The 57,671-nt window shown below is 41.1% G+C and carries 51 protein-coding genes (1 of these 51 only partly in view); 40 read left to right on the top strand and 11 right to left on the bottom strand.

The features are described from left to right. From L2735_RS04525 to L2735_RS04455, 15 genes are all read left to right on the top strand, one after another. On the top strand, positions 1 to 1,185 hold the 3' portion of the coding sequence (locus L2735_RS04525; RefSeq protein WP_248983569.1) for an IPT/TIG domain-containing protein. The gene continues 2,994 nt to the left of window position 1, outside the view; 1,185 of the gene's 4,179 nt are visible here — the last part of the coding sequence; its start codon lies beyond the left edge, outside the window; it ends in the stop codon at positions 1,183 to 1,185. Between the two features lie 78 nt (positions 1,186 to 1,263). Beyond that, positions 1,264 to 1,755, top strand: coding sequence for a hypothetical protein (locus L2735_RS04520; protein WP_248983568.1), 492 nt, complete (start codon positions 1,264 to 1,266; stop codon positions 1,753 to 1,755). 79 nt (positions 1,756 to 1,834) lie between these two features. Next, complete coding sequence (locus L2735_RS04515; RefSeq protein WP_248983567.1) at positions 1,835 to 2,548, top strand: hypothetical protein; 714 nt, start codon at positions 1,835 to 1,837, stop codon at positions 2,546 to 2,548. Positions 2,549 to 2,602: 54 nt separating this feature from the next. After that, positions 2,603 to 3,379 carry a hypothetical protein gene (locus L2735_RS04510; RefSeq protein WP_248983566.1) on the top strand — a complete coding sequence of 259 codons (777 nt, stop codon included), beginning with the start codon at positions 2,603 to 2,605 and terminating at the stop codon, positions 3,377 to 3,379. After that, positions 3,369 to 3,848: a hypothetical protein gene (locus tag L2735_RS04505; RefSeq protein ID WP_248983565.1), complete on the top strand. Its 480-nt coding sequence runs from the start codon at positions 3,369 to 3,371 to the stop codon at positions 3,846 to 3,848. Before L2735_RS04510 ends, L2735_RS04505 begins: the two co-directional genes overlap by 11 nt. A gap of 351 nt (positions 3,849 to 4,199) precedes the next feature. Beyond that, positions 4,200 to 4,436: a hypothetical protein gene (locus L2735_RS04500; RefSeq protein WP_248983564.1), complete on the top strand. Its 237-nt coding sequence runs from the start codon at positions 4,200 to 4,202 to the stop codon at positions 4,434 to 4,436. 117 nt (positions 4,437 to 4,553) lie between these two features. After that, positions 4,554 to 4,862 (top strand): hypothetical protein, encoded by a 309-nt coding sequence (locus tag L2735_RS04495; protein ID WP_248983563.1) that lies wholly within the window; start codon positions 4,554 to 4,556, stop codon positions 4,860 to 4,862. A gap of 33 nt (positions 4,863 to 4,895) precedes the next feature. After that, positions 4,896 to 5,261: a hypothetical protein gene (locus tag L2735_RS04490; RefSeq protein WP_248983562.1), complete on the top strand. Its 366-nt coding sequence runs from the start codon at positions 4,896 to 4,898 to the stop codon at positions 5,259 to 5,261. Positions 5,262 to 5,613: 352 nt separating this feature from the next. Next, on the top strand, positions 5,614 to 6,225 hold the full coding sequence (locus tag L2735_RS04485) for a hypothetical protein (protein WP_248983561.1): 612 nt from the start codon (positions 5,614 to 5,616) through the stop codon (positions 6,223 to 6,225). 11 nt (positions 6,226 to 6,236) lie between these two features. Beyond that, entirely contained in the window at positions 6,237 to 6,704 is a 468-nt protein-coding gene (locus L2735_RS04480) for a hypothetical protein (protein WP_248983560.1), read from the top strand. A gap of 41 nt (positions 6,705 to 6,745) precedes the next feature. Then, the gene (locus L2735_RS04475; RefSeq protein WP_248983559.1) at positions 6,746 to 7,336 is read left to right on the top strand and encodes a hypothetical protein; all 591 of its coding nucleotides are present in this window, start codon (positions 6,746 to 6,748) and stop codon (positions 7,334 to 7,336) included. Beyond that, positions 7,302 to 7,841, top strand: a complete 540-nt coding sequence (locus L2735_RS04470) for a hypothetical protein (RefSeq protein WP_248983558.1) — start codon at positions 7,302 to 7,304, stop codon at positions 7,839 to 7,841. Before L2735_RS04475 ends, L2735_RS04470 begins: the two co-directional genes overlap by 35 nt. A gap of 66 nt (positions 7,842 to 7,907) precedes the next feature. Further along, entirely contained in the window at positions 7,908 to 8,939 is a 1,032-nt protein-coding gene (locus tag L2735_RS04465; protein WP_248983557.1) for a hypothetical protein, read from the top strand. Between the two features lie 254 nt (positions 8,940 to 9,193). Further along, positions 9,194 to 9,379, top strand: coding sequence for a hypothetical protein (locus L2735_RS04460; protein ID WP_248983556.1), 186 nt, complete (start codon positions 9,194 to 9,196; stop codon positions 9,377 to 9,379). A 122-nt stretch (positions 9,380 to 9,501) separates the two neighbouring features. Beyond that, positions 9,502 to 10,539, top strand: a complete 1,038-nt coding sequence (locus L2735_RS04455; RefSeq protein ID WP_248983555.1) for an alpha/beta hydrolase — start codon at positions 9,502 to 9,504, stop codon at positions 10,537 to 10,539. Positions 10,540 to 10,615: 76 nt separating this feature from the next. Here the strand turns inward: L2735_RS04455 and rluF are convergent, their stop codons facing one another. Further along, on the bottom strand, positions 10,616 to 11,566 hold the full coding sequence (gene rluF / locus L2735_RS04450) for a 23S rRNA pseudouridine(2604) synthase RluF (RefSeq protein WP_346348121.1): 951 nt from the start codon (positions 11,564 to 11,566) through the stop codon (positions 10,616 to 10,618). Positions 11,567 to 11,676: 110 nt separating this feature from the next. Continuing rightward, positions 11,677 to 12,219, bottom strand: coding sequence for a DUF4287 domain-containing protein (locus L2735_RS04445; protein WP_248983554.1), 543 nt, complete (start codon positions 12,217 to 12,219; stop codon positions 11,677 to 11,679). A gap of 211 nt (positions 12,220 to 12,430) precedes the next feature. Between L2735_RS04445 and L2735_RS04440 the strand changes: the two genes are divergently transcribed. The 4 genes from L2735_RS04440 (at position 12,431) to gloA2 (ending at position 17,163) form a co-directional block, all read left to right on the top strand. Continuing rightward, positions 12,431 to 12,922 (top strand): GNAT family N-acetyltransferase, encoded by a 492-nt coding sequence (locus L2735_RS04440; protein WP_248983553.1) that lies wholly within the window; start codon positions 12,431 to 12,433, stop codon positions 12,920 to 12,922. A 171-nt stretch (positions 12,923 to 13,093) separates the two neighbouring features. Continuing rightward, positions 13,094 to 14,386 carry a DEAD/DEAH box helicase gene (locus L2735_RS04435; protein WP_248983631.1) on the top strand — a complete coding sequence of 431 codons (1,293 nt, stop codon included), beginning with the start codon at positions 13,094 to 13,096 and terminating at the stop codon, positions 14,384 to 14,386. Positions 14,387 to 14,597: 211 nt separating this feature from the next. After that, positions 14,598 to 16,667 (top strand): PhoX family protein, encoded by a 2,070-nt coding sequence (locus L2735_RS04430; protein WP_248983552.1) that lies wholly within the window; start codon positions 14,598 to 14,600, stop codon positions 16,665 to 16,667. A gap of 106 nt (positions 16,668 to 16,773) precedes the next feature. Further along, entirely contained in the window at positions 16,774 to 17,163 is a 390-nt protein-coding gene (gene gloA2 / locus L2735_RS04425; RefSeq protein ID WP_248983551.1) for an SMU1112c/YaeR family gloxylase I-like metalloprotein, read from the top strand. Between the two features lie 18 nt (positions 17,164 to 17,181). Here the strand turns inward: gloA2 and L2735_RS04420 are convergent, their stop codons facing one another. Continuing rightward, complete coding sequence (locus L2735_RS04420; RefSeq protein ID WP_248983550.1) at positions 17,182 to 17,595, bottom strand: MarR family winged helix-turn-helix transcriptional regulator; 414 nt, start codon at positions 17,593 to 17,595, stop codon at positions 17,182 to 17,184. Between the two features lie 251 nt (positions 17,596 to 17,846). Here L2735_RS04420 and L2735_RS04415 point away from each other — a divergent pair, with 251 nt between their 5' ends. The 6 genes from L2735_RS04415 to L2735_RS04390 all read left to right on the top strand — a co-directional run bounded on the left by L2735_RS04415 (position 17,847) and on the right by L2735_RS04390 (position 26,138). Beyond that, positions 17,847 to 20,198, top strand: a complete 2,352-nt coding sequence (locus L2735_RS04415; RefSeq protein WP_248983549.1) for a TonB-dependent receptor — start codon at positions 17,847 to 17,849, stop codon at positions 20,196 to 20,198. Between the two features lie 46 nt (positions 20,199 to 20,244). Beyond that, complete coding sequence (locus L2735_RS04410) at positions 20,245 to 20,925, top strand: Fe2+-dependent dioxygenase (RefSeq protein WP_248983548.1); 681 nt, start codon at positions 20,245 to 20,247, stop codon at positions 20,923 to 20,925. A 620-nt stretch (positions 20,926 to 21,545) separates the two neighbouring features. Next, positions 21,546 to 22,280, top strand: a complete 735-nt coding sequence (locus L2735_RS04405; RefSeq protein ID WP_248983547.1) for a hypothetical protein — start codon at positions 21,546 to 21,548, stop codon at positions 22,278 to 22,280. A 15-nt stretch (positions 22,281 to 22,295) separates the two neighbouring features. Further along, on the top strand, positions 22,296 to 23,402 hold the full coding sequence (locus L2735_RS04400) for a linear amide C-N hydrolase (RefSeq protein ID WP_248983546.1): 1,107 nt from the start codon (positions 22,296 to 22,298) through the stop codon (positions 23,400 to 23,402). A 201-nt stretch (positions 23,403 to 23,603) separates the two neighbouring features. Further along, positions 23,604 to 24,599, top strand: a complete 996-nt coding sequence (locus L2735_RS04395) for a linear amide C-N hydrolase (protein ID WP_248983545.1) — start codon at positions 23,604 to 23,606, stop codon at positions 24,597 to 24,599. 498 nt (positions 24,600 to 25,097) lie between these two features. After that, positions 25,098 to 26,138: a helix-turn-helix domain-containing protein gene (locus tag L2735_RS04390; protein WP_248983544.1), complete on the top strand. Its 1,041-nt coding sequence runs from the start codon at positions 25,098 to 25,100 to the stop codon at positions 26,136 to 26,138. A 229-nt stretch (positions 26,139 to 26,367) separates the two neighbouring features. Here the strand turns inward: L2735_RS04390 and L2735_RS04385 are convergent, their stop codons facing one another. From L2735_RS04385 to L2735_RS04370, 4 genes are all read right to left on the bottom strand, one after another. Further along, positions 26,368 to 28,398: an FAD-dependent oxidoreductase gene (locus L2735_RS04385; RefSeq protein WP_248983543.1), complete on the bottom strand. Its 2,031-nt coding sequence runs from the start codon at positions 28,396 to 28,398 to the stop codon at positions 26,368 to 26,370. A gap of 705 nt (positions 28,399 to 29,103) precedes the next feature. After that, entirely contained in the window at positions 29,104 to 30,273 is a 1,170-nt protein-coding gene (gene fadA / locus L2735_RS04380) for an acetyl-CoA C-acyltransferase FadA (RefSeq protein ID WP_248983542.1), read from the bottom strand. Positions 30,274 to 30,288: 15 nt separating this feature from the next. Next, positions 30,289 to 32,433: a fatty acid oxidation complex subunit alpha FadB gene (gene fadB / locus L2735_RS04375; RefSeq protein ID WP_248983541.1), complete on the bottom strand. Its 2,145-nt coding sequence runs from the start codon at positions 32,431 to 32,433 to the stop codon at positions 30,289 to 30,291. A gap of 27 nt (positions 32,434 to 32,460) precedes the next feature. After that, positions 32,461 to 33,768 (bottom strand): acetyl-CoA hydrolase/transferase family protein, encoded by a 1,308-nt coding sequence (locus tag L2735_RS04370; RefSeq protein ID WP_248983540.1) that lies wholly within the window; start codon positions 33,766 to 33,768, stop codon positions 32,461 to 32,463. 453 nt (positions 33,769 to 34,221) lie between these two features. Here L2735_RS04370 and L2735_RS04365 point away from each other — a divergent pair, with 453 nt between their 5' ends. The 12 genes from L2735_RS04365 to L2735_RS04310 all read left to right on the top strand — a co-directional run bounded on the left by L2735_RS04365 (position 34,222) and on the right by L2735_RS04310 (position 47,071). Beyond that, positions 34,222 to 34,365, top strand: coding sequence for a hypothetical protein (locus L2735_RS04365; RefSeq protein ID WP_248983539.1), 144 nt, complete (start codon positions 34,222 to 34,224; stop codon positions 34,363 to 34,365). Positions 34,366 to 34,676: 311 nt separating this feature from the next. After that, a complete protein-coding gene (locus L2735_RS04360) occupies positions 34,677 to 35,498 on the top strand; it encodes an ion transporter (protein WP_248983538.1) in 822 nt (273 codons plus the stop codon). Between the two features lie 165 nt (positions 35,499 to 35,663). Further along, positions 35,664 to 36,455 (top strand): AzlC family ABC transporter permease, encoded by a 792-nt coding sequence (locus L2735_RS04355; RefSeq protein WP_248983537.1) that lies wholly within the window; start codon positions 35,664 to 35,666, stop codon positions 36,453 to 36,455. Then, positions 36,452 to 36,754, top strand: coding sequence for an AzlD domain-containing protein (locus L2735_RS04350; protein ID WP_248983536.1), 303 nt, complete (start codon positions 36,452 to 36,454; stop codon positions 36,752 to 36,754). Before L2735_RS04355 ends, L2735_RS04350 begins: the two co-directional genes overlap by 4 nt. Before the next feature lie 219 nt (positions 36,755 to 36,973). Next, complete coding sequence (gene mpl, locus L2735_RS04345) at positions 36,974 to 38,386, top strand: UDP-N-acetylmuramate:L-alanyl-gamma-D-glutamyl-meso-diaminopimelate ligase (protein WP_248983535.1); 1,413 nt, start codon at positions 36,974 to 36,976, stop codon at positions 38,384 to 38,386. 88 nt (positions 38,387 to 38,474) lie between these two features. Next, entirely contained in the window at positions 38,475 to 39,146 is a 672-nt protein-coding gene (locus L2735_RS04340; RefSeq protein WP_248983534.1) for a flavin prenyltransferase UbiX, read from the top strand. A gap of 39 nt (positions 39,147 to 39,185) precedes the next feature. After that, on the top strand, positions 39,186 to 39,716 hold the full coding sequence (gene hpt / locus L2735_RS04335; protein ID WP_248983533.1) for a hypoxanthine phosphoribosyltransferase: 531 nt from the start codon (positions 39,186 to 39,188) through the stop codon (positions 39,714 to 39,716). 122 nt (positions 39,717 to 39,838) lie between these two features. Further along, entirely contained in the window at positions 39,839 to 40,774 is a 936-nt protein-coding gene (locus tag L2735_RS04330; RefSeq protein ID WP_248983532.1) for an ABC transporter ATP-binding protein, read from the top strand. After that, the gene (locus tag L2735_RS04325) at positions 40,774 to 41,544 is read left to right on the top strand and encodes an ABC transporter permease (protein WP_248983531.1); all 771 of its coding nucleotides are present in this window, start codon (positions 40,774 to 40,776) and stop codon (positions 41,542 to 41,544) included. Before L2735_RS04330 ends, L2735_RS04325 begins: the two co-directional genes overlap by 1 nt. Positions 41,545 to 41,797: 253 nt before the next feature. After that, positions 41,798 to 42,664, top strand: coding sequence for a pirin family protein (locus L2735_RS04320; protein ID WP_248983630.1), 867 nt, complete (start codon positions 41,798 to 41,800; stop codon positions 42,662 to 42,664). 162 nt (positions 42,665 to 42,826) lie between these two features. Further along, positions 42,827 to 44,230 (top strand): ATP-dependent RNA helicase DbpA, encoded by a 1,404-nt coding sequence (gene dbpA / locus L2735_RS04315; RefSeq protein ID WP_248983530.1) that lies wholly within the window; start codon positions 42,827 to 42,829, stop codon positions 44,228 to 44,230. A gap of 897 nt (positions 44,231 to 45,127) precedes the next feature. Beyond that, the gene (locus tag L2735_RS04310; RefSeq protein WP_248983529.1) at positions 45,128 to 47,071 is read left to right on the top strand and encodes a multiheme c-type cytochrome; all 1,944 of its coding nucleotides are present in this window, start codon (positions 45,128 to 45,130) and stop codon (positions 47,069 to 47,071) included. Between the two features lie 97 nt (positions 47,072 to 47,168). Here L2735_RS04310 and L2735_RS04305 read toward each other — a convergent pair whose 3' ends face one another. Both L2735_RS04305 and L2735_RS04300 read right to left on the bottom strand, forming a co-directional pair. After that, entirely contained in the window at positions 47,169 to 47,954 is a 786-nt protein-coding gene (locus L2735_RS04305) for a hypothetical protein (protein ID WP_248983528.1), read from the bottom strand. Between the two features lie 224 nt (positions 47,955 to 48,178). Next, positions 48,179 to 49,624 carry a DEAD/DEAH box helicase gene (locus tag L2735_RS04300; protein WP_248983527.1) on the bottom strand — a complete coding sequence of 482 codons (1,446 nt, stop codon included), beginning with the start codon at positions 49,622 to 49,624 and terminating at the stop codon, positions 48,179 to 48,181. 330 nt (positions 49,625 to 49,954) lie between these two features. On the opposite strand from L2735_RS04300, the gene L2735_RS04295 reads away from it, so the two are divergent. Continuing rightward, positions 49,955 to 51,007 carry a DUF3626 domain-containing protein gene (locus L2735_RS04295; RefSeq protein WP_248983526.1) on the top strand — a complete coding sequence of 351 codons (1,053 nt, stop codon included), beginning with the start codon at positions 49,955 to 49,957 and terminating at the stop codon, positions 51,005 to 51,007. 141 nt (positions 51,008 to 51,148) lie between these two features. Here L2735_RS04295 and L2735_RS04290 read toward each other — a convergent pair whose 3' ends face one another. Beyond that, on the bottom strand, positions 51,149 to 52,030 hold the full coding sequence (locus L2735_RS04290; protein ID WP_248983525.1) for a sensor domain-containing diguanylate cyclase: 882 nt from the start codon (positions 52,028 to 52,030) through the stop codon (positions 51,149 to 51,151). Positions 52,031 to 52,428: 398 nt separating this feature from the next. On the opposite strand from L2735_RS04290, the gene cydD reads away from it, so the two are divergent. Both cydD and cydC read left to right on the top strand, forming a co-directional pair. After that, on the top strand, positions 52,429 to 54,282 hold the full coding sequence (gene cydD / locus L2735_RS04285) for a heme ABC transporter permease/ATP-binding protein CydD (RefSeq protein WP_248983524.1): 1,854 nt from the start codon (positions 52,429 to 52,431) through the stop codon (positions 54,280 to 54,282). Continuing rightward, positions 54,282 to 56,060 carry a heme ABC transporter ATP-binding protein/permease CydC gene (gene cydC, locus L2735_RS04280; RefSeq protein WP_248983523.1) on the top strand — a complete coding sequence of 593 codons (1,779 nt, stop codon included), beginning with the start codon at positions 54,282 to 54,284 and terminating at the stop codon, positions 56,058 to 56,060. Before cydD ends, cydC begins: the two co-directional genes overlap by 1 nt. 233 nt (positions 56,061 to 56,293) lie before the next feature. On the opposite strand, the gene L2735_RS04275 is transcribed toward cydC, so the two are convergent. Further along, positions 56,294 to 56,974 carry a DUF8168 domain-containing protein gene (locus L2735_RS04275; protein ID WP_248983522.1) on the bottom strand — a complete coding sequence of 227 codons (681 nt, stop codon included), beginning with the start codon at positions 56,972 to 56,974 and terminating at the stop codon, positions 56,294 to 56,296. Between the last annotated feature and the right edge of the window lie 697 nt (positions 56,975 to 57,671).

Below are 57,671 nucleotides of genomic sequence, written 5' to 3'. Positions count from 1 at the left end.
TTGATACTCGTTAATTTCGACCTTGAGACATTTGTCGAAAAAATGGTAACTAAAGTCGCTGAAAAGTTTATTCCAGGCTGGGGGCAAATCGCTGCGGCGTATGAAACAAGTAAATTAGCCACAGCGATGATTGATATGGCAGCGACTCTTGGTGACTTAATGGGGGTACCCAACAAATTAGACTTTATCATTACGTGGGGTTTGTCTGCGGTAGATATTACACCTAGGATGATAGAAAAAGACAATCTCCGTAAAGTATTTACTATATACGGCAGTGGCATGGCTAAGGTGCCAGGTTATTTAAGTGAAACTTTACCAGAAGTTAAAGTGAAAGATCTGGGAGCAAATAATCGTGCCCTTGATGCGTTTTATAGTAGTGTTAACGAGCAAGGTACAGAACTTGAATTTTCAATCAATAGTGTTACTCAGTTAAATAATGCTGTAGGCCCGCTTCGGGTTGAAGTTCATCATCTTAATAAAGTCGCTATTGTGCCATATGATGTGTTAATTGGTCAGGGGCTGACTATTTCAAGTATTACGCCCAATAAAGCTTCACCTGGTGACGAAGTTAAAATTAGTGGTATCGGTTTTAGCAGAACGATTTCAGATAATGAAGTGACCTTTAGCGGTGCTAATGGTCAAAGATTGAAAGCCGCAGTGAAGTCCGCGGCGACGGATGAATTAGTTGTGGTAGTGCCTGATGGTGCAATATCTGGTTTTATTACAGTCGAAGTGGCTGAACAATTGAGTAATGAGTTTCCATTTTCTGGGCCTGGGCAGGTTTCAATAACCTTCGGTGATAATGGTAATTTTAATGACGATGTATTTAAACTATTAGTTAATAACAGAGTGATATATGACAATAATCAACCTGAACGTAAAGTTGGCCCTATAGATATTTCGTTAGAAGACGGAGTTCATAATGTTAAATTAACCGGTATAAGGGCGGATGATGGTATCGCAACTTATTATATCGAATTTAGCGGTGATATAACCTCAGTTAGTGGTGATGAATTATCAGGTCGTGATTTATGTCCTAATACGCACAAAAATTATCAAATAACAGTAAGCAATGGTGCTAGTGCAGGTAATTCTAATAATCAAAAGCAAGCTTTGAGAATACCTATGATATTACAAGATGAGATTGCTGAAGAAGAGACTGAATGTCCAGTCAATTCTAATTAGCAAACTGGCACCCTTCGGGGTGCTTTTGTGTATAATAATGTTAAATTTGTTTGCGAGTAGCAAAAAAAGGGAAGGTTTATGTTAGGAAGAATGTTTTTAGCCGCTTTGGTCGTTGCAACACCTTGTCAAGCGTGGGACTTAGATAAGTACCCGCCTCTACCCGATACCGTCGATGTGTCGATTCCTAAAGAAAACTGCATAAAAGCTGCTGAAGTGATTATTAATCAAGATGTTGAGTTGTTTAAAGCTTTATTTTTCCCTAATCCAGCGACTGATGCACAAGTAGTACAACATCTGAAAGCGAGACATGACGAGTATTTTAAAAAGAGATATTTGGGAATTAATAATTTTAGATTAAACAATGCCTTTGATAGCTACTATGTGGATGCAAAAAACTCAAAGGTTCACGATGTTAGTTCAAGTGCTAAATCTAAGGGCTATGACGAAGAAGTGTGGATTGGCTATACTTTCGACTCTACTCACCCCGAGGGTAATACCGATGCAGAAGCCGCTGGCTATTGCCGTTTTGCTAAAGTAGATGAACATTGGTATATGCTTAATTTATTATAAATAAGTCTTTATTTATAATAATCCACCACAAAATTAATAAAGCAGCACCTAATTATGGTGCTGCTTTTTAGGGTTCTATATGCAAGAAAAGCTTACAGTCGATGATGATACTTGGTTTGGTTCAACTTACTTTAAAGGCATAAAACAACTTAACTCAGCGAGTAATATCACGCTCAAAATGATCTCATTTTTTTATCCATTAAAAGTGAGGACACAGTTAGTATTATCTGGTGGCTTACTGTTGATGGGGTTACTGCCTTTTATAACACCTAGTGCGATATCGCTATATCCAAAATTTCCACAGGTTCCATTAATCATTGTCATTATTAATGTTTGTTTAGTGCCTGGAAGTTTACTATTACGTTCTTTTTTAATTAAACGTCAATATAAGATAAAGATTCCTTTATGTTGTCATATAAGTGCCACAAGAGTGTCATTACCAGTAAACAGCTTGGTTAATGAATCTGATGGACAATTAGAATTATCCAAAAGTGATATAAAACAGGTTGAAGTGATCTACAACGTTCAAACTAATGGTGGTAACTCTATTCGCACTGTCTACCAGCTTGATATTCAATTGTTTTCTGGCAAACAATTGAATCTAGATGTATTGCATTACCCGCTAAAGAATATTTTTTACTTATTAGTTTATTTTAATTACCCAGTGAAATTGGTTCAACGAAGTTGGACGATGAAATATCAATTGCATATGGTACTGTTAATTTTCCCAGTGTTAGCTCACTTAGCGTTAACGTGTTTAATGGTGTTATTAGTGTCTCCGTTCAATTTATAAAATAGAATTTATCATTAGTCAGGATGACTGTTAATGAAAACAAGGAAGTCATGCATGCAGTATTCGCAGTTGCCAAAAATAGCCCGCCGTTTTATTCAATCTGATGGGTTGCCGGATCAATTACGTTTTTCCACAAAGCAGCATTATATTTGTCGGGGTTTTGCTGTTTTGGGTTTGCTGCCGTTATCGGCATCATTAGTTATGGCTGTTACGCTTGACGGCGTTGAGCAAACTTTCTACCAGATTGTTGTCGGGTTATTACTTGTTATAGTGATCTTACTTGGGTCGCTCAAACATCATTTTGTTTTAGATAATTCGAATAAGCATTGTTTCTGTCAATTACAGCTGTTGGGTGTTTTCTTTAAAAAGAAAACCATCACTTCACTTAAATCAACACAACTTCTGTATAGGCATAATCGTCATGACCGAAGCCTGTTCGAACTTAAAATTGGTCGCGACTCTTATAATACTGGCAGCCTTACTGACACGATGAATACAGCCTTATTTATCGCGCAAAGGTTTGATATTCAGGTGAATGAGCAAGTCAGTGATTACCCGAATATTCACCCAATTGATATTTCAAGCCTCGCATCATCGTCAACTGAGTCAATAACATCAGCTAATGTAAATACTCAAGACGCTCAGATTGACCTTGTGAGCCAAAAGCTCGCAACTGCAGAGAATATCAAAGTGTCTAATCAAGTTTCAGTAGACTTCATTGAACCACTTTTTTGTCCCAAAAAGTTAGTCAAGATATTATATCCTTTGCCCTTTCTTATGTTATTTGCTGTGATGATGAAGTTTGTAGGAGGCTATTTAAATGTATTTTAAACAACTGACTCAGACTAAAGCTATTATGGCTAAAGCGCGTTCAGCAGTGATTACTCGTGGAATCGTTATCAGTTTTTTTGCGTTAATGTCGTTGTTTCTTGCTTTTGGGTTAGAGCATTGGAATTATGGTGAATTGCTTAATTGGGCATTAGCGAATTTGCTAATTTGGCATTTAATGTTTGCTAAACGACAAGTCACATTTGATCTAGAAACCAAGCAAATAATCACTAAGATAACCTCTTTGTATACGCTCGCTGAGCAAGTTATTCTTATCAATCAAATTGCCGCAATAGAATTCAGGCAGACGATTGCGCGGGGTAATGGTTATGGGCTGAGCTATGACTTAATCTTCGTGCTGAAAGGGCTGGTGACTCCTATAAAGTTTGAAAATGGTAATTTGCAGCCGATGACACTTTTAGGTGAACAGATATCAAAATTTTGTAATGTGCCAATGATTAAGCATGATTGAGTTTTGTTAGTTTAATTGGATGCATGAGAAAATAATATGGCATACTATTTTTTACTATTTTTTACTATTTTTTACTATTTTTTACTATTTTTTACTATTTTTTACTATTTTTTTATAAAAAAATTTAATCAATAAAGTAAGGGTTGTGCAAAATGGTTAATAAAATAATTATTTCAATAACAACGTTGTTATTTTTAATGTGTGGGTCTGCCTCAGCTAATGACCTTGAAAATGACCCCTTAGCTAAACGTTGCTTAGGGATATTCTAAATATAAAAATAATGATTTAAGTGCTTATGTTGATGGTTTCCCTGAAGAGGTCGTTGCTATTTTAGGAGAGGAATATCTAAAGATGCAGCTGAATAATAAGCATAATAAATTTGATAAAGATTATAACAGTGCACCTAAAGAAATAAGGGTAAAGAGGATAGAAAATATACCTCCCCATCCAACTGCAGTGAAAATAATAGGCGTTGAAGAGTCTAGAAAAGTTTTTATTTATATGAAGGGTTTAAATAGCAGTCTAGTAGGTTCATGTAGTTTTAATCGTATTAAAACGAAATGGTATTTCAGAGACACACCTTTATAGGTGTAACATAAAAAAACAAAGTGAGCTTTCTGATGGTGCAGGTTCACTTTTTTATTTATAGGTAATAATAACTTTATTTTCTTAGATTATTATGGAGTTGAAAATGGAACTTTTATTTTGAATAACTTACAACACCTACTGAAAGATAATCGTTGGTTTTATAGCAGCATTAGCAGAAAGTATCGCAATATTAGCCCTGATAAAGTCGTCATCTTGCCGATCACTTGGGGGCTTATGCGCCAGCCCTTTAACAATGAAGTTAAGTTGGCTTTGCTATTGGCGTTCATGTTACTCGTTGGCTTTGGATTATTGAATTTTACAGCAACTGAGTTAGTGAATGATTTTAAAGTGTTTACAGAAAGGGATATTAAGGCTCTTTACAGTGTCAGCGTCCCCTTAATCACATTATTGTGCCTCGCTATTTAATATCAACGTAGAGTAAAAACATCGCTACGAAGTATGGGAGTCAAACCCGCAGAGCTTAAGTTTAATAAGCAAATAGACATTGCTGAAAACCATATTAGTTTCCCTCCCTTTGTAGCTCAATTACGTAGCGATAAATCAATTGCCAATAAAGTTTCAAGTACTAATCCAATGCTTTTATCTAAGGATAAAATTTTACGAATAAATGTTAAATGGTATTCGTTTTATGCTTCAGATAATGGTGGTTCGATGAAGAAAAACCAGATTTATTCGTTTGAAATTATATTACATAACGGTCAGTGTTTTGAACTGAACAGTTGGGCGTTCCCGTATTCGAGTTTATTGTATTTACTGATTAAGTTTAATTATCCTGTAGAATTGAAACAGATTAACAAGGACTAAAACTTATTGAAGGGTCACCCTTGTTACAGTAGTTAATTTGTCATTGTTGACTCTACTGTGCATCGGAATCTATTTCTTTCCTTTTAATACGATTAATATTAAATAAAAGTAGAGCTGCAATTTTAAAAAACTACAAAGTCAGTATGTGATTGTATATACTCTGTATTAGATTTTTTTATGTAAATTTAAGAGTTACTTGGATTGTGGCTCAGGCATAACTATCAGGGAAGAGTTAGTGATTATTCGTTCATTATTCGAGGTCGTCAAGTGGCCTCTTTTTGTGTTTTCCTTTGTACATTCCGTACTTTTAATCGTATCAATGAGTAGTGATGCTTTAGACATTGCGAAGCTCGTGCTGAGTATAATTTCAGTGTTGGTTTTGTTGAGCTTTCAGCATCGTATTCACTTTGTTGAGGGTGAAAAATCTTTAAGGTATTTCATCGGTTTTAAACTTTTCAACACCACCATATTTGCCTTTGAATCGAAAACGATTACCTATACGAATATCGATAAAGTTGAGCTGCAAGTGATTCATCAAACCCCTAAGATTAAGGTCTACTGCACTGACGAGCCAAAGCATAAGCAATCTCAGCCTAACCCATTAACGACTAGATTATGGCTACCTAAAGCAAAGCGAAGTGTGTATTCACATAAACTCAAAACGGCACTTGTTAGTCAGGGGCTTAATTGCGTGGGAAGCTTTGATGCGTTTAACGATAAAAACTGGGCGTCATTTAGCAGTGTTAAGTTGGATAATGATACTGTAAACCTGTTTAGGCGCCCGTTAATTAATCATCCTATTGTCACGACTTTTCCTGTCTTTATGGCAGCCATGCCATTGCCCGCTAAGTTGTTTCATCAAATAAGGCTGCCATTTTATCTTGCTTGTGCACTTGGCTTATTGTTTATGTGGTCGAGTCAAAACTGGCAAGCTGCTTTAGTCACAATTGTTTTGGTATTTTAGGGGCAGTTGCCATGCATATGATTAAAGCGAATCGTTACTTTCACTGTCCTGGTCAGGGGCCGAGTGAGCTGGTAGTTGAGCAAGATGCGTTATCCGTTCCAGCTTTGTTTTTTTTAGATAGAAAAACTCACAGCTTTGCGAAAGGTGAGATTAAAAAAATCGACATTACTTGGAATTGGTATAGTTACAAAAACTCAAACAGCTATTCCTATAGCACCGCAGAAAAACAGAAGTATCCTTATATTTTTGAGGTGATATTTACGCTTGGTAATGGCGAACAGCACCGCCTTCCTGGGCATGTTTTTCAGAGTAATGACTATGTAGTTGCACTTTATGATAAGGGCTACAGTGTTGAATTCACTCAAATTGATCAATTACCAATGAAGTGGCGGCTGTATATTTTGCTCCCTATGGCTGTGGGGTTATCAATCATGTTGTGCTACGGCCTTTATCGGTTGTTTATGGTGCTGCAAACATAAGATTAATCTATCAAGAACTGAAAACTAAAAAGGATTTTAAAATGAAATATATAACACACTCATTATTTTGGGCTGCGCTAACCACAACAAGTTTTGCATCCCTAGCAGGGAATCAAGCCGCCATTGCCTCGTTTGATGCTAAAACATTACCGATAACGGAACGTAGCCAAGTCATCACCGATAAACAGCTTGCGTTGATGGAAGGGTTTAATCGAATGACAGAGGCGCAGACCAGCGCCATTGGCATGTTTAAAAGCGGCAAAGTGCAAGAGTTACAACAACTCGGTGAGCAAACATTGGTTGAGGCTAATAAATTTGTTGATGAATATCAGATTTTTTTAAGCCAATTACCCGAAACATCTACCTGTTATGTACCTGAAAATGTCACCGAATATCAACGCATGATAGTTGAGATTACCGAGGCAAATTCAGCCTTAAGTACAGTTGCATCATCCGTTGGCGATAATGATGAAATGGGCGCGACTATGGCTATGTTAAACGTGCAAATGCATGCAGGCCGAATTAGCTCGTTAGTGCAAATGTTTCAGATGGTTAAAATGTGCTACATGACAGATGCAATGGGAATGACTAAAGCAGATGTGGAGCGCAGAAGAGCGCAGCAAAACAACTAATAAACCTCACTTTCTCGATATAGATAATTGGATTTTCAAAGACAAAACTAAAGGAATAGTAATGAAAGTAAGATGTGTGTTTTTGAGCTTGATGTTAAGTCTAGGCTTGAGTTTTTCAGCAAGTGCCCTAGAGCGCTTTGCTGGAGTTGAAGACGGCTCTGATGAAAATTTAAAAGCTGTTTGCCAAGATTATATGGTGAATAGTTTTTTAAAGAATGATCCTGAACTGTTTTTTCACTTACTACCAAAATCTATGAAAAAGCTAGAAACCATTTTAGAAAATGACTGGCCACAAGGACATTTAAAGCGCTTTGGCAGTGATCCTTTGACTGAGTATGAAGTTTTCGAAATGGAAGAGCAGTTAATAGAGAAAACATATAAAGGTCAAGAAATTAAGCGTATAAAAATAAAATATAAAGCAGGAATAATGGATAGGGTAAGAGGAAGCTCCTGTTCTTTTAAACTGTATGATGATAACCGTTGGTATTTTCAAAAAAAACCATAATGAATGCCCTATTGCGAAAGCAATAGGGCATTGTTTTTAAATGACTAAAAATATTAAAGGGATGTAATGGGTTATAAAATTTGTAAGCAGACGGAAGAGCGGGTAGTTCTACAAGACACTGGCGGTATCATTGATTTTCTTTTCAGTGCAGTCATGGCAATGATTGGCGTTGGTGTAATGTATTTGAGCTGGTTTAATTACCAAGACACAGGTGAAATAGTAATGTCTTTTGTATTTTTATTGCTAGGGAGTTGTTTTTTCTTCCCTATGTTTAAAATCAATCGATTGACTATTGATGCTGTAAATCAAGAAGTGATTAAAACCAAGTCTTGGTTTGGAATTACTACCGATAAAGACGTTGTCACGAATAGCAGTTTATCTTTACTGGAAATGTCTGGTTTCACCAGCGGTGAAGTTGAGGCGTTTTTTGATACTAATGAGCGGGCTAATCATCATTACAGTCTTAAATTCTACAGCTACCCAGAGTGGAATCTTTCGATGAGAAGTTTTCCAACTATGCTCGATATTGCGCTGTTTATTGAACGGCATTTTGATACTGATTTAGCCTTGGTCGTGCAGCATAAAAGGCATAAGTTTACTGCCAAAGGGCTATTGAAAAATCATCAAATAACGCCATTACCTAATGACTCAACCGTTAAAGAAGTTGGCTTTCAAGCAATCAGAGTTGCCTCTACACGAGGTGGAATCATTAGGCAGTGGGCTGTGCCTGTTAGCCTTAGTATGTGGGCCATTATGACTAGCGGTTTTTTATTATATTTATCTGCGTTAGAAGGTTTTACATATATCCCTGTTGCATTGCAGTACTTATTAGCTTTCATTTTTTCAATCGGCATTAGCTTACTTATCATTAAAAAATGTGTACCAAACCGCTTAAAAATCGACCATGGTAATTTGATTGTGAAAACAAGCCTATTTGGAGCGAGGAAATACCCATTATCTGAAGTGATTGGCGTGGTTAATGTGGCTAAAATAACTTATTTGATAACACGTAAAGGCTCTGAACAACTCGCTTATAAAATACCGACTAAATACAGTTATGCGATTCATAGTTGGTTACTGTCATTTTTAAACAAGTAGCAAACTGAAAGTCGGCAATATCATTATTGTGCCAACTCTTTCATATACTATTTGGATGATTTCTACAGTCCTTTTTTAAACATGGTGATAAAGGCAATTACTGATTCGTAACCGAGCTTTTCTGATACATTTTGCACTGATTGCTGTTGAGAAAATGCCTTCAGTGCGACTATTTATATGTAAATAGTCGCACCTCATACTAAAGCAAATCCTCGCCTCCTTATTTACCTAACTCGCTAATATGGGTTTAATCATTGCATATTGTTTTAGTCATTGGCCGAATGTTGGCAAGTTATGCATTTTCGTTATTAGGTAATTGTACGACCGCATTATGGCTTTGTGCATGGGGATGTATCATCGGTGCTATGTTCGGCTTAGGCAGTGGTCGAAACAAGACTCTGCGAACTAACACGACACTTCAAACTAGCACGACAATGTAAACTAGCACGAGATTGCAAACTAGCTTAAAGAATAACTCATTTAGCTAGTGTTATTTTTTAATTGAATTAGTGTATTTTTATATTTGTTATGGGTAATTAATCGTGTTGTAAGGGAAAACAATATGACTTTTAAGCTAAACAATAATAATGGTTCTAGGTCTTTTATTAAGGTGACGATGCCTCTGTTAGTGACTGTGATGTTATCGTTTTTTTCATCCAGTGCAGCGGCAGCCAATATCGACTCTAATACTGGTGCAAATACTGGCGCAGCTCCTGAGTCTTCACAAGCGTCATTACCTGTTGTCAGCCAAGGGAAATTGCAACACCTTGATGAAACAGCTATCGATTTTACACTGATAAAACCACGTCCTATTGATGTGTGGCTACCAGAAGATTACCCCGCTAAAGCGCCTTATGCCGTGGTGTATATGCATGATGGCAAGGTGTTATATGATGCGAATCAATCATGGAACGGCACCGCTTGGGAAGTCGATGAAACCGCCGCAAGTCTTAATAAGAGTCATGATATTAAGCCGTTTATTGTGGTGGGGGTTCATAATGCCGAGCTGTCTCGCCATAGTGAATACTTTCCTCAAAAACCTTTTGAATCCTTAACGGCTGATACGCAAACCAGTTTGTATCAAACCCAGCGCAATGAAACCGAAAAGCTATTAGCTCAAGCTGTGTATTCTGATAAGTATGCTGAGTTTATCGTTACTGAGCTAAAACCCTATATTGATGAACATTTTAAGGTGGCAACGGATAAGCAAAATACCTTTATTATGGGCTCAAGTATGGGAGGGTTAATCTCTTGGTATACAGCGTTAGAATATCCACAGGTCTTTGGCGGTGCGGCGTGCTTATCGACCCATTGGCCAGGCTCTTTCGCTGAACAAGATAACCCAATCCCACAAGTATTTAACCAGTATTTGGCTAAACAGATCGCCACTAATCCCCAAGTGAAATTGTATTTTGATTATGGCGATCAAACGTTAGATGCCATGTATCCGCCTTTGCAGGCTGAGGTCGATAAACTGTTTGAGGCTGCGGGCTATGATAAAGCGTTATGGCAAACCCACTTCTTTAAAGGCAAAGCTCATAATGAAAGTGACTGGGCTGAGCGTTTGAATATTCCGATGACGTTTTTATTAGGCAAGTAATTCTGTAATAACTTATTAAAAAACAGGGCGTCAGTATTGCTACTGACGCCCTATCTATATCTGCTTTAAATCGTATTTAACGAGCACGATTTGGCTTGCGACCACCACTTGGTTTACCTTTGCCGCCTTTACCCGTTCCCTTAGCTTGACCTTTGGTTTGGCCTTTGCCGCCACCTTTTGCTTGGCCTTTATGTTTGGTGCTGCGGTTATGCTGCATAAAGTGCTCTGGCCCTTCAATCTTTCCACGCTCTGATGCTGTTTTTGGCTTAGGCTTAGGTTTTTTCTTTGGCGCGGCGTTTTTATCTTCAGATGAAGAGTCTTTGATCATGTCAAACAACACATCTAACTCTTGTTTGTCTAAATCACGCCACTCACCAATGGGTAAGCCTTTAAGGCTGACGTTCATAATCTGTTGGCGTTCAAGCTTAGTGACTTCAAAGTTAAAGTATTCACACATACGACGAATTTGACGGTTAAGTCCTTGGACTAGCACAATTTTAAATGCATAAGGTGAGACTTGTTCAACCTTACATTTCTTCGTTACCACACCTAAAATCGGTACGCCTGCGCCCATGCCTTTGATGAAATCATCTGTAATGGGCTTATTAACCGTGACCACGTATTCTTTGTCGTGATTGTTGCCTGCACGCAAAATCTTATTAACCAGATCGCCATTGTTGGTCAAAAAGATCAAACCTTGAGAATCTTTATCTAAACGGCCAATGGGGAAAATGCGGGTCGAGTGATTAACAAAATCGACAATGTTGTCACGCTCAGTGCCTTCGGTAGTACTGACAATACCAACCGGTTTATTGAGGGCGATAAACACTAAGTCTTCAGCATCACGGGGCTCAATGTCTTGGCCATTTACTTTTACTTTATCGCCAAAAGAAACTTGGTCACCCACTTGCGCACGTTTACCATTAATAAACACATTGCCTTGCTCAATAAAACGGTCGGCATCACGGCGTGAACATATGCCACTTTCACTGATGTATTTATTAAGACGCATGGCAGAATCAGTCACTTTGGGTTTCCTTGAAAGCTAAAATTGTCGATATTCGATAAGCGCGTAGTTTACCATAAGCGGCTGCAGGCATTAAATTGATATATCCACTTTTCTCTTTGGTACAGCGATTAAACCGATTGTTTATATGCTTCAAGCAGCCACTGCTTAACTTCTGCATTAACGTCGCTGACTTCGCTTAGCTGTATTCGATGACTACACATGGCACCGAAAGGACCAGAAGCTTCAAGGCAGCCTTCGGGGGCGGTATCTTTAAGCTTTAAACCAAGATCAATTCGGCTTTTAGTAGCAGGTTTAATTAGAGCGAACTGCTTTTTACGAATAATACTCACGCTAGCTTTCTTAGGTGTGATCACCACATCATCACCAAAGCCTTTTACTGTTGATATGAGTAGATCATAAATAGGCTGTAATTGTTCTTTGCCTTGATATTGCAGAGAAACTAAATCATCAGCGGATTCATCTTTTTGCTTTGATAAAGTGACAATGGTATTGGCAAAGCCATGGGTGACACCGTGTTGCTCTTTAAGATATTTAACCGCTTGGCCGTGTTTTTCGATGTTTTGCTCAATTAAAATCTCTAACCACTGCGCTAGTGACTTACCTGTTTTTTCAGGCATGTTATCAATCATTGTTTGAAGTGCTTTATCCATTTTGCTCTCCCAAAAGTTCAACCTTGAAGTTTATATACAAAGATAGCCTTAAGCGTGAACAAAATACCAGTAATTCAATTCGCTTAATTGATTGGCATCGATTTTTAAGAGAGGTTTAATGGTGAGATTTAATAGTAAGGTAACGTTTAAATTATATCTATAATATGGCACTCATCCAGTATGCTAATCACTTAAAGGAGTTAAATGATTAATGAGTACAGTTCAACGTAATAGCTTAAGTTTGCTACCCATCACAGACGCCGACTTACAGGTACTATTTGAGTTTCAAAATGATCCCCTTGCTAATGAAATGGCAGACTTTCCTGCACGGGATGAGACGGCTTTCTTTGAGCATTGGCGCAATAATATTCTGGCGAATGCTGATGTTGTTGCCCAAGGTATTTGGGTAGATGACACTTTAGTTGGCAGTATCTGTTTATGGTCTATGATGAGTGAAGATGACACTCACTCAGATTGGTTTATTGGTTATTGGATCGGACGAGATTATTGGGGACAAGGTTACGCCAGTCAAGGGGTTAACTTGTTTGTAAATCAGCAGTCCCAACGGCCTATTTTAGCTCATGTGGTAGAGCGCAATAAGGGCTCGATTCGTATCCTTGAAAAAGCGGGATTTGAGCATTGTGGTGTTTCTGCAGAAAGCGAAAATAGTGCAAATTCATTACTTGAAATGAGATTAAGCTGAAGTATTCGAGCTCATATCAAACGTTCTACTTAGATCATTTATAAGCGCTTAAAGTGCAGGAATTGCCAATCGCTAACTCTAGCTAACTTTTGCGCTAATCTTTTGAGAAATTGCCGTACATGGTAAACTTCGCCTTGATATCATTTTGGAGTTTTTATGTCCGCCTCGGCTTTGTCTTTTTCAACCTTAGGGTTAGATCCTACACTCACTCAACGACTAGATGAACTTGAATATCAGCAGCCAACTGATATACAAGCTGCAGCTATCCCTTTGATGCTAGCTGGCGAAGATGTCATGGCGGGAGCGCAAACAGGTACAGGCAAAACCGCAGCGTTTGTATTACCGATTTTACAGCGGTTGATAGCAGCAAAAAATGAGTCGTTAACTCATTCTGATAATACCAAAACGCCGGGATCAGACAGTCAAATAAACGCGACATCAAGTGGGGTTAAAGCACTCATATTAGTGCCTACCAGAGAGCTTGCTCAGCAGGTGCATCAAAGCGTAGTCCAATATGCCGAGCATACTGATATTAGCGCGGTGATGGTGTATGGCGGGGTGAGTATTAAAGCCCAAGTGACCTCTATTCAAGCTGGGGTTGATATCATTATTGCCACACCTGGACGCTTATTAGATCATCTGCGCAATAAAGTCATGAGCTTATCCTCTTTACAATATTTGGTGCTCGATGAAGCCGATCGCATGTTGGATATGGGTTTTAAAGAGGAAATTGTCGAGGTATTAAAGCGACTGCCAAAACAGCGCCAAACCGCTTTATTTTCTGCCACCTTAGATGATCAAATTTTCAGATTCAGTCAGCGATTATTACGCAGCCCTAAAATTGTAGAAACCGCCAAACGAAACAGTACCGCAGCCAAAATTATTGAGAAGGTTTATAACCTTGATAGCGAGCGAAAGTCTGCTTTACTCGGTCATATTGTTAACAAAGAGCCTTGGTCGCAGACGCTAGTATTCAGTCGCACTAAGCAAGGTGCTGACAAGATTGCTGCGCAATTAACTGCTAATAAGATCAGTGCAGCGCCTTTTCATGCTGACTTATCCCAATTTGTGCGTGAATCGACCTTAGCTGATTTCAAAGCTGGCAAGGTAAAAGTATTGGTGGCGACTGATGTCGCTGCTCGCGGGCTCGATATTGAGCAACTTGATGCCGTGGTTAATTTTGAACTGCCTTTTAAAGCGGAAGATTATGTGCACCGTATTGGCAGAACAGGGCGTGCGGGTAAAGATGGTGTTGCGGTCACGTTTCTCAGCCCTGATGATGAAGCACTGCTGGTGGCATTAGAGCGAAAGCTTGATAGGCGTTTACCTCAGCAATGGTATCAAGGCTTTGAGCCTGATTTGACTAAAGAGCCAGCTTTACAGCCACGTAAAGCCAAAAAAGGCTCTCTTAAGCAAAGAGCACGGCAAAAGGCGATAGCGGATTCTGCCCGAAAGCGTAAGTAGTGATTAGCTAAGTTATTTATTTAAATCATATATGCAGTGAACTCATTATTTGCTGCGTTATTTGTATTTACATTTGTATTGATTAATCTGGGTGTGGTCATACAGTTGTTTTATTTTTGTAACCTCCTTTACGTTTGTTTGTCATATTAAATTCTTACTCTGATCGAAAATTACAACAATGTTTGGCAACTTTTGATCCCAAGGATAATTTATGAGCAAGGCTACGTTTAATCCAACTCGTTTTAATAAAAGTAACAACACACCGTTTAACGAAGTATTAGATAAACACCTTTCAAGACGTAACTTTGTAAAAAGTGGTCTTGGGTTAAGTGCTATGACCGCGTTCAGTGGTTTTGGTATTGCTGGTTGTAGTTCTGATTCAGATTCTAATAACGATTCAACACCAGTCGATGATACGCCTACCACGCCAGATACACCGAATGTGAGTCAGGCAACGCTAGGCTTTGAATCTATTCCTGGTTCTAAAACTGATGCGGTAACCGTTGCTGCTGGTTACTCTGCTTATGTACTTGCGCCTTGGGGCGAGCCTTTAAACGATAAAGCGAATGCGTTTAAAGAGGACGGTTCTAATACCGCTGAAGATCAAGCTAACTCTATGGGGATGCATCATGATGGCATGCATTTTTTCCCATTAACGCAGGCGGGTGATGACGGCTTATTATGTGTGAATCACGAATACATTGACCAAACTGCCTTGCATCCAATGGGACCAACAGTTGATGCTGATGGTAACCGCACTGTACTTGATGAAATCCGTAAAGAAATTAATGCTCATGGCGTATCAGTTGTACGTATCAAGCTTAACAATGGCATGTGGGAAACGGTTAAAAATGACGATCATAACCGCCGCTTTACGGGCGCTACAGTCATGGATATCGCTGGTCCGCTTGCGTACAGCTCATACCTTGAAACGCGTTACTCTCCAGATGGTAGCCAAGCGCGTGGCACACTGAATAACTGTGGTAACGGTTACACGCCTTGGGGCACTTACTTAACGTGTGAAGAAAACTGGCCTGGTTACTTTGTTAATCGTGGTGAGTTAACGCAAGAGCAACAGCGTATCGGTTTATCAACTTCTGGTACGCGTTATGGCTGGGATCACCTTGCTGGCAATGATGATGAGCGCTTAGATGAATTTGCTCGTTTTGATGTAACACCTTCAGGTTCAAGTGCTGCTAATGATTACCGAAATGAAGCGAATGGCCATGGTTACATTGTTGAAATCGACCCTTATAACCCAAATTCTCGTGCTGTAAAACGTACTGCACTGGGACGTTTTCGTCATGAAGGTTGTACCTTTGGTAAGCTTGAAGAAGGTAAGCCAGTGGTATTTTATTCAGGTCATGATTCTCGCTTTGAATACCTTTATAAGTATGAATCTACTGCTATGTGGGATGAAGCGGATGCTGATTCAACTAACCGCATCATCACAGGTGATAAGTACATGAATGACGGTACTTTATATGTCGCTAAGTTCAGTGAAGATGGCGTTGGCGAGTGGTTACCTTTAACTCTAGATAGCGCAACGACAGACGGTAAAACCTTAGCTGACAGTTTTGATTCAGTGGCTTCAATCATTTTAAATACTGCTGGCGCAGCTGACTTAGTGGGTGCAACGCCAATGGATCGTCCTGAATGGGCAAGTGTTGATCCATTTACTGGCACAGTTTACCTAACCCTAACCAATAACACTAAGCGTGTTGATAGCACAAACCCTGCTAACCCGCGTTTAAACAACAGTTTTGGTCATATTATCCGTTGGGATGAAGGCAGTAATGCCACTGAATTCACATGGGATATTTTTGTATTTGGTTCTCCGGCTGACGGTGATGAAACCACTAACCGTTCAGGTTTAACTGACTTAAACCAGTTTGCAAGTCCTGATGGTTTAGCGTTCGATAAGCGCGGTATTTTATGGGTGCAAACCGATAATGGCGCTGATGAAGTGGAAGAATACACTAACGATCAAATGCTAGCGATCGTGCCTTCACCGATGACTGACGACAATGGTCAGCAACAGGTTGTTAGTGCAGATAACCAAGCCGAATTAAAGCGCTTCTTTGTTGGTCCAAATGGTTGTGAAGTGACTGGTTTTGCAATTACCCCAGATTACACTACGGTATTTGCAAACATTCAGCATCCTCGTAACTGGCCTTACTCTGCTGTTGCTACAGAAGAAACGCCAGATGGCACTTCAGTACGTGCACGTGCTGCGACTGTGGTTATCCGTAAAGATGACGGTGCTGAAATCGGTATCTAATTTTCTGCGTAAAGTCTTTATAGTGTGGTCTAAAGTAAACCCTGATAGAGTTATCTATCAGGGTTTTTTATTAGAGCTTTTTATCAGAGTTGATCAAGGGAGCGATATGTTTAACGGGATCCATCACGTGGCGATCATTTGCAACGACTATGCTCAGTCCAAACATTTTTATACTGAGATTTTAGGCTTTAAGGTGATTGCAGAAAATTACCGTGAAGCCAGAGACTCCTATAAGCTCGATTTAGCCTTAGCTGATGGCAGTCAAATTGAGTTGTTCTCAATTCCTCATTCCCCTAAACGTCCGAGTTACCCTGAAGCACAGGGGTTGCGCCATTTAGCGTTTAAGGTCGACGATATTGATGCTGTGGTTGAATACCTCGCTAACCATGACATTGAAGTGGAACCTGTGCGGGTGGATGAATACACAGGTAAACGATTTACGTTTTTTAGTGATCCTGATGATTTACCATTAGAGGTCTATGAAGTTGAGGCGTAATGCCCGAATGGGCACTTATTAAGATAATTTCCCTACTAATACTCGTAATTGTTCCACTTGCTTAGCCGTTAGATATTGCATGGTGTTGTCACTGAAATTTTGGCTTGTCACCAAAGCGTTCTGATAAACCTCATTTCCAGTTGTTGTTAACTTAACTAAGCTAACCCTAGCATCTCTGTTGTTCTTCTCTTTTTCGACCAAATGAACCTTTTCCATAGGCAGTAATAATCGAGTGATCCCAGAAGCAGTCAGGTTCGTGGCTTCCGCTAACTCAATGCGACTCATGACTTGATTTGGTGATTGAGCCAATTGTTCTAATACTTGAAAATCGGTAAAGCTAATACCATGAACACTTAACACACGATCCATTTTCTTATTAAAGCGCCCCAATGCACTTGAAATAGCCATTAAAGCTGATAAAGGTTCAGACATGAGACCCTCGTAAAATTATAACTCATCAAAATTGTTAAATTGATCAAAGCTTGATTATTCAAGTTTTGATCAATCATCAACTAAATCACAGCCTGCTTATTGTCAGCTTTGTAAATCATATAAAACATAAAGAACTAATATATGCTCTAATTATTAATGTAAATCTTAATGATAATGATTTACATTAATGTTGTTGTCTTGTTAAGATCTGCCTGATTCTAGGTATTTGTTAACAAGGAAACGATCAAAACATGAAACCAGCACATCAAAAGCATTTGTCATTAGGCGCACAAGCTGTTGCCGCCGCATTGGTATTTGGCGCACCTGCAACAATAGCTGAGACCAAATCTGCAGAAATGAATCAAGCTAAGGTTAATGAAACCTGTAATGCTGAAGTTAGCGGTATTGGATGCGATAAAAATCAATCAGCAGAAGCGATTGAGCGTATTAAAGTTCATGGCGTTAAAAACTCTATTTATCTGTCTGAGTCATCAGGTGACCTTCGCCGTGTAGCGGACTTGGTTGATACTCCACAAGTGATTACTGTATTAACACAAGATCAAATTCAAGAGTCAGGCAAAACCGATTTAAAAGACATTTTATCCGCCCAAGCGGGTGTTACATTAGGCACCGGTGAAAACGGTAATGCCTTTGGTGATCGTTATATTATCCGTGGTCATGAAGCGCGCAGTGACGTGTTTGTTGATGGTTTACGTGACCCAGGTATGACGACGCGTGAAAGTTTTGCCACAGAAGTTGTTGAAATCACCAAAGGTCCTAGCTCAACTTTCGCTGGTCGTGGCTCTTCAGGTGGTGCGATTAACAGCGTCACTAAAAAAGCCTCAACATCATATAACTTAGGCCGCGTTGATTTAGGTGTAGGTACTGATGATCACCGCCGTTTAACTGTGGATTATAACCATGCCATTTCAGATACAGTTGGTGTGAGAGTTAATGGCTTATTGTCTGATGAAGATAAACCTGGCCGTGAAGGCATTAGCCGCGAGCGTAATGGTGTGCAACTATCGGCTGTTTTTGAGCCAAGCAGCGATTTATCATTTATCGCCGATGGTTACTATTTAGATGCTAAAGATGTAGCGGATTTAGGTAGCTACTTTGATCAAACTACCCGTGAGCCTATTTCAGATATTCCTGTTTATGCCCAAGAGTCTGACTTTTTAGATTCTGAAGTCATGACATTTACTCTACGTACTGAATATGACATCAATGATAACCTGACGTTTTACAACGCGACTCGTGTTGGTAAAACCGAAAATGGATATATCACCACAGGTGTGCGTGGAACTACTCGCAGCGATACGGATCTAGAAGCACCTGGTGCTGATACCCTGACGTTAAGTACCCACCAAGGTAATCAAGAGGTTGACTACATTAGTACTCAGTTCAACCTGTTTTGGAATACTCAAATATTAGGTGCTGAAAACAAGTTTGTATTTGGGATCGAGTATACCGATCAGCAAGTGGATAACGGCGTTTACGACATTGCATACACCAATGAAACTAACTGTATAACGGCTGGGCGAGGTGGTGATTCTGGCGCTTACTGTATTTTAGACGGCGACGGTAACACTGTAGATAACATTGATAAGCTAATGGGACGTACTTATACCAAAGGCAATAATGATGCAGAGTACCAAATCGAGACCGTTTCAGCTTACTTTATGGATACGGTTGCGCTAACTGAAGATTTAGAACTCTTCTTTGGTGTAAGACAAGATAGCTTTGATTATCAGAATGATACTTCAAGCTCTCGCAATGGCGACATCTTATATGAATATGACGACACCATGTACAACGGTCATATTGGCTTAGTTTATAGCATTACAGATGAAGGTAATATTTACGCTAATTACAGCACGGCGACCAATATTAATGGTGGTGAGTCTGATTTAGGTGCTAGCTGTGGTTATGGTGGTGTGTGTGGTGATGTTGATCAAGCCCGCGCTGCGGATCCTGAATTAGTAGAAAACATTGAACTAGGTACTAAGTGGATGATGTTTGAAGACAAAGTTATGTTTTCAGCATCGGTATTCCAGATCACTAAAAGTGATGTAATGGAAAGTGTAGGTGACAGTTACTCAACACTCGGTACATTGAATACTGGTAAAAACCGCGTTCAAGGTGTTGAATTCGGTATGGTCGGTAACATCACTGAAGCTTTCAGTGTGCAGTTTTCTGCAGCGATTATGGACTCAGAAGTACTTGAGTCATTTAACGAAGAAAACGTTGGCCTTGCATTAAGTAACTTTGCTGATGAAAGTGCCTACTTGCAACTACGTTATCAAATTAATGATGCATTTGTGATTGGCGGGGGTTACACCTACCAAAGCGAAATGTACGGCGGACAACCTGATACTGCTGCAGGTTACGATGCCGAAAACGGTCGTTATAGTATCGTCGTACCAAACTATCAAGTCGTTGATTTATTTGCTAACTATAACGCGACTGAATCATTAACTTTCCGTTTGAATGTCGGTAATGTGCTAGATGAAGAGTACTTCACTGCCGCTTATCGTTCAGGATCGTTTATGTATCTAGGTGATGCAAGAAATGCCAAGTTATCTGCGACTTATGAGTTTTAAGCTGTTGCTTAAATGAGAACTGTGAATTGAAAGATTGAGTTAAATTATGATTGTGATTGAGCAAATACTGTCAAAAGAAGAAGTGGCTTTATATCGAAAGCAACTGAACACAGTGACATGGAATGACGGTAAAAATACTGCGATGGGAATGGCTGCAGCGGTAAAGCAAAACAGCCAGGCATTAGCAAGCGATCCTACTGTGCAGCAACTGGCAAACCAGTTGCTTGCAAAAATCGGTGAAACACCGAAAGTGGTATCGGCTGCCTTGCCCCATCAAATTTTTCCGCCATGCTTTAATCGTTACTCTGAGTCTGAAGAGTACGGTTTTCATGTTGATGCAGCAGTGATGCGAGTCCCTAATACTCAAGTCGTGCTTCGCAGCGATGTGTCGATGACAGTGTTTCTCTCTGATCCAGAAGAATACGATGGTGGTGAGTTAATCATTGCCACAGAATTTGGCGAACAATCAATTAAACTTCCAGCAGGTTATGCGGTGGTGTACCCATCAAGTAGCTTGCATAAAGTTACGGCAGTAACCCGTGGTGAACGGGTTGCTGCAATTACTTGGATGCAAAGCATGGTGGCGGAATCATCTCTGCGGCAAAACTTGTATCAACTTGACCAATCTATTCAAGCATTGATTGCAGCGGGTAATACTGAACGGCAAGAATTAGATAAACTCCACAATGTTTATCACAACTTAATCCGCCAGTTTGCACAGTTGTAGTTAATGCAATTGTAGTTAGTGCCTGTTGTTCTTGTTGTCTTTTTAAGACAACAAATACAGCCTAAAGGGGTGAGTAAAAGCGCTTATATTTATAAAACACTTAATAGGCAAAAACACACTGGTGCTAACAAACGAGTATTTAGTTAACCGTTCTGGATATGTTTTCTCGCCCTCCTAAAGGCCCATAAATTCTATTTATGGGCCTTTTTACTATGCCTTTATTCAACCATCAGTGGATCAATTTCATTTTCTAATGACAAGGGCGCAACTTAAATTCGACCCGTGCATTACCTGTTATTAACTTCGGGTTATCTAAGAAATCACAAGCCCTGCGCTATACGCCAATGGTTTGACTTTTTGCGCCAAAACTAAGAAACAAGAATGGAATCAGGTAAATCACTGCAGAAACTATTTATTATCTCATCACTTTAAATCAGTGAGCTTAATGTCATTAAGAAATCAAAGAGTTCGAGTATTAATTTCTTACTGAGAATGAATGGCAATAGAAAAATATCACCGACTTAAAGATCTATATGAAATCGTTAAACCCGAATGTATAGAGTTATTTGAAGAAGATTTTGCAGGCGGGTAATTAACACCACATAACTAAGAGAATAACAATGAATTATAAATTTTTAGCGACAAGTGCTGCATCATTACTCGTTTTATCTTCGCCGGTCATTGCAGAAGATATTGATCCTTCAGATCTGACTAAAACATTCTCACAATTATCAATCGGTGGCTCAAATACCGGTAATGCAAAAATTATCGGTTCATTATCACATGTACTAGAAAGTGGTACTGCATTAATGGGGACGTTAGAGGCAACGATGAATAATGAAGGCGATTATTCTGACAGCCGCTTTCAGTATTATCACGTGCTGAATGTTGATAACAAGTTGACTCCACGGTGGGCTGCTTCACTAGATTTAATCGACAACAGTATGTTCACTACAGCCAACATTGGTGCTGCCACTGTATTTAAAACGGGTATTGAAGGCTTTGATATATATGCCCGTGCAGGTTACGTACAAGGTGTTTATTCAGAAGATTTTCAAAACATGATGGAAATTACTGATGATGCTAACAACGGTTATATGGGGGGAGTGTATTTTTCATATGTTGCATCAAACGGTATGTATGTTCAGTACTTCCCCGAGTATATGTCGTTGAGTGGCGATGCTGACTTTACCAATCTAAAAAACTCTATTCAGTTCGGCGCTCCCATCAATGATGCAAAATCAATTTGGATGACCTTCAAGTACGAAAATATTAAAAACACGATGGAAACAGCATCAACTAAGTATGAAACAGATGACAACGCTGTTTGGGGTTTTGTGAAATTTTATTTCTAAATCAAGGATACAAAAATGAAAATTAAAACACTTGCTGCATCAATTTTTTCTACAACATTATTAGTATCAGCTGCCGTAGACGCTTGTACTGGTATTCGTTTGGTCGCTGATAACGGCGATGTCGTTGCCGCTCGCACAATGGAGTTCAGTGACGAAATGATCGATTGGTCTTGGAAAATCTACCCACGCGGTCATGAATTCCAAGGCTACACTCCAGATGGCGCTAACGGTAAAACCTGGCAGGCTAAATACGGCATGGTAACAACAGTGGCTTTGGGTGATGACTCAGATATCGTCACTGAAGGTCTGAATGAGCATGGTTTGCAGACGGGCGTATTTTTCTTCCTTCCGTATGGCCCTGCAAAGTGGAGTGAATATAATGCAGCTGAATCTGCTGAATCTATTGCAGGCTGGCAGATAGCAACGTATGTACTATCACAAGCAAAAAACGTTGAGGAAGCGGTTGAGCTACTGAAAAATACTAATATTGTTGATGCGATAGTGGTGCCGAAAGCAGACGATTGGAATTTCTCGCCAACGGTTCACTTTAATATCAATGATGCTGATGGTAATTCGGTTGTGATTGAATACATCAATGGCGAATTGAAAGTTCACGATAACCCACTAGGTACGATCACAAATAACCCGCGTTTTGAATGGCACCAAGAAAACTTAAAGCGTTATACACACCTGCCACAAGATCAAGCACCGCTACAGAACAGTGAGAAAGTAAAGGCTGGTGGTCTTGATGTTGGCGGTTTGCAATCTCTTGATGGTGAACCAACTGCTGCTAACCGATTTGTTCGTGCTGCACGTTTTAGCCAAGAAATGCCTCGTTTCGATAGCGCTAAAGAGGGGGTTCATGCTGCCATTAGCATTATGAATACGTTTGAAATCCCGAACGGGTACAAAAAGTATCGTCATACTGATGGAAAGGATTACTCACAAACTGTGGCTTGGACAGTAGCAAGTGATTTAGAAAATAAGGTTATGTACATTAAATCATACCAGAGCCCTGAGTATGTGAAGGTAGAATTAGATAATATCGATTTTACCACCGGTAAAGTATCATTCTTTGATATTCCAACAGAATTTAAAGCAGAATCTGTTGAAATTAAGTAGTTAGCAGTAAAACGCATGGATAGGTCGCTGTAGTTATACACCCTAGTGACTTATCCATGAATACAGAAGACATTCGGCTTCTGTATATCGCATAAGAGGATCAGCTTTCTGATGAGGGTTTGGTCCTCTCCTGTGCAGTTCACCCTATTAATCTTTTGCACTTAATATCAAGTCTTACCAACATGCAGATAGGAATAAATAATGAAAATTAAAGCACTTACGCTCGCTGTATTACTTGGAACTTCACTTGCTGGCGTTGCTGATGCTTGTACTTCAGTCGCTTGGAATACGCATTTAGGCACATTAACAACACGTACGATGGATTGGATTGAATCGACTCATCCAGTATTAGGTAATATTAATAAAGGTGATATGCGTGCTATTCAAGGGAATGGCATTGGCGATAAGTACCAAGTTAAATATGATGTTGTTGCTGTTTTTGCTTATGGTGAACTTGTTGGTGATGGCGTAAATAGCCAAGGTCTGCAAGTAAACACCTTATTTTACCCTAAGATGTCGATGGAACCCGTCACAAACACGTCTCAAATTACTCAATTTTCGTTTGGTGAGTATCTGTTAACTAATTATGCTTCTGTAGACGAAGTCGTTAAAGCCCTACCAACACTTGATTTCGGGCGCCTAACGCTTGAAGGAATGCCAATGGAGATGAACTTGCATTGGTCTGTTACAGATAAGAGTGGCGATCGCTTGGTCGTGGAGATGGACGAAGGAAAGATCAGCACTTATCGCGGTGAAGATGCGATGGTAATGACCAATGACCCATCACAAAAAGAACAAATCGCGAAACGAAAACAACTTGCGCCTTCATGGGAAAATGCCGATCGTGATACTAACTATGGCTCTATCGGTAATGGTAATGCGCAAAGTCGTTACCTACATGCCAGTTATTTTAGTAGCAAATTGAGCAAGCCAACGAGCGTAAATAACGCAATGATGAAGCTTTCTACCGTGCCTTTTCGAGTGCCGGCTGACGCTCCGTACCTTGATTTTGGTAACGGTAGTGGCATGAGTGGTTATGCAACAGAATGGACACTGACACAAAGTTTAGAAACCGGTGATAGTGTGTTTGAGTACAACTTTGAAGATAATTGGAATACTGTCAGCTTTAATGTTTATGACATGATGGGAAAACAGTTCCGAATTCCACTGGATAAATCTGTTATTGCTCAATTTTAAATCTATGGTTTTCCCACCCCTTGGCGTTGTAAGCAAACTGTTTCCAACCGCCAAGGCTATTGTTAGTTCTAGTGCTAGCTTTAGTGGATTAACATGATCTAATTAAGGTCCTCAAGCAAGCTTGGGGACTTGTTCTATCAATAGAAAATAACGATAAATAATACAGGGCTTTTAGTGATTCATTAGCGGCGATGTGGGTCTTTCTAAGTTGGCCTTTCTATGTTGGTCATTCTATGTCGGTATATCAAGGTTAACTCAGCAGCCTATTATTATTTAATCTATGGTTGCAGATTAGCGTGTTTTGATGGTTATCAATAAAGAACCTTCAAGTCACACAAGGGCGATTAAAATATAAATTTAACTGGATTATTGAATCTACAATATGTGATTATTGCTTCCAAATAGCCTACAGCTTACCGTTAAAGATAGTTTGTTATCCTCATGCTTATCAGCTGTCGGAAGCGATGCTTTAAGTAATACTCATAGAGGAACAAATTGATGAGTAATAACCTTTTCATTCCAACCACATCGATGTCTATTCATAAAGGCTGGATGAAACTCATTAACCAGACCGCCGATCGTTATGCATTACCTAAAGACAAGTATTTTAATGAGTTTACCAACGTCAACGCTCAGCTAGATGTTCGTGATATTAGAACAATACTCTATCAAATGACTCAAGATAGTGGCGATCCTTTTTATCCTTTCCAAGCGTCAGAGCAAGTCAATCCACTCACTTTCGGTTGTTATTCTTTGACATTGTGGACCGCACCCACGCTTTTACAATTATTAAAAGATGCCTGTAAATACTGTGTTGCGATAGGGTCTCCAATCCGTCTACGCTTTCATGAAACACCACAAGGGAATATAGAGTTATGGGTTGTTAACCATGAGCCACTTAATAAAGAATCCCATGTGACTTATGCGGGCGTGACTTTATATATGTCGACCATTTTACAAATTATCCATCAAACGACAGAGTTTCGTCTGGATGATATTGGACTTAAGCTGATTCAGTGGCCCTATGAAGCAAGGCTTCAAGCAGAATTTGAACAAAAAATGCAATGTAATATCTCAGTCGGTTCTCCCATTCGAAAGATTTGTATTCGACGTCAGCACCTTTTTACTCCTTTAGCCACAAGCGACGCAGCGGTCTATCCTTTAGCACAAAAGTTATTGAGGCAACATGCAACCAAAATTGAAGTGAATGATATTGTGTTACAGGTTTATAAAGTACTCGACTCTATGACATCTTTAACGGATATATCATGCTATGTTATTGCTCAAAAAATGCTGTTTAGCACTCGAACGCTTAACCGAAGGTTGCAAGAGGTAGGAACAAGTTATCGTGGAGTGGTAGAAAAATATAAGCTTGAAAAAGCCCTTCAATTACTCAATCAGCCTAATACAAATATGACTGAAATAGCATTTCAACTGGGTTTTTCGGATTTGAGTACTTTCTCCCGTGCTTTTAAGCGTTGGACAGGAAGTAGTCCATCTCATCTGGATTCATTGGCCGAAATAAAGCCCATCGTTTAGAAGACCTTAGTTTAGAAGCTTTAGTTTAGAAGCTTTAGTTTAGAAAACCCTAGTTTAGAAGCTTTAGTTTAAAAGGCTTAGTTTAGAAGCTTAGTTTAGAGTTGTTTAAGGTGTTTTCTTCAAGTTATTGTCAATAAAGTAAAATGACTATTTTGTGTGTGATAGCTTCAAATAATAAGGCTGCCTAACCACGGGCAGCCTTTGACGTAAAGAGCGTTAAACTATTGAGCTATAACGAGCGACCTACCTCGTATCCATCCCATATTGCGGTCATGATGGTACGTGCTTCTTGGCTATCACCGATATTAAAGATATCGTCCACATCTATTTGCTGAGATAAATGATCAAATAATTGGTGATCTGCTTGATAACCCATGGCAAGTATCACATGTTCGGCATGAATTTCAGTTACAGCCGTATTATCATCGGCTGAGAAAACTTCAATACCGTTATCAGTTATAGACTTTAAAAATGTGGATGTTCTGACTTCAATCTCTTCTTTCACCAATAGCTCTTTCAGCATTTGGTAATTGGCAAAACAGGTACCATGTGGGCCACCAATAATGTCATCAGCAGCTTCAATCAATGTTACTTTTTTACCTTTTTGAGCCAACCATAACGCCGTTTCTGAACCGACCAACCCGCCGCCGATAACCACAACACTTTCGCCTGTAATTTGCTCTGGGTTCATCAATATATCTTCTGCAACAGCGACATGGGCTTTATCTTGTCCTGCTAACCAAGAAAGTTTAGCCGGTCGAGATCCTGTCGCAAAAATGACACTATCAGGTTTTTCTGCCTCAATTGAATCTTTCGTTGCTGCTTGGTTCATGCGTACGTCTACACTCTGACGTTTCATTTCGCCCTCAAACCAAGAAATAAGTAACTTATCGTCATGTTTAAAGGGAGCTTGTGAGCCGGGAATAACATTGCCACCTAATTGACTCGATTTTTCAAACAGCACAACCTTATGGCCTCTCACCGCCGCAATACGCGCAGCTTCCATTCCAGCCACACCACCACCAACCACGACCACTTTCTTAGTTTTATATGCTGCAGTAAGCTTATATTCTTCTTCTCGGCCACAACTTGGGTTAACTGCGCAGGATAAGTTCCCCACTTCGGCCATACGACCCATGCATCCTAAGTGGCAGGATAAACATGGGCGGACTTCATTGAATCGACCTCGGCGGATTTTGTTCACTACATCAGGGTCGGCGAGTAAAGGTCGACCCATTGAAATCCCGTCAGCAATACCATTATTGATAGCGCGAGTTGCCAGATCTGGGTCTTCCATTCGTCCGGCCATCAATACCGGTATATCGACGACTTCAGATACAGCTTGGCAGTAGGGTTGGTACATGCCTGGTTTGAAATAATTCGGTGGATGATTCCAATACCAAGAGTCATAAGTGCCCGCATCGACATTAAGCGCATCGTAGCCAGCATCTTGGAGGAACTTAGCCGCTTTGAGGCCTTCTTCCATATCACGACCCACTTCAGTCGCTTGTTCCTCTGGCAAAATACCTTGGCCAAAAGCTTTCATATTGCTTTTTACAGAATATCGAAGTGAAACAGGAAAATCTTGCCCACAAATGGCTTTGATTCCTTTAACAATTTCAACCGCGAAACGATAACGGTTCTCGAAGCTTCCACCATACTGATCAGTTCGTTGATTGAAAAAGCTCATGGTGAATTGATCAAGCAGATAACCTTCATGTACTGCGTGAATTTCTACACCGTCATAACCCGCTTTCTGTGCGATAACGGCAGATTCGATAAACTTATTGATGAAATATTTAACTTCATCCGTAGTCAGCTCGCGATGTTTTAAAGAAGGATCAAAGCGATTAACAGCTTCAGACGGTGCGACCAGTTTATCCTCGGGAGAAAAACCTGGAATACATGATCGTCCCCAACCAGCTGTCAACTGAGCAAAAATTTTGGTTCCATACGCATGAACACGCTCAGTCATCTCTTTGGCACTTCGAAGGTAAGCTGTAGGATGATTGGTTGGACAAGGAAGAGATGGCATGGGAAATTGCTCAATCTCATTCTCTACCATTTGTACCCCAGTGATGATAAGCCCCACGCCGCCTTTGGCTCGTGCGACATAATATTCAACACCACGTTGATTATATGCGCCATCATTGTCGACACAACCCAAGGTCCCCATAGGAGCCATTGAATAGCGGTTTTTCAGGACTAACGCCCCAATGTTCATTGGCTTAAAAAGTACTCTATGTGATTCTTTTAACATAAATTTGCACTCCAGTATTTTTTACCGCAACAGGAAATTTTTCTACCTAGATTAATAACAATTAGACCAAAATGGCCGGCGGAGTTGTTGTCATGTCGAGCCAAATAGATGGCAGTTTAAGTCATGTTTATTAGTTTTGATTTTGATCATAATTTGCCAAAAAATCAGCGATGAAGCGTTTAATGGTTAAATGAAAAGGGAGCGTCAGCTTAAGTGTGAAGCTATTTTAGTTATGTAACTGGTTGGTTTTTATTCTGAAACAGCTTTCTTCTATAACGGTGATTGTCTATAACGGTAATTGTCTGTAACGGCTTTCATCGGTAGCCACTCCTCAACAGCTAATGCGAGATGGCGATTTTTCTAAAGCGTACTTAATACCAATCAGCATAAGAATGTGATCATTGTTACTGGTAAAAATCGTTTATCACTTCGTTAGAAACTTTGTAGGTAGAGCAACTAGCTACAAAGTTTCAGCCTTGTTCTAAGGGATTTTTCCTACGCAATATCTGATCAGTTATTTATCCCGATTGGTATTATTCAACTGAAGTTTCATTAAATTAAAAAGCCCTACCAGTGAACTGATAGGGCTTTGACTAAATCTTATAGGGTATGAAGATGGGTATTAAACTGATATCTACACACTTGTGTTCATAACAGAATAAAAGGAACTTAACTGCCGTCACAATGACTCGACATCAACTGGCCCTAATGTTCTATTCTCTCAATAATCGTTGCAATCCCTTGTCCCATTCCAATACACATAGTCGCCAAACCGTAACGTCCTTGGCGTTGTTCCATGATATTAATAAGTGAACCAACAATTCGTGCGCCTGAACAACCTAAAGGGTGACCAAGTGAAATCGCACCACCGTGGAGGTTGACTTTAGTTTCACGATCTTCCCAAAGACCCAGCTCACGTAAACAAGGAATAGCTTGTGCTGCAAAAGCTTCATTCACTTCAGCAAAATCAATGTCGTTAATGGTGAGATTTGCTTTTTTCAATGCTTTTTGACTGGCAGGAATAGGACCGATACCCATAATCGCACTCGGTACACCCGCTGCTGTTGCTGCAACAATACGTGCACGAGGAATAACTCCTAACTCTTTTGCTTTCTCTTCGCTCATCACCAGCAGACAAGATGCACCGTCTGATAACGCAGAAGATGTTCCTGCGGTAACGGTACCGTTGACAGGGTCAAACACTGGGCGAAGTTTGCCTAGCGATTCAACCGTTGTTTCTGGGCGAATCACTTCATCATGCTTGACCAGAATAGGGCGGCCTGTTTCATCATGGCCCATCATAGGTACGATTTCATTGTTAAAACGTCCCTCAATCGTGGCTTGATGCGCTAATTGGTGAGAACGTGCAGCTAATGTATCTTGCTCTTCACGTGAGATGTGATGAATTTTAGCAAGACCTTCAGCTGTAATGCCCATAGCAGCTGATGCTTGAGCCATATTTTTATCTAGCGAAGGGTTAAAATTCAGCCCTTTTGTCATAGGCACATGCCCCATGTGCTCAACGCCACCCACCAGAATAATGTCTGCATCGTCAGCTTTAATTGCACGAGCGGCCATATGAAGTGCGTCCATTGATGAACCGCATAAGCGGTTAACCGTTGTCGCTGGAACTTCTACAGGTAAACCTGCAAGTAAAGCGGCATTACGTGCAAGGTTAACACCTTGCTCTTCTGTTTGTTGTACACAGCCCCAGATAACATCATCAACCAGTTTAGGGTCAACGTTTGGCTGACGCTCAAACATGGCTTTCATCAAGTTTGCAGATAGGTCATCGGCACGTGTATGACGGAAAACACCATTTTTAGAACGTCCCATCGGGGTACGAATCGCATCAATAATTACTACATTTTTCATCATTATTTCCCCGGATTAAACGTAAAATTTCTGGTTGTTATTAGCGCGCTCAATGAGGCCTTTAGGTGCTTGATAAAGCTCACCTAGGTGGCTGAATTGATCCGCTGCAGCCATGAGCTTATCTAAGCCCAATTTATCCATGTAATAGAATAAACCACCACGGAAAGGTGGGAAGCCCGTACCATAAATCATGGCGATATCAGCTTCTTCTGCAGATGCAATAACCCCTTCATCAAGGCATCGAATCGCCTCAAACATCATCGGAAGCATCATGCGCAATGTAATGGTTTCAGCATCAAAATCTTCATTGTTGCTTGAACATAATGAGTTGATCAGTGCGTTAGATTCTTCTGATGCACTTGGCTTGATACGTCCGCGACGGTCTGGCGTATGTGCATAGAAACCTTGAGCATTTTTTTGCCCCAAGAACTTGTTATCAACAAAACGCTGAATAACATTGATTTCAGGCTTAGACATACGTCCTGGAAATGCTTCGTCCATGACGTCAATACAATGTGCTGCTGTATCTAAACCAATCACATCAAGAAGGTGTGCAGGCCCCATAGGCCATCCAAAACCTTTACTCATGACTTTATCAATCGCAGGGATATTGCCACCATCAACAATTAACTTGTTAAAGGCGAGAAAGTAAGGCGTCAGGCAGCGATTGACAAGAAAACCTGCACAATCGTTAACGACAATCGGTGTTTTACCCAGTTGCTCGACATATTTTACGGCTTTAGTGATTGTTTCTTCACTGGTATTTTCACCACGAATGACTTCAACCAGTGGCATGTTTGGCACTGGGTTGAAGAAATGAATGCCACAGAAATTTTCAGGCTTTTGCATGGCCTTGGCTAATCCTGTAATCATTAATGTTGAAGTGTTTGATGCAATCACGGCATTAGGAGCCACACTTTCAAGTTCAGACAGTACTTTTTGTTTGATGACTGGGTTTTCAACCACAGCTTCAATAATCAAATCGCAGCTTTCAAGTGCATTGTTGTGAAGGGTCGGTTGAATACGATTCAACGTTTCACCCATCGCAAGTGGTGTTTTTCGGCCTTTGGCAACTTGTTTAACCAGTAATTTATTGGCTTCTGATAAACCAAGATTGATACCGGCTTTATTGATGTCTTTCATTACAACATCCATGCCTTTATCTGCAGTGACATATGCAATACCACCACCCATAATGCCTGCGCCAATAACCCCAAGTTCTTTTGTTGCTTCAGCTGCTTTAGCTAACTTCTTGGTTTTCGCTTTTACAGTCATGTCACTGATAAACACTGACACAAGAGCATCAGCCACACCGCTTTGGACACACTTAACAATACCAGCACGCTCAATGCTCAACGCGTCTTCACGGCAGCAATATGCTGCTTTCTCAATCGTATCTAGCATAATGCTAGGCGCTGGATAATGCTTACCTGCCACTTTCGCTACCATGCCACGTGCGACATTGATAGACATACTCAGTTCGAACTGACTCAGTCCAAGTGCAGATTTTTTCTCTGTTTGACGTGCAGCCCAGTCAAAGTCTCCTTCGATACAAGAGACAAGTACAGCTTCTGCTTCAGCAATTGGATCCGCTTTTGCATCAATGACGCCATCGACAAAATGGTGTTCAAGTGCTTTGTCTGCACGAAAATTTTTACCTGTCGTGAGCCACTGTAGAGACGTGTCTAAACCAATAATTCTTGGAAGGCGGGTCATTCCGCCCCAACCTGGCATGATGCCTAGTTTGACTTCTGGTAGACTTATTTTTACGTCAGCCGTTGCTATACGGTACTCAGCAAGCATAGACAGCTCAACCCCACCACCTGCCGCGACACCATTTATGATAGCGACTTTTGGCATAGCCAGATCTTCAAGGCTGTTATAAACCGAATGAACCCACTCAAGGTACCCACTAATAGCAACCTCACCGTCAGCGAATAATGCTCGAAATGCTTTTACATCTGCGCCTGCGCTGAATAAGCCTTTACCTGAGCGAATGATTAAACCTTTAGCATCAGACTGGCTTAATACCGCAATAGCGGCTTGTAAGTCTTCTACTGCAGACTTACGGAGTGTGTTTACTGCATCATTTTGGTCATCGAAAATCAGTTCAGCAAACTGACCGCGTGAGACAACTTGAAAACTTTGTCCTTGGTACATAAAATTATCCTCGTTAAATCGGTCAGGTTACTTGCAAAGGCCAGCAGAAAACGCTTCGTCACGCAGTGCATCACGAAAGTCTGGATGGGCGATTTCAATTAACGCTTCAACGCGTTGTGGAACTGAAAGGCCACGAAGATCTGCGCTACCAAATTCTGTTGCAATAATCTGAACATCATTACGAGGTGTGGTAACGGGGGTCCCAGCAGGCAGTGCAACGCGGATAGTTGACTCAATACCGTCTTTACCTTTATGTGTTGAGGCAAGACAAAGAATACTGATACCGCCGTTTGACATTTGAGCTCCGCGGATAAAGTCGACTTGTCCACCTGAACCAGAAATTTGATTAAAGCCAACACCTTCAGAAGCCACTTGACCGGTTAAATCGGTCATGATGCAGGTATTGAGTGAAACAAAGTTATCGTTTTTAGCAATCTCGTATGGATTGACAACGGTCGATACATTTCCCATTTCAATTTCAGGATTGCCATTAACGTAATCGATTAACTCTTGTGAACCTGCAGTAAACGCAGTCACAATTCGATTGGGTTTATAATTTTTCTTATTGCCGCTAACTGCGCCAGCTTTACACAACTCCATCATAGATTCGGTAAACATCTCAGTGTGAATGCCAAGGTCTTGGTGACCTTTTAATGCCATTCCCATTGCGTTAGAAATTGTGCCAATGCCTATTTGAATCGTCATGCCATCTTTTACATATGGGACAACGTGCGATGCGATGGTTTTTTCTAATTCTGATGGCTCGCTACCTTTAGGGCCAGCTACAGGATGATGACCTTCAGTTATGTGAGTCACTTGGTCTATGTGCACTAAGTTCTCATCACCACCAATAAAGGGTTGTTGCTTATTAATCACAGCGATAATGGTGTCTGCATATTTCATTGCTTCTGCATTACCGACACCACCACATGCGCCCATACTCATAAAACCATCTTCGTTAGGAGGTGTCATTTCAACGGCCATGACATTGGGTTTGATCTTGTTAAATAGTTGAGGGAAGTGAGAAAAGTGGAAATTGATCGTTTCAACGTTACCTGTTTTTTGTATTTTTCGTTCAAGTGGCCCCATAAAAAGGCTCATATGCTTGAAACTACTGCGGAATTCAGGTTTTAAAAAGCCATATGGGTGAGTAAGCAGGCCGGTATATAATGTGCAGTTTTCAATTTCTGCTGCACGTTTTTCTAATTCAAGTAAAAATAAAATTGGAGAGCCTAATAAACCGCCAGCCCATACAATATCTTCGGACTTGATTAGCTTTGTTGAATCGGCCAGTGAAATTAACTTACTTTCGTAGTTCTGTTGCCAAAGTGCCATAAAAACCTCTATGAATAAATATAAATTTATTTTGAATTCCTTTGTACAAATGTACATCCTAAAAATATGGACAAGTAGAGGATGCAGATTCAGAAGTAGCTCCTTTTCTGGCCTATTAATGTATGCCAAAGAGGTCAGCGTTATTTGGCATTTCATGCCAAATACATAACACCTCAAGTCAAATGTCTTTTATATGATGTAATTAACAATTCTTCCCCTCAACGAAAGGAGGGGGGCTGTTGAAACTTGTTGATTTGAGTGCAGGGGTTAATGGTTGTAGGCGCAGAGATTGAGGCCGAGAATATACAAACAAGTCAAACTACTCTCTGAGAAATGATTTTAGGGCCTGGTGAAACGGCGATTTCAAGCGCGAGTATAACTTCAAGCACGAGTATCTAATACAAGCACGAGTATCTAATACAAGCACTAGCGTAGCGAGTATGAATAACTCAAATGACCGTGTTGATTCTTCTGTATTTAGTTAACTTACAAGACTTTTTAAAAGATAAATCACAAAGGCAGGAGCAAGAGCCTCATATTGGTATCGATCTTGATTCTTCAACTTGTATAAGACAGGGAATGATGGTGGTTGGCTGAACGGAAAAGTATAGGTTAAATGGTGTTTTTAGCTGGTCATTTGATGTGAACTTTTAAAGTATTGTCAGGTGGCTTGTTAATTTATTTTAGTAACATCATTAGCAACAAGGCACCGATATATCATATTGAATGAAAACTTTAATTTTAGTTAATTAGCCTAAACAATAACGAACTTGTATATTAGCGCCTTTTAAATTGAATGTGATATAAGCTAAGGCTTTTGAATCATATTTAAGACTATTTTAATCTTGGTTAAGTAGTCTCGTCCATCCTCAAAATTGAGGGGTATTTTTAGGAGCCCAAAAGCCAGTATGCAAGCCTCAGCCGTTCTCAATACACTTAAAAAAGTTGACCAAAGTAAAACATTCCAAGGGTTTGTTATCTTTGTGATTATCGTATCGGCCTTGTCGATTGGTGCGCACACTTATCAATTACCCCCACTGCTTGAAAACAGCTTATATGTATTGGATATCGCCATTACAGCTTTCTTCCTGATAGAGCTCATCATTCGCTATATGGCCAGTGATAACACTAAATCGTTTTTCTCTAAAGGTTGGAATATTTTCGATACCATTATCGTGATTGGCAGCTTAGTGCCGCTGGGTGGCTCGACCATTTTGCTGGCAAGACTATTACGTATTTTCCGCGTACTCAGATTAGTGTCTATGGTACCTGAGCTAAGAATGCTGATTAACGCATTGCTTAAAGCTATCCCAAGAATGGGTTATATTGCCCTGTTAATGTTCGTTATTTTCTATATATACGGCGCCATCGGCAGCATGTTCTTTGCTAATGTGAATGACTTTTTATGGGGCGATGTATCCATCGCAATGCTGACACTGTTCCGTATCTCTACGTTCGAATCTTGGACGTCTATCATGTACGAAACGATGGAAGTGTATCCATTAAGCTGGCTGTATTATTTAAGTTTTATCTTCTTAACCACCTTTGTATTTCTCAACATGATGGTCGGTGCCGTGCTTGATGTGATGGGCGAAGAAACCAAAATAATGCGTGAAGAGCAAAGTGAAGATGATGGTGAAACTCATCCTCAAGTAGCCACAGCTGAAGATATTAAACAGCTTAATGCTAAGATAGATCAATTGACTGAGATGCTGGCAAAGAAAGCCTAATATTGATGTAAATATTTATGTGACACTTGAAAGGTAATGCTAACCTGCTAAAGCATCAAATAGATGCTTTGCGGTATTAGTTTAATCTTCTTGTTGATGATTTGGACAACAAGGATGGAATTTTCACGAAAACTTGCCACCTCTCTTTCAAGGAAGCGCTGAAAAATGCTTGAAAATAACATAGTGGACCAGCGCACATCTAGGCTTAAAAGCCGCTCTTTTCTGAAAGGACTATTAGCTGTGATGCCATTAACCATAGCAGTTATTCCTTGGGGAATATTAGCGGGGTCATTGGCTTTAGAAGCAGGACTGACAGCGGTGCAAAGCCAAGCTATGTCAGCGATCATTTTTGCAGGTAGTGCGCAATTAGTCGCACTTGGGATGATTAAAGCCGGAGTAGGTCTTGGCAGCATTTTAATCACCACCTTATTAATCACTTCACGTCATTTACTGTATGCCATGGCGATGCGTAGTCATATTAGCCCCTTGCCACTTAAATGGCGTTTAGGGTTAGGCTTTTTACTGACTGATGAGTTATTTGCTATTGCTAATCACAGCCACAATAACAGTAACAATAACGCAGCTAAGCAAAAGCAGCATAAGTTTGACCGCTGGTATGCGCTCGGCGGTGGGCTGACATTTTATCTTGGCTGGAATATGGCAACCTTTATGGGCATTATAGCAGGGCAATCAATCGACAATCTCAATGAGCTTGGATTAGATTTTGCCATTGCCGCAACTTTTATTGCATTGGTCGTGCCTACGGTAAAAAAGCCGTCGATTTTGGTGTGTGTATTAGTGTCGCTAACCCTAGCTGTCATCTGCGCCATATTTTCTATTCAGGCAGGGCTGTTAATTGCTTCCATATCAGGCATGGTTGCAGGGGTGGTTTATGCCAGATTAACAGGTGAAGGTCGCCAGCTTGCTCGAGAGTTACCTTCGGAGGATAACTCATGACTTGGATAATTATCTTGTCGATGGCGACGCTGGTGTTTGTCAGCCGATATCTTTTATTAGAGCCTAAGTTGCCGCTTAAACTTAGCGATAAAACCCTGACATTTTTAAGTTATTCAGCGCCAGCAGTATTAACCGCTATTTTGGCACCAATTGTATTCGCTCCCGAAGGTCATTTAGATATTAGCTTTAATAATAGCTATTTAGTGTGCGGCGTTGTCGCCACTTTATTAGCGTATTTTACCCGCAATACCTTACTCGCTACTGTGCTCAGTATTGGGCTGTTTTTTATTATCTTTTAGCGCTAAATAGCCGCACTATTTTTTATAGAGTGAAATTGTCCTGAGTATAATCACTGATGGACTGATAAATTGAAATTAACCAAGCATGTTGATGCCTGTTTAATTACATCGACTAATTTCCCCCTCAATGGTAAACATTAAAGCTTGTTATTGTGACCTGACAATCTTTGCCCCAATGCTTTAGAATAAGCCACAAATCATTCTCAATAGAGCAATTGCATGCACGTACATATTCTTGGGATCTGTGGCACTTTTATGGGCGGCCTCGCATTATTAGCCCGTGCGATGGGACACAAAGTCACTGGCAGTGACGCCAATGTTTACCCGCCAATGAGCACTCAGCTTGAAGAGCAAGGTATTGAACTTATCCAAGGGTTTGATCCAAGCCAATTAGGTAAAGAAGATGAGAACCAGCCTGATATCGTGGTGATTGGCAATGCAATGAGCCGAGGTAACCCTTGTGTTGAGGCGGTGCTTAATCGCGGTATTAAATACACTTCAGGCCCGCAGTTTTTATCAGAATATATCTTGCCTGAACGTTGGGTGCTTGCCGTTTCTGGTACCCATGGAAAAACCTCGACTTCAAGCATGTTGGCTTGGGTATTAGAAGATTGTGGTTACGAGCCTGGTTTTTTAATTGGCGGCGTGCCACAAAACTTTGGTGTATCAGCTCGATTAGGTAACTCGCCTTTTTTCGTGGTTGAAGCCGATGAATATGACAGTGCCTTTTTCGATAAACGTTCTAAGTTTGTCCATTACCGCCCACGCACCTTAGTCATTAATAATCTTGAGTTTGACCATGCCGATATCTTTGCCGATTTAGCGGCAATTCAAAAGCAATTTAACCATGTCATTCGCACTGTGCCGGGTGAAGGAAAAGTGATTTGGCCTGCTGAAAATAACGCAGTAAAAGAAGTGATTGAGCTTGGATGTTGGAGCGAGCAAGAGCTGTTCCACGCGACTGCTAGTAGTCAAAATAGTAGTCAAAATAGCAGCCAAGAAGGTTGGTACGCGAACTCTATAGCGGCTGACGGCCATGAATTTGAAGTGATGTTTAATGGCGAGTCTCAAGGCATTTTAAATTGGGACTTAATTGGTCAGCATAATATCGAAAATGCGGTTATGGCAATAGCTGCAGCGCGTCATGTGGGTGTTGCGCCAGCACTGGCTATTGAAGCGTTAACTAAATTTGCTCCGCCCAAGCGCCGTTTAGAACTGCTGGGCACTGTGAATGACATTGCGGTTTATGATGATTTTGCTCACCACCCAACAGCGATTGAAACCACCTTGCAAGGCTTACGTGCAAAAGTGGGCGCAGGCGAACAAGCGACAGGTAAATTGATTGTGGTGTTAGAGCCACGCTCAAACACCATGAAAAGTGGTGTCCATAAAGATACGCTTGCAGCATCAATGACATTAGCGGATTGCGCATTTTTGTACCAAGCTGACAATATCGGTTGGGATATTAAAACCAATATGGCGAGTGCGAGCTTACCGGTGACAGTATCGACTGACATTAATGAGATTATCGCTTTAGTCAGTGCCGAGGCGAGCGCGGGTGATACCATCGTCATTATGAGTAATGGTGGCTTTAATGGTATTCATCCAAAGCTAATGAGTGCACTAAAATAGTCATGCTATTTTTGTTAAAATTGCACCGACAACAGTATTTTGAACGTATTAAGGTTAACTAAAACCGTTAGCTGTATTTAGAGAGTTTATGAGTAACACAACCCAGTACAACAAAAGAGCTAAAGCGATCAGTCTTGCATGGACTGGCGCTTCAGGTGCGCCTTATGGATTAACACTATTAAAGTGTTTATTAGCCGCTGATTATCAGGTGTTTTTGATGATATCGAGTGCGGCGCGAGTCGTGCTGGCCACCGAAGAAGGCTTACAGCTTAGTGCCAATCCAGAAAAAGCCCATGAGCAGTTATTGAACCATTTTGAGATGACTGATTCTTCTGTCGGTGAGTTAGTGGTTTTAGGAAAAGACGAATGGTTCTCGCCACCTGCATCAGGTAGCGCTGCGCCAAAGCAAATGGTCATTTGTCCTTGCTCAACGGGTACTTTAGCTGCTGTGGCGACCGGAATGAGTAATAATTTGTTAGAAAGAGCGGCGGATGTGGTAATAAAAGAGCGCGGCCAATTAATCTTAGTTCCGCGAGAAACTCCTTTTAGTGCCATACACTTAGAGCATATGTTGAGCCTGACACGTAACGGCGCAACCATCATGCCAGCAGCTCCAGGCTTTTATCACCATCCCCAATCGATAGAAGATCTGGTAAACTTCATGGTTTCCCGAATTCTAGATCATTTGGGTATTGAACATGGGCTGACAAATCGCTGGGGTTATGCTGCACAAAAGTCTCGCGACGACACCGCTATTTAATTTAAGTTAAGCCCGAAAATCACGACAACTGAGAGTAATATGAAACACACAACCGAAGTGATGATTTCTGCAGAAGAAATCAACGAAAAACTGGATATATTAGCTGAAAGGATTAATGCCCATTACGCAGACAGCGAGCGTTTGTTAATGGTCGGCTTATTGAAAGGGTCTGTGGTTTTTATGGCTGACTTATGTCGCCGTATTAAAGGCCATGTTGAAATCGACTTTATGTCAGTTTCAAGCTATGGCAATGCAATGACAAGCACACGTGATGTGAAGATTTTAAAAGATGTTTCATCTGAGATCGCCGATCGTGACGTATTGATCGTTGAAGATTTAATTGATTCTGGCAACACCTTAAATAAAGTCCGCGATATGCTATTACTGCGTGAGCCAAAAAGCTTAGCGCTGTGTACTTTATTAGATAAGCCTGAACGCCGTGAAGTTGATGTACCTGTCGACTTTATTGGTTTTACCATTCCTGACGAATTCATCGTAGGTTATGGTATCGACTATGCTGAGCAGTACCGTAACCTGCCTTACATCGCTAAAGTTGTACCATTAGATTAATCTTGGCTTTAGTTTGTAAACTCCCGCTATAGGCGGGAGTTTTGTTTTGTGCTGACCCAAAAAGTTATAGATGATATAACGATGCATCTGACACTTATAAATCATGGATTCGAGGTATTATAATGAGCAAAACCACCAACGCTTTGGTGATCGAAAACCTGCAAAAAACTTATAAAAGTGGCGTAAAAGCTGTTAAAGGAATTAGTTTAACCGTTGAACAAGGTGATTTTTTTGCTTTGTTAGGTCCCAATGGTGCGGGTAAATCGACAACCATCGGGGTGATCAGCTCGTTAGTGCAAAAGTCTTCAGGCAGCGTAAAGGTCTTTGATTACGATATCGATAAGTCATTAGAGCGCGCCAAAATGTGTATTGGCCTCGTACCACAAGAATTCAATTTTAATCAGTTTGAAACAGTACTACAGATTGTGGTCAATCAAGCTGGCTACTACGGGGTTACCCGTGATGTTGCTCTTGTTCGAGCTGAAAAATACTTAGGTCAGCTGGATTTATGGGAAAAACGCAATAGCCAAGCTAGAGCTTTGTCGGGCGGAATGAAGCGCCGACTGATGATAGCCCGTGCGTTAATGCATGAACCAAAACTATTAATACTTGATGAGCCAACAGCGGGTGTTGATATTGAACTTCGCCGCTCTATGTGGGAATTTCTTAAAGATATTAATAGCCAAGGTGTGACGATTATTTTAACGACTCACTACCTTGAAGAAGCTGAAATGCTTTGCCGCAATATCGGTATTATTGACCAAGGGATGCTGGTGGAATGCACCACGATGAAGTCTTTGCTCAGTAAGCTCAACATGGAAACCTACATCCTCGACTTACGTCATAATATCGACACTGCACCAGACTTAGGCAGTATAAAATGCCGTTTAATTGATGGGCATACGCTGGAGATTGATATTGTAAAAGAGAACAATATCAATGATGTATTTACCTCGCTTACCCAAGCCAACATTGAAGTGATATCGATGCGTAATAAAGCCAACCGTCTAGAAGAGCTATTTGTTGAGTTAGTGAAAAAAGCCAAGGAGGCAAAATAATGAATAAGCTTTATTGGATTGCCTTTAAAAGTATTCTTACCAAAGAAGTAAACCGCTTTACTCGTATTTGGGTACAAACACTTGTTCCCCCAGCAATTACCATGACCTTATACTTTTTGATTTTCGGTAATTTAATTGGTAATCGAATTGGTGAAATGGGTGGAGTGTCATATATGGCATTTATAGCACCTGGTTTGATTATGATGTCAGTGATCACTAACTCGTATTCGAATGTGGCCTCATCATTTTTTAGTGCCAAGATGCACGGCAGCATTGAAGAGTTGATGGTTGCCCCCGTGCCGCATTATGTCATGATTGCTGGCTTTGTTGGCGGAGGTGTTGCACGCGGCTTGTCTGTGGGCTTAATCGTAACCTTGGTGGCTATGTTCTTCGTTAATATCTCATTGCACCATGTTGGATTAGTTATTATGACCGTTTTTTTAACCTCAGTGCTGTTTGCATTAGGCGGGTTAATCAATGCGGTGTTTGCTAAAAGCTTTGACGATATCAGTATTATCCCTACGTTCATCCTAACGCCATTAACGTATTTAGGCGGGGTGTTTTACTCACTGTCGCTGCTCCCCGATTTTTGGCAAGGTGTATCGGCGTTAAACCCTGTGGTGTATATGATTAACGTATTCCGTTATGGCTTCTTAGGATTTGCGGACATCAGTGTGCCGTTATCTATCGCGATTATGGTTGGTTTCTGCGCCACGCTCTGGTTTGTGGCTTATTACTTAATTTCACGCGGTATTGGCCTACGTAGCTAGCTTTTATTAAAGCTGTAGCTAGCTTTTATGGAAGGCGTAGCTAGCCTTTACTAAAGATGTAGCTAGCTTTTATTGATAGGCTGCAAATATAAGCTAAAAAAGGACTCAATTGAGTCCTTTTTTATTGAAAAATTCTAGTCACGAATACCTATTGATTCTATTAAATCGAACTATATCTGCTGTTAATTGCAATATTCATTCTACTATTTGGTGGGTAAAGTGAACTTATTAACAGTTTACAGAGATGCTAATGATGAAGGTTTTAAGCAAATTTACCGCAAGACCTGCAATGGACGGTGATGGAGTTAATATTAAGCGAGTGGCTGACTTTTTGAATACCCGCTTCGATCCTTACCTGATGATTGATGAGTTAAAATCTAATGATCAGCAAGATTTTATTGGCGGATTCCCAGCCCACCCTCACCGTGGCATCGAAACCTTTACTTATATTTTAAAAGGCGGCTTTGAGCATCGAGATCAGCTGAGTAATGTTAAAGCAATCCGCTCAGGTGATGTGCAGTGGATGAGTACTGGCAGCGGCGTAGTTCATTCGGAAATGCCACTGGCAGATGCTAATGACGGCTTACATGGGTTTCAAATTTGGCTGAATATGCCAGCCAAAGATAAAATGCGTCCAGCTATTTACCAAGACACGACAGAAAATCCAAACCCAATAGTGAGTAATGCAAGTGGCGCTACACTAAAAGCACTAGCAGGAAATTGGCAGTTTGCAGAAGCTTCTGAAGTTATCGAAGCAAGCATTCAGGGATTAGCAGGCAAAGGCGCCATTGCAGATGTGACAGTAACTGCTAAAGGTGAGGCCAGAGTTGATTTGTCGGCGCATCAAAGCGTGAGTGCTTATATCTATCAAGGCGAACTTGAATATATGGATGCCAAGGGCGAGCAACTCATTGCCAAAGAAGGGCAATTATTGATGATAGAACCTGATGCGAACACTCATATTAAAGCGGGCAATAAAGCGGCTGGAATATTGTTGCTAGCAGGCAGCCCAATCAAGGAAGAAATTGTCCATATGGGGCCATTTGTCATGAACACTCAGGCTGAAATTAATCAGGCCATTGATGATTATCAACAAGGGCGTTTCGGTGAGATTGTTTAATGATGGTTTTAAGTTAATTGCAGCAGCATTATTCAAATAAATGTCAGCGACTAGCGGATAAAATTGCTACAATAGACATTCAAACAATTGGCCAAGGTATTTTATCCTTGGCCGAGTTGTTTCTACTATCCAACTTTGCTTTGATATCAGAGGATATTCACCTTGAGTCAGTCTACTGAAAAGGCCGCTAATACGGCTTTCGCATCACTTAATCTTAAACCAGGTTTGTTTGATAATCTTAAAACAATGGGATACGAGTCTATGACTCAAATCCAAGCTGAAAGCTTACCAGCTATTCTGGCGGGTGATGACGTGATTGGCCAAGGAAAAACCGGTTCAGGTAAAACTGCTGCATTTGGTTTAGGGCTGTTAAACAAGTTAGATGTGAAACGTTTTCGCATTCAAACTATGGTGCTATGTCCAACCCGTGAACTTGCCGATCAAGTAGCAAAGGATATTCGAACCCTAGCACGCGGTATCCATAACGTTAAAGTACTGACCCTTTGTGGTGGCGTTCCTATGGGGCCGCAAATTGGCTCACTTGAGCATGGCGCGCATATTATTGTCGGCACACCGGGTCGTATTGTCGATCACTTAGATCGTAACCGTTTAGATTTAAGCAACGTTAACATGTTGGTATTAGATGAAGCGGATCGCATGCTAGAAATGGGTTTCCAAGATCATATTGATCAAATCATTGCTGAAACGCCACACGAGCGTCAAACGCTACTATTTAGCGCAACTTTCCCTGAGCAAATTCAACAGATTGTTGAACAAATCATGTATAAGCCGTTAATGGTTAAAGTGGAAGCAACTCACGATAATCACACCATTGAACAGCATTTTTATCATACTGAAGATAATGAAGCCCGCTTAGAAGCATTGCGTTTATTGTTACTGGAAAAGCAGCCAGAAAGTGCAGTGGTATTTTGTAATACCAAGCGTGAAACTCAAAAAGTTGCTGACACATTAGCGGAGCAAGGTTTTAGTGTACTGGCGCTGCATGGTGACCTTGAACAGCGCGATCGCGATCAGATGTTACTGCGTTTTGCTAACCGTAGTGCTCGTATTTTGGTGGCAACCGATGTCGCCTCTCGCGGTTTAGATATCGAAGACTTAGAAGCGGTATTTAACTACCATATTGCTTACGATACTGAAGTCCATATTCACCGTATTGGCCGTACAGGCCGTGCTGGCAGTAAAGGCGCAGCTTATACCTTCTTTAGTCATTCAGATGGCCACAGAATGGTAGAAATTGAAGAGTTGATTGGAAAAGAAATTGATGGCGAAACATTGCCTTCAATGAACGTGCTAAACAAGCAGCCGCAAGAAGCGGAAATGATCACGATTCAAATTGATGCGGGTAAGAAGCACAAAATCCGCCCTGGTGATATTGTGGGTGGTTTAACGGGTGAGAACGGCATTAACGGCGCTGATATTGGTAAAATTAAAGTCACCGATATTCGCTCATTTGTTGCTGTTAAACGTGATGCATCGAAAAAGGCATTGAACAAAATTACCAAAGGCCGCTTGAAAGGTAAGACTTATCGCGCTTGGTTTTTGTAATATCTGAAAAGTAACTTTTGATAATTAAATGAAAGCGAGCTTAGTGCAAACTAAGCTCGCTTTTTTGTATGTCAGATTTAGGTTTGTTATTTAAATGGGCGCAGTCAGGATAAATGCGAGCTTAATCAGGCTCATCATTGCCACATAGCTGCAGACTATGATTGTTCGTCGTCGCCTTTGAGGAAGTAGCTCTTTAATAATGGACACGCTTGTATTGTGAGGTTGGACTATTTCAACAATGCTTGATTGCCATAAAATCACCCAACTTGCTCTTAGTTGGTATTGCTTGTCACTTAAACAAAAGGATCGAGAGGAAAAAGGAGACAGAAACATATTCTTACTTGCTAACACAGTCTTATTACTCAACGTCTCATTACTCACAGAAGACAGTGTGAGTCTGCCAGTAAACCTATCGTAACTTGTAAGTAATGAGATGCCATTAATTTGATGGGTTTGGCTTTCAATCCGTTTGAACTTCATCTAGGGCAATATCCATTTCAGCCTGAGTTTGTTGTTCAAATATAAAGACATTTGATGTCATCACAAGTTTTATGAACCAAATTTAATCAACCTAAAGTATTAAGCTCTGCTGAACTTGGCTGTTTGTATTTTGTTCGATTGAAAACAAAATTATCAATATTGAGGGTGATTATTGTTCAAAAATCACTAGGTGGAATGTCAAATAATAAAATTATAAATTTTTTCTAAAACATCTTTTATTCAGCTTTATTTAATAAATCCTTGTTAGGTGTGTGTATAAGTAGTTGTTAATATTAACTTTATTATTATTTTTAGTTGTTTTTATGTGATCTTCTTTACAATGTAAATTTTTGTTTTTTCATATGATCAACTCAGGTACTCAAAAAGAAGTACTTAAACCAAATATTGGGAGTTGTGATGAAAATGATGAACCGCACTAAAATTGCATTTATTGTCGCTGCCACTATGGGCATTTCAGCCTGTGGCAGTGATGGCAAAGATGGTCAACCAGGAGCACCAGGCCAACCAGGTGAACCGTGGGAGCCGCCAGTGGTAACCACCTCTGCGGTAGCCAAGGTATTAAATTGGCAATATGACTCTGGTGTTGTAAACGTTGAATTCTCTGTAGAGAATCAAGATGGCGTTGCTGTACAAGACCTTGATAAAGTGCAGCTAATGTCAACGATTAAAAATGAAGCAGGCTTATTGGCCGACACTGTCGATGTGACTTGGGTAGCGGGTGATGATAACGCCGCAGGCACTTTAACCCATGCTGGTGAGGGCATCTACAACTTAACTATGCCACATGAAGCGGCTACGCCAGAGTCGATTGGTACTGGCTATATTCGTCCAGGTAATGGCGAAAATGGCATGCCACGCACTAAACGTGTGATGTTTACTAAAACAGACCAATATGCACAAGTTAGTACCACAGACGATGCTAAATGTGTCGCATGTCACGGTGAATTTGAAGATGCAACGGGTAATGCAACTTGGGGTTGGCACCAACATCACCATGCTATAGATAATGACCAAGAGGTTGTTATTGTTGAAGCCTGTTTGGTTTGTCATACACAAACTGAAAAACAAGATGGTGGTTGGGCTCAAAACACCATGGCAATGCTTGGGCATGGTCTATTAGCTGATGGCGAAGGAGGACGCATTGCTTCTGGTCATGCTTCATTAGGTACTAGTTATTCAATGGATAAGTACCGCTGTTCAACTTGTCACGTTGATGATGTGGTATTTACTGCCTCGCTCAATGCTTGTGCGACTTGTCATGCTGATTTGCAAGATGCTGATAAAGATTTGGCTGTTAATCACAGTAACTTTACCGACCTTGATTGTGCAACTTGTCACACCTCGTTCCAGCACGAACATGAAAATGGCGCTAATCGTGATGAAGCATTAAACCGTTATAACTTTGAAGTTATTTCAGTTGTTCGTAGCGAAGATCAAGCATCTATTGAAGTCACTGTAACTGCAACAGATGTTGAGGGTAAACCAGTTGATATCGCCTCTTTGACCGATGCAAGCCCACGCGGTTGGGCAACGATGATGAAACATGGTGAAGCCATTTTACCGGGCCGCGATGAAGGCCATGTAGCACGATCAACAGATGGCTTCACTGGCGAAAATGGTCAGTACACTTATATCATTGAACATGCTTTGCCATTTGAGGAAGGTGAGGTGTTAGTCGGTGGTGTAGATGGTCGTATTAGCTACACTCACCGTTGGGGGTATCCAGCCAATGCGCCGATCTCTGTATCAAACATTAAAGATGTACGTCGTACTAGCTCTGATGGCATGAAGTGTTTATCTTGTCATACTGAAGGGTTAGATGGACATGGCTCTGCTCGTGGAGGGTTTGATTTAGGTGGCGATGCGTGTACTCAGTGTCATTCAGCCTATAACTGGGCACCTGGCAAACAAGGTGAAGATTACGCGATGGCATGGGGTCCACTGGTTCATAACATGCACTTTGGAGCATACAAGCAAGACCGTGGTCTAAATGATATGCCAACAACCGACAGAAACATGCCAGTTGACTGTCAAGCGTGTCATACAGGTGATATTGACCTTGAAAATGTAGCGCCTGCTGTCGTGTTAAACGGTATGGATGAAGCGAGTGTTTACGGTATAACTGCCATTACCGCTAACTGTTCAACTTGTCACACTGGTGATGCAGCTAAGAACCATATGATGCAACAAGGTGGTGATTTTGATGTTGTTGTTACTCCTGATGGTGTTCATCAAGGTGAAAACGGTGATGGCTTTGCTATCTTCGACCCTGCGCCAATTACTGAATCTTGTTCAGTCTGTCACACGCCAGCAAGAATGGCTGATGCGCATCAGTACTAAAACCAGTACTAAAATAGTGCGTTAATAATTCATCATATCCCCGTAAGTCAAAAGGCCTGAAGTGTTTCAGGCCTTTTTATTTGGACTTTCTGCTTGATTAGTTATCTTTATTCGTGGTTTCAATCCTTGTCCCACCGACTTCAGACAACATATAAATCAAGGTATCGCCATTTTCATTTCCTGCAAGATATGACCAAGTACTGACATTTTTGCCAAGACTTCCGCCTTGAACTTGCTGACTGACTTCCATCCACGAATTGGGCGCTAACTCAAAACCGCGAATTTCACAGGTTGTGGTCTTACAGGTGATTGACTCAATATTGACGTCGTTAGAAAACTCACTAATGGCTATGGCATCTCTTAATTCTTGCTCGCGATTAGCGGCCCAATCAGTGCTGATTTCAGCTTGATGATGGCGTTTAAAAAGTTCAATCATGTCACCTTGTTGATTGGCGATGACACTCGCGAATGCTTCAGGTACCCATTGACGAGCTTGCTCTGGAGTAATGCTGGCAGGTTCTGGATGAAAAGGAGAACTGGTATTTTGATCTGCTGCTTCATCTATTTCGGTATAGGCAATTTCAACTTGCTGCTCGAGTAGTCCCATAGACGAATTCATCGCATCAATAAGGGTATTCTTTTCAGCTAGCTCTTGTTTGAGCTGTTTGACTTCTTTTTTCAGTTCAGTAATAAGCTGCGTCGATTCGTTCTTTAATTCTGACGACAGGTTTTTAGCACTGTTATTGATTTCAGTACTTGGCTGGCTTACTTCAACTTGAGTCACTTCAAATTGATTGAGTTGCTTCTTACCCATTTGTAACCCTAAAAACAGGCAGCCGAGTGCCAGTAATAACCCCAGCGCAATTAATCCAGAATGTTTCATAAATCTTCCATGAAAAATGTAGTAATAATCGATTATTTATCATGAACCAAAGGCGGCAATCTGGCAACTTGCTCTTTAATATGACCTGTTAAAGGATGATGTAAGTGATTGTTTATTAGCTTGAGTGTGTATTTTTGTGGTAGATGCGAGTGTAGTGGCTTCCAATAAAAAAGGCATGAAAGCTGGGCTTTCATGCCTTAAACACAAGCGTGTTAGCAGTAGGATTAACGTCTTGCGTTAGCGTAAGGATCTACTTTGCCTGAAGAGTTTTGAGCACTAGCATTGTCATTGCGGCCTTGGCGACGACGTTGAGGCTTTTTAGCGCCATCAGACTGAGCATTCTCAGCTTCAGCACGGGCGCGAGCACGTTGACGCTGACTTGGTTTGTCTGAATTACCTTTAGGCGCAGGGCGTCCATTTTGCTTTTGGCCTTGTTTCTGACTATCAGCTTCATTGGCATGCTTACGGCGATTCGGGTTTGGCTTTTTATGATTAGCCGCGCGATGTCCTCCTTTTAAGCTTGCTTCAGGTAAATCATGACAAGCTTCATAGCCTTCAATCACTTTACGTTCAATGGTGCGCTTAATCAGTCTTTCGATGTCATGCAATAGCTTAACTTCTTCATCGCTGACTAAAGAAACCGCTAGCCCAGTTGCACCAGCGCGGCCAGTACGGCCAATACGATGAACGTAATCTTCTGGTACGTTTGGTAAATCAAAGTTAACCACAAATGGCAGTTGATCGATATCAATACCGCGGGCGGCAATATCAGTTGCTACCATGACTTGTGCTTTGCCAGCTTTAAAGTCTGCAAGGGCTTTAGTGCGTGCGCCTTGGCTTTTATTACCATGAATGGCCACGGCATTGATGCCATCAGCATCTAAGTTTTTAGCTAAACGGTTTGCACCATGTTTGGTACGTGAAAACACTAACACTTGGTGCCAGTTATTTTCTTTAATTAACTTGGTTAAGATGCGCGCTTTACGGCTTTTATCCACGGCATAAACGCTTTGCTCAACTGTGTTGGCAGTTGCGTTACGTGGGGTAACTGAAATCTCAACAGGGTTGTTCACTAAGCCTTTTGCTAAATCGCGAATTTCATCTGAAAAGGTCGCTGAGAACATGAGGTTCTGACGCTGTTTTGGCAGCATGGCCAATACTTTTTTGATGTCGCGGATAAAGCCCATGTCTAGCATGCGGTCGGCTTCATCTAAAACAAGCACTTCAAGTTGGCTAAAGCTTAACGCTTTTTGCTGACATAAATCTAATAAGCGGCCTGGGGTCGCCACTAGAATATCAACACCATTTCTTAGGGTTGTGATTTGTGGGTTTATTGATACGCCACCAAACACAACAGCAGATTTCAGCGGTAAGTTAGTGCCATAAGTCGAGACACTTTCAGCGACTTGGGCTGCAAGTTCACGGGTAGGGGTCAGTACTAATGCACGAACTTGGCCACGCTTAGCGCGCTGACCTTTTGAGAGTAATTCTAATAATGGCAGAGTAAAGCCAGCTGTTTTGCCTGTACCCGTTTGGGCAGCGGCCATTACGTCTTTGCCTTCTAGGACGGCAGGAATAGCTTGTTCTTGGATTGCAGAAGGGGTGTCATACCCTTGTTTTTCAACAGCTTTTAAAATTGCTGCGCTTAAGCCTAGTGAGGCAAAACTCATAGAATGATCTCTTTGGGCAACGTATACGTTGCTATGACTGAATAGGGGGCCACGAAATGGCGGCCGTGAAGCTTACCTGAAACACTGCTAGAGCGCCATCTAATCGCTTAAATATTCCTCTTTATGGCTAGTTTGCGGCTTATTATTCGGTTGGTGAAATCTGGGTGTTTGAACCTTTGGGATGAAATAGCTTGCTTATTTAAAAATGAATAATGCCAGTTGATGAATTAGTTTTAATCTTAAGTGCCAAAGTGGTTTATTTTACATACAATGAAATACAAGCACTTAGCGGTTTTAATTGGACTAACACATGCAAAGGGAGGGCAGGTTATGGGCGTAAAATCAGCAGCGCAATTACATATTGAGCATTCCCTTGCGTGTTTGCGTGAACATTCTAGCTCCGTGATTAAAAACGTGCTGTTAATGTCTAATATTCCCACCTTTGATGTCCAACAAGCCATGCAAGCATTACATCAGCATGGTCGTGTTGCTTTGCATTTTCATCCAGATCGTATTGATAGTCGTGGTTTATCGGTGGCAGCGGGATTACTCAAAGATGGCGTGTATAAAAGCCAGTTTGAAACTCATATCTCCAATGGCCAGTTATCACCTGAATTAGGTGGGCCAAGAGATCATTGGGAGAACCAGCTGTTTGGTAATAGTTATTCTGGTGTCAAACTGCGGCCGAAATATGGTGCGTTAGATATTGGTTTGTGTCCGATGGGACCTGCACCAAGGTTTGGTAGTTGTTACTTTCTCACCCACGCTCAAGTGCTTTCACGTTGCACTTTTAGTTATATGGATTCATATCGACTCCCGAAAGAAAAGGGCACATTAAGCTGCTTTGAAGTGATTTTGGCGGCGCTACTGAGCGAGTGCTTTGAGCGTCAATATGCTTTAGGGGTTAAGAATATTAAGCCTGCAGGGATTGTTAACCATTTAAAGCAACAGTTACCTAAAGGCGTCGCTGAACGTTTTGAACGTCAACCGCTTGCCAATCTTGATCATTATATTGAGGCTCAGATCCATGGAGAGGTTTCGTTAGATAATGATATTGGGTACTTAATCGCTGATCCAAGCTTTAAAGATACTGATATTGGTGAAGTGATGAACGCGCTATGCAGCGAATATGACATTGAGTTGTTATGGCATCAAGGTTATCAGCTTAATGTTGAAAGTGTGCCAACAGATTTTCGCGGCGCGACTATGCCTGAGCTGGCTAAAGTTATCGCAAGGGACAATATCATTAATGCTCAGATTATTGGCAGAGCAGCGCAAGTACTGGCAGAGTCACCCGTGTCTTGGAGTCAGCGTGGCAAGCAAGCGCAACAAATTCAGCAACTCAAGCTGATGTGGCATGTATTAGTGAAGTTCGGCGCTTAGAATTAAAGCTTAACGGTAGTGCTGAATATCAAATGCTTATTGTCTAAATCCCATTGCCTATTGCCTATTGCCTATTGCCTATTGCTTATAACTTATAACAAACAGCAAGCTGCAGACCGCTAGTTGCAGTTACTACTTGATTCAACCAAATCGATAGGTTGCGCCACCTTGGCGTTTTGATTTATACATAGCAAAATCAGCGGCCTTGATTAAAGTATCAAAATTATCACCGGACTCTGGAAAAGTGGCAATACCAATGCTGCAGTTAAGCAGTACATTTTGCTCAGCCACAGTAAATGGTTTATCTAGTGCGCCAATCAAAATATCAGCCATATGGGATATGTCATTATTGTCAGTGATATCTTCAAGCAATAATACAAACTCATCGCCGCCAATTCTGGCCAAGGTATCAGAGTCTCTTATCGCTTTTCTCAGCCTAGCAACCGCCTCAATCAGTACAGCGTCACCATGGCAATGACCATATGTATCGTTGATTTTTTTAAACTCATCTAAATCCATATAGAACAAACTGAACTTAGTGTTCATTCGTTTACAACGCTCGATAGCCTGTTTGACTCTGTCCATCAATAAATAGCGGTTCGGAATTTGAGTCAGTTGATCGTAACAAGCAAGATTCAACATTCGCTGAGCATCTTCAATCCGCTCAGTGATATCACGGTTAATGCCTAAGGCGCCGATAAACTCTTGGTTATCATCAAACAATGGAACGCACATAGACTCAACCCAACCGATAGAGCCGTCTTTGTGTAAAAAGCGGATTTCTCCAGTCCATTTACCGTGTTGCTCTACAGAGGATATGACGAGTTCAGTGATTGATGCGCTGTCTTCAGGGACGTGAAGCAGACTGACGGGCTGGCCGACAATCTCCTGTTTGCTATAACCGTAAAGTTGTTGAGAGCCGCTGTTCCAGTCGATAACGATACCTGCAGCATCGGTTACAACCACTGCATCAAATAAGTAGTTAAAGGCTTGTGCTCGAAGAGCTGAAAGATCAACGTCCATTTAATATTACCTTCTTCACTCTGTTCCAAAGTGCTGCACTTAGATACACCCTAGTATTTTTGTTTCAGCACAAGGTTTTTTTTTAAGCATTAGGTTTTTTGCTTTAAGCACATGGTTTTTGCTTTAAGCATTAGTCACTTTAATCAAAAATAATCCATACTTCTGTACTTAAAATAACTTACCAGCAGAATAAACAGTAAAGGATGAACAAAAATTTACCTTTCTTATACTGCTCTAGCAATGACTACCGCGTAGAATTATAGTTCATCATTAACACAGTGTTTATTAGCAATGTGTGAATCAGTTAACACTTCTCTATAAGCGGCTGTTATCTAACTCGTTAGCTTGCGATACTGCGGCAATTTTCCTCATTTAGTGCTGTCATTTTCAGGAATGTAATGGATAAAACCTTAGAAAAATCTCTCGGCCAATGGCTTAAGCAACAAAAGTCTTCCTGCGGCATATTCTTGAAACTCACCATTTTCACAGGTGCACTGAACGGTGTTGCTATTGTGATTCAAGCTTACTTATTGGCGCATATATTACATGACGTGATCATGCTTGAATCACCTATGGCCAGTTTTACCTATCAGTTTATCGCGCTTATTGCCTTAATCGTGGTGCGGGCTGGCTTAGCCTATGCCCGTGAACGTTTAAGCTTTGAGGCTGGTAAACGACTTCGAAGCGATATCCGTGAAGCGGTATTAAATAAGCTTGCCGACTTAGGGCCTGCGTTTATTAAAGGTAAACCCGCCGGAGCTTGGGCGAGCATAGTGCTTGAGCAAGTTGAAGATTTACATGACTTTTATGCCAAATATTTACCGCAAATGATGTTAGCGGGCTTTATTCCGTTGATTATCTTGGTGTCAGTATTTCCATTAAATTGGGCCGCTGGACTGATTTTATTGGCCACAGCGCCGCTTATTCCTATGTTTATGATTTTAGTGGGTATGGGCGCAGCTGATGCTAACCGCAAGAACTTCAGCGCGTTATCCCGTTTAAGTGGTCACTTTATGGATCGCTTAAAAGGCTTAAGTACGCTAAAGCTGTTTCATCGCGGCGAAACCGAAGTGAATAAAATCGAGAACGCATCAGAAGACTTCAGGCAACGTACCATGTCAGTGCTACGTATGGCGTTTTTAAGCTCGGCGGTACTAGAGTTTTTTGCAGCATTATCCATAGCGGTTTTGGCGGTATATTTTGGCTTTAGCTATTTAGACCACCTTAACTTTGGCCATTATGGCGCAGGAATTACTTTATTTACTGGCTTGTTTATTCTTATTCTCGCGCCAGAGTTCTTCCAGCCGCTACGTGACTTAGGCACCCATTACCACGCTAAAGCCCAAGCCATTGGCGCCGCAGAAGCATTAGTTGAACTGCTTGAGCACCCTAACCCGCTCAAACAAGTCGATGGCAATTTTAGTGAGCAAACAGATCAGCACGCTGATGTGTCATTGGATAACATTGCTATTACGGCTGTTGATTTAGAAGTACTGACATTAGAAGGTACATCACTGTTAGGCCCGATATCATTTGAGGTGGCAGCGGGTCAAAAGGTGGCTATTGTTGGCCCAAGTGGCGCCGGTAAAACTAGCCTACTTAATGCTTTGCTAGGGTTCCTTCCTTATAAAGGTTCACTTAAAGTGAATGGCGTCGAGCTAAGTGTATTGGATAAGCAGCAATGGCGAGCTCATCTAGCTTGGCTTGGCCAAGACCCACAGTTATTCCATGGTAGCATTCGTGAAAATGTTTGCTTAGCCAATCCTGATTTAACCGATGACCAAGTGATGGCTTTACTTGAAAAAGCCAGTATTGCTGAATTTGTGACTCAACATCCTCAAGGGTTAGATGCTGTGATCAGCGATCAAGCTGCAGGCGTATCTGTCGGCCAAGCTCAACGTATTGCCCTTGCAAGGGCGTTAGCACAACCAGCGAGTTTATTCTTACTTGATGAACCCACAGCCAGCCTTGATAGCCACAGTGAAAAACTGGTATCAGACTCTCTTCAACAAGCGATGCAGCAACAAACTTGTGTGATGGTGACTCATCGACTTGATCAGTTACAAAACATGGATAACATTTTAGTGGTTGATCATGGTCAGATTGTGCAGCAAGGCGATTATGCTTTGCTGAACTCTCAAGCGGGTTTGTTTAAAAGTATGCAGCAGCAAGATGATGACGGTTTATCACTGTATGTTGATGAGCAAGAGCCAACGCAGACCGATGAACAAACTAACAGGGAGGATGTGTAATGAAGCTATTACTGCCTTTCATTAAGTTATTTAAACGTCAGTGGTTAATGATGTCGGTTGGCTTATTGCTGACTTGCACCACGATTATTGCTGGTATTGGTTTATTGTCGCTGTCGGGCTGGTTTTTATCCGCCACTGCTATTGCAGGATTAACAGCAGCAACTGCGCTAGCTTTTAACTTTTTCACCCCTGCTGGTGGGGTGCGTTTTTTATCAATCGCCCGCACCGCCAGTCGATACGGTGAGCGCTTAGCAACCCACGAAGCCACGTTTAAACTGCTCACTGAGCTTCGCGTTTGGTCGTGGAAAAAGCTACTGCCACTAAGTGCCAGTAACCTACAAGGGTTAAGACAAGGTGACATGCTAAATCGGTTAGTTGCCGATATTGATACCCTAGATCACCTCTATCTACGTCTACTGGTACCTATGACGGCATCCTTGCTGACTGTAGTTGCACTGTATGCATTCTTATCTTGGTTTGATGCCTATTTAGCCCTTAGTTTGTGTGCATTATTGATAACAGCGTGGGCCGTACTTCCTTTGGTATTTTACCGATTAGGTCGTGAGCCAGGCGAAGCCGTTGTTGATAGTAAACGCAGTTTCAGAGTATTGATTTTAGATGTCATTCAAGGGCAAGCCGAGCTAACCCTATTCTCTGCAAACGATCGTTATCGTCAAAAGTTACGTGATGCTGAGCTGTCTTTGTTTACCAGCCAAACGGCAATGGCGCATATTACTGGCTTAAGCCAAGCACTATTGATTATGGTTAATGGCGCAGCGGTCGTCATGATGATGTACCTTGCCGGCCAAGGTGTCGGTGACAGCGTGCCGCCAGGTCCATTAATGGCGATGATGGTCTTTGCCACTATGGCTACCATTGAAATGATGATGCCAATCTCTGGTGCGTTTCAGCATTTATCAGGCTGTGTGTTAGCGGCTAAACGCATTTCAGAAGTCACCGAGCAAACGCCTGACGTTGCCTTTGGCACTGAAACTCATTTAGCCAATGCCGACATTAACCTCAGTAATATCCATTTTGGCTATCAAGCTGACACTAAGGTGTTATCGGGGTTGAACTTGCATCTTCCACAGGGCAGTAAAGTGGCATTGCTAGGTGCAACGGGCTGCGGCAAGTCGAGCTTACTCAGCTTAATCACCCGCGAGTGGCAACCACAGCAAGGTCAAATCAGCATAGGTGGTCGTGATATTAGTGAGTTTGATGAAGCAACATTACGTAGCTCAATGACGGTTGTTAGCCAGCGTATTCATTTATTCGCAGGTACAGTACGAGACAACTTAGCCATCGCCTTACCTTATGTTGAAGGTCAAAAAAGACGAGCCAATGACGAGCGATTAACCGCAGTGTTAAAGCAAGTCGGGCTAGAGGCGTTACTTAGTTCAAAAACCACCACAGATCGCGGTGAAGAAGTCGGTCTAGACAGCTGGATAGGTGAAGGTGGACGTCAACTATCAGGTGGCGAGCAACGCCGAATCGGCGTTGCCAGAGCCTTATTACGTGACGCGCCAATTCTATTATTAGATGAGCCAACAGAAGGATTAGATAAGCGAACAGAACGTGAAATCTTACGTTTGTTATTTAGCTTAGCCAAAGGCAAAACCATGTTGATGATAAGCCATCGTTTAACCGCAATGGCGGAAATGGATTGTATTCATATGATTCAAAATGGACAAATCACCGACAGTGGTAACCATCAACAATTAATTGCAACCAGTGCTGATTACCAAAGTTTGTATAAGCATTTAGGCAAAGAAGCTTAATAAGTTATTTATTGTTTTAAAAGTGTCGGAAGCACTTTTGAAACGATAAAAACAACAAAAAAACGCTAATCGACTTGGGATTAAACCCAACGGTTAGCGTTTTTAGTTTTAGTTCAAGTTTGAGCAGGTTATTAGGTTGGTAATAAGGTTTACTCTGATTCTACTTTTCTTGGCTATAATTTGTGAGGAACGAACACAAGCCAAGTGTTTTGCGTCCTTTCTTAATTGCCTTGTTAGGTATTTTTTGCCAAGAACTTTAGCAGAATGCTCTGAGTATAAGAAAGCATCTCCATACGCTGTGCACTAGTAGTACTCTTTGCTTCAGCCCAACGTCCATGCCTAACGGGACTAGCAAAATTTGTGACCTTGCTATCGACATCGTAACGATTAGTGCCAAGGTCTTTGTGCAAGTCCAACCAACCTTGAGCTCCTTGCCCTGCATTGTATGATTTGGTTATTGCTTCAAGTGCTCTATAGCAATAAAAGGCACAATCCATATTGTCCGTGATAGCTCGCATGTAATCCCTGAGTGCCATCCTAAAATACACATTGTTACTAGAAAACAATAATGCGTCGTTAAATACTTTAGGTTGCTCAAACTCATTTTTAGTATCCGCTTTAACACCAAATACTAAAGCCTTATCTTCTTCGTCAGAACTAAATACATTGATAATTTCAACAGAGTAACCGCAGTTTAAAGAGAATCCTAGTGCACTTACTATCATTTGGGCGTTATGTTCGACAGTTAATTTAGCACCTACTATGTCATTATGTGGTGTATCAAATATTGCATTTAATTGGCCTGCATCACATGTAATCCTCATGTAGCCATTTTCTTCCATGTCCATTGCTATTTCTGGGAATTGAACAGCGGCTCTTTCTGGAAGAACTTTGCCGGAAATAAAATACTTCATCCTGAATACCTAACAGTATATTAGGCTGAGTTCCGAATAAGAACGGTCTTAATATGAACAAGCAGCCAGTTGTTTAATCGTTCAAGACTAACAGTAAAATATAGTCTCAACAATGAGTTATATAATAGGATGAATTCAATTCTAGTTTCTGTGCTTGAGTGAAACAAAGAGTCTTCACCATTGCAGAAATTACACTCTTTCATTCATTTCCAAACTTCGTTTGGATTAAGGTCAACGTCGTGGCGCTTCGCCCACACCCGACGAAAGGGAAACAACAGCATTTCCCTTTTCGATATCCCTTGCCGCCCCAACGAAATTACTCTTTCAAAGCGAGTAAGCTTCATGCTTATTCGAAAATAGCTAACGCTTTAGAAAGGCCATCCATGGCCAACTAAAGCTAGCCTGACGTCCTGTCAGGCTTACGCTATTTTCTTCAAAGCATTTCAGCAATTTCAATGGGGAATATTGAGCCCGCAAGTTCGCTTGTAGTTCCTAATTTTTGAAGCTAATTTTGTTTTTATGATGCTTTTGATCTTCTTTGAATGTTCAATCTGAATTGAGGTAAGCAAGAAAATCGCGTGAGTCCAGACATGGCCTTTCTCGCACATCCATGTGCTTCAAGGCATTTAGTGCATCCTGCACTTAAGATTCTGGATAGTTTCGAGGGGAAGGGACGCCCCATCGTAAGCGTTAGTGA

The organism is Shewanella olleyana (assembly GCF_023283825.1).
Classification (GTDB): domain Bacteria; phylum Pseudomonadota; class Gammaproteobacteria; order Enterobacterales; family Shewanellaceae; genus Shewanella; species Shewanella olleyana.
This window is presented reverse-complemented; position numbering and strand designations above follow the sequence as displayed.

Bases quoted from the DNA above. Each gene is read 5' to 3' on its own strand.
- L2735_RS04520 (WP_248983568.1), top strand. From the start codon at position 1,264: ATGTTAGGAAGAATGTTTTTAGCCGCTTTGGTCGTTGCAACACCTTGT.
- L2735_RS04515 (WP_248983567.1), top strand. From the start codon at position 1,835: ATGCAAGAAAAGCTTACAGTCGATGATGATACTTGGTTTGGTTCAACT.
- L2735_RS04510 (WP_248983566.1), top strand. From the start codon at position 2,603: ATGCAGTATTCGCAGTTGCCAAAAATAGCCCGCCGTTTTATTCAATCT.
- L2735_RS04505 (WP_248983565.1), top strand. From the start codon at position 3,369: ATGTATTTTAAACAACTGACTCAGACTAAAGCTATTATGGCTAAAGCG.
- L2735_RS04500 (WP_248983564.1), top strand. From the start codon at position 4,200: ATGCAGCTGAATAATAAGCATAATAAATTTGATAAAGATTATAACAGT.
- L2735_RS04490 (WP_248983562.1), top strand. From the start codon at position 4,896: ATGGGAGTCAAACCCGCAGAGCTTAAGTTTAATAAGCAAATAGACATT.
- L2735_RS04480 (WP_248983560.1), top strand. From the start codon at position 6,237: ATGCATATGATTAAAGCGAATCGTTACTTTCACTGTCCTGGTCAGGGG.
- L2735_RS04475 (WP_248983559.1), top strand. From the start codon at position 6,746: ATGAAATATATAACACACTCATTATTTTGGGCTGCGCTAACCACAACA.
- L2735_RS04470 (WP_248983558.1), top strand. From the start codon at position 7,302: ATGTGGAGCGCAGAAGAGCGCAGCAAAACAACTAATAAACCTCACTTT.
- L2735_RS04465 (WP_248983557.1), top strand. From the start codon at position 7,908: ATGGGTTATAAAATTTGTAAGCAGACGGAAGAGCGGGTAGTTCTACAA.
- L2735_RS04455 (WP_248983555.1), top strand. From the start codon at position 9,502: ATGACTTTTAAGCTAAACAATAATAATGGTTCTAGGTCTTTTATTAAG.
- L2735_RS04445 (WP_248983554.1), bottom strand. From the start codon at position 12,219: ATGGATAAAGCACTTCAAACAATGATTGATAACATGCCTGAAAAAACA.
- L2735_RS04440 (WP_248983553.1), top strand. From the start codon at position 12,431: ATGAGTACAGTTCAACGTAATAGCTTAAGTTTGCTACCCATCACAGAC.
- L2735_RS04430 (WP_248983552.1), top strand. From the start codon at position 14,598: ATGAGCAAGGCTACGTTTAATCCAACTCGTTTTAATAAAAGTAACAAC.
- gloA2 (WP_248983551.1), top strand. From the start codon at position 16,774: ATGTTTAACGGGATCCATCACGTGGCGATCATTTGCAACGACTATGCT.
- L2735_RS04420 (WP_248983550.1), bottom strand. From the start codon at position 17,595: ATGTCTGAACCTTTATCAGCTTTAATGGCTATTTCAAGTGCATTGGGG.
- L2735_RS04415 (WP_248983549.1), top strand. From the start codon at position 17,847: ATGAAACCAGCACATCAAAAGCATTTGTCATTAGGCGCACAAGCTGTT.
- L2735_RS04410 (WP_248983548.1), top strand. From the start codon at position 20,245: ATGATTGTGATTGAGCAAATACTGTCAAAAGAAGAAGTGGCTTTATAT.
- L2735_RS04405 (WP_248983547.1), top strand. From the start codon at position 21,546: ATGAATTATAAATTTTTAGCGACAAGTGCTGCATCATTACTCGTTTTA.
- L2735_RS04400 (WP_248983546.1), top strand. From the start codon at position 22,296: ATGAAAATTAAAACACTTGCTGCATCAATTTTTTCTACAACATTATTA.
- L2735_RS04395 (WP_248983545.1), top strand. From the start codon at position 23,604: ATGAAAATTAAAGCACTTACGCTCGCTGTATTACTTGGAACTTCACTT.
- L2735_RS04390 (WP_248983544.1), top strand. From the start codon at position 25,098: ATGAGTAATAACCTTTTCATTCCAACCACATCGATGTCTATTCATAAA.
- L2735_RS04385 (WP_248983543.1), bottom strand. From the start codon at position 28,398: ATGTTAAAAGAATCACATAGAGTACTTTTTAAGCCAATGAACATTGGG.
- fadA (WP_248983542.1), bottom strand. From the start codon at position 30,273: ATGAAAAATGTAGTAATTATTGATGCGATTCGTACCCCGATGGGACGT.
- fadB (WP_248983541.1), bottom strand. From the start codon at position 32,433: ATGTACCAAGGACAAAGTTTTCAAGTTGTCTCACGCGGTCAGTTTGCT.
- L2735_RS04370 (WP_248983540.1), bottom strand. From the start codon at position 33,768: ATGGCACTTTGGCAACAGAACTACGAAAGTAAGTTAATTTCACTGGCC.
- L2735_RS04365 (WP_248983539.1), top strand. From the start codon at position 34,222: ATGACCGTGTTGATTCTTCTGTATTTAGTTAACTTACAAGACTTTTTA.
- L2735_RS04360 (WP_248983538.1), top strand. From the start codon at position 34,677: ATGCAAGCCTCAGCCGTTCTCAATACACTTAAAAAAGTTGACCAAAGT.
- L2735_RS04355 (WP_248983537.1), top strand. From the start codon at position 35,664: ATGCTTGAAAATAACATAGTGGACCAGCGCACATCTAGGCTTAAAAGC.
- L2735_RS04350 (WP_248983536.1), top strand. From the start codon at position 36,452: ATGACTTGGATAATTATCTTGTCGATGGCGACGCTGGTGTTTGTCAGC.
- mpl (WP_248983535.1), top strand. From the start codon at position 36,974: ATGCACGTACATATTCTTGGGATCTGTGGCACTTTTATGGGCGGCCTC.
- L2735_RS04340 (WP_248983534.1), top strand. From the start codon at position 38,475: ATGAGTAACACAACCCAGTACAACAAAAGAGCTAAAGCGATCAGTCTT.
- hpt (WP_248983533.1), top strand. From the start codon at position 39,186: ATGAAACACACAACCGAAGTGATGATTTCTGCAGAAGAAATCAACGAA.
- L2735_RS04330 (WP_248983532.1), top strand. From the start codon at position 39,839: ATGAGCAAAACCACCAACGCTTTGGTGATCGAAAACCTGCAAAAAACT.
- L2735_RS04325 (WP_248983531.1), top strand. From the start codon at position 40,774: ATGAATAAGCTTTATTGGATTGCCTTTAAAAGTATTCTTACCAAAGAA.
- L2735_RS04320 (WP_248983630.1), top strand. From the start codon at position 41,798: ATGAAGGTTTTAAGCAAATTTACCGCAAGACCTGCAATGGACGGTGAT.
- L2735_RS04310 (WP_248983529.1), top strand. From the start codon at position 45,128: ATGAAAATGATGAACCGCACTAAAATTGCATTTATTGTCGCTGCCACT.
- L2735_RS04305 (WP_248983528.1), bottom strand. From the start codon at position 47,954: ATGAAACATTCTGGATTAATTGCGCTGGGGTTATTACTGGCACTCGGC.
- L2735_RS04300 (WP_248983527.1), bottom strand. From the start codon at position 49,624: ATGAGTTTTGCCTCACTAGGCTTAAGCGCAGCAATTTTAAAAGCTGTT.
- L2735_RS04295 (WP_248983526.1), top strand. From the start codon at position 49,955: ATGGGCGTAAAATCAGCAGCGCAATTACATATTGAGCATTCCCTTGCG.
- L2735_RS04290 (WP_248983525.1), bottom strand. From the start codon at position 52,030: ATGGACGTTGATCTTTCAGCTCTTCGAGCACAAGCCTTTAACTACTTA.
- cydD (WP_248983524.1), top strand. From the start codon at position 52,429: ATGGATAAAACCTTAGAAAAATCTCTCGGCCAATGGCTTAAGCAACAA.
- cydC (WP_248983523.1), top strand. From the start codon at position 54,282: ATGAAGCTATTACTGCCTTTCATTAAGTTATTTAAACGTCAGTGGTTA.
- L2735_RS04275 (WP_248983522.1), bottom strand. From the start codon at position 56,974: ATGAAGTATTTTATTTCCGGCAAAGTTCTTCCAGAAAGAGCCGCTGTT.